Source organism: Blattabacterium sp. DPU (genome assembly GCF_011290385.1).
In the GTDB taxonomy this organism is placed as follows: domain Bacteria; phylum Bacteroidota; class Bacteroidia; order Flavobacteriales; family Blattabacteriaceae; genus Blattabacterium.
The window spans coordinates 530,689-588,359 of the sequence record NZ_CP049785.1 but is presented as its reverse complement, the minus strand read 5'-3'; the positions used below and the strand labels follow the sequence as shown (position 1 = coordinate 588,359).

General features: G+C 26.3%; 50 protein-coding genes, 3 tRNA genes, 1 other RNA gene and 1 pseudogene (1 of these 55 running past the window's edge). 36 read left to right on the top strand and 19 right to left on the bottom strand.

Annotated elements, in window-relative coordinates; all coding sequences use genetic code 11:
• Nucleotides 1-24: 24 nt before the first annotated feature.
• From G9C01_RS02900 to G9C01_RS02890, 3 genes are all read left to right on the top strand, one after another.
• A complete protein-coding gene (locus tag G9C01_RS02900; protein WP_166266218.1) occupies nt 25-741 on the top strand; it encodes a YebC/PmpR family DNA-binding transcriptional regulator in 717 nt (238 codons plus the stop codon).
• Nucleotides 735-1,028, top strand: an RNA gene (gene rnpB, locus G9C01_RS02895) — RNase P RNA component class A. Before G9C01_RS02900 ends, rnpB begins: the two co-directional genes overlap by 7 nt.
• Nucleotides 1,027-1,110: transfer RNA gene (locus G9C01_RS02890), tRNA-Ser, on the top strand. The genes rnpB and G9C01_RS02890 overlap by 2 nt, the downstream gene beginning before the upstream one ends.
• Before the next feature lie 2 nt (nt 1,111-1,112).
• Here the strand turns inward: G9C01_RS02890 and G9C01_RS02885 are convergent.
• The 3 genes from G9C01_RS02885 to rho all read right to left on the bottom strand — a co-directional run bounded on the left by G9C01_RS02885 (nt 1,113) and on the right by rho (nt 4,021).
• Nucleotides 1,113-2,288 carry a DNA recombination protein RmuC gene (locus G9C01_RS02885; RefSeq protein WP_166266215.1) on the bottom strand — a complete coding sequence of 392 codons (1,176 nt, stop codon included), beginning with the start codon at nt 2,286-2,288 and terminating at the stop codon, nt 1,113-1,115.
• Between the two features lie 19 nt (nt 2,289-2,307).
• A tRNA-Met gene (locus tag G9C01_RS02880) sits at nt 2,308-2,380 on the bottom strand.
• A 66-nt stretch (nt 2,381-2,446) separates the two neighbouring features.
• Nucleotides 2,447-4,021: a transcription termination factor Rho gene (gene rho / locus G9C01_RS02875; RefSeq protein ID WP_166266212.1), complete on the bottom strand. Its 1,575-nt coding sequence runs from the start codon at nt 4,019-4,021 to the stop codon at nt 2,447-2,449.
• A gap of 153 nt (nt 4,022-4,174) precedes the next feature.
• Between rho and G9C01_RS02870 the strand changes: the two genes are divergently transcribed.
• Together G9C01_RS02870 and prfA are read left to right on the top strand one after the other, a co-directional pair.
• On the top strand, nt 4,175-4,576 hold the full coding sequence (locus G9C01_RS02870; protein ID WP_166266208.1) for a DUF4293 family protein: 402 nt from the start codon (nt 4,175-4,177) through the stop codon (nt 4,574-4,576).
• 48 nt (nt 4,577-4,624) lie between these two features.
• Entirely contained in the window at nt 4,625-5,704 is a 1,080-nt protein-coding gene (gene prfA, locus G9C01_RS02865; RefSeq protein WP_166266204.1) for a peptide chain release factor 1, read from the top strand.
• Nucleotides 5,705-5,711: 7 nt separating this feature from the next.
• Here prfA and accC read toward each other — a convergent pair whose 3' ends face one another.
• Genes accC through rpmF form a run of 3 tightly spaced genes read right to left on the bottom strand, consistent with a single transcriptional unit; the run spans nt 5,712 to nt 7,787 of the window.
• On the bottom strand, nt 5,712-7,079 hold the full coding sequence (accC, locus tag G9C01_RS02860; RefSeq protein ID WP_166266201.1) for an acetyl-CoA carboxylase biotin carboxylase subunit: 1,368 nt from the start codon (nt 7,077-7,079) through the stop codon (nt 5,712-5,714).
• A gap of 15 nt (nt 7,080-7,094) precedes the next feature.
• Nucleotides 7,095-7,571: an acetyl-CoA carboxylase biotin carboxyl carrier protein gene (accB, locus tag G9C01_RS02855; protein ID WP_166266198.1), complete on the bottom strand. Its 477-nt coding sequence runs from the start codon at nt 7,569-7,571 to the stop codon at nt 7,095-7,097.
• 21 nt (nt 7,572-7,592) lie between these two features.
• On the bottom strand, nt 7,593-7,787 hold the full coding sequence (gene rpmF, locus G9C01_RS02850) for a 50S ribosomal protein L32 (protein WP_166266195.1): 195 nt from the start codon (nt 7,785-7,787) through the stop codon (nt 7,593-7,595).
• An 82-nt stretch (nt 7,788-7,869) separates the two neighbouring features.
• Between rpmF and proS the strand changes: the two genes are divergently transcribed.
• The gene (gene proS, locus G9C01_RS02845) at nt 7,870-9,339 is read left to right on the top strand and encodes a proline--tRNA ligase (protein WP_166266190.1); all 1,470 of its coding nucleotides are present in this window, start codon (nt 7,870-7,872) and stop codon (nt 9,337-9,339) included.
• Here proS and G9C01_RS02840 read toward each other — a convergent pair.
• Nucleotides 9,333-10,280, bottom strand: a complete 948-nt coding sequence (locus tag G9C01_RS02840) for a dihydroorotate oxidase (RefSeq protein WP_166266457.1) — start codon at nt 10,278-10,280, stop codon at nt 9,333-9,335. The two genes, proS and G9C01_RS02840, sit on opposite strands and share 7 nt — an antisense overlap.
• 57 nt (nt 10,281-10,337) lie before the next feature.
• On the opposite strand from G9C01_RS02840, the gene pyrE reads away from it, so the two are divergent.
• Together pyrE and G9C01_RS02830 are read left to right on the top strand one after the other, a co-directional pair.
• A complete protein-coding gene (pyrE, locus tag G9C01_RS02835) occupies nt 10,338-11,702 on the top strand; it encodes an orotate phosphoribosyltransferase (RefSeq protein ID WP_166266187.1) in 1,365 nt (454 codons plus the stop codon).
• Between the two features lie 139 nt (nt 11,703-11,841).
• On the top strand, nt 11,842-12,417 hold the full coding sequence (locus G9C01_RS02830) for a MarC family protein (RefSeq protein ID WP_166266184.1): 576 nt from the start codon (nt 11,842-11,844) through the stop codon (nt 12,415-12,417).
• Here G9C01_RS02830 and G9C01_RS03145 read toward each other — a convergent pair.
• Genes G9C01_RS03145 through fbp form a run of 3 tightly spaced genes read right to left on the bottom strand, consistent with a single transcriptional unit; the run spans nt 12,403 to nt 13,783 of the window.
• Nucleotides 12,403-12,573, bottom strand: coding sequence for a hypothetical protein (locus G9C01_RS03145; protein ID WP_371807687.1), 171 nt, complete (start codon nt 12,571-12,573; stop codon nt 12,403-12,405). The genes G9C01_RS02830 and G9C01_RS03145 overlap by 15 nt on opposite strands.
• Nucleotides 12,574-12,607: 34 nt before the next feature.
• Nucleotides 12,608-12,766, bottom strand: coding sequence for a hypothetical protein (locus G9C01_RS02820; RefSeq protein ID WP_166266181.1), 159 nt, complete (start codon nt 12,764-12,766; stop codon nt 12,608-12,610).
• A gap of 24 nt (nt 12,767-12,790) precedes the next feature.
• Entirely contained in the window at nt 12,791-13,783 is a 993-nt protein-coding gene (fbp, locus tag G9C01_RS02815; RefSeq protein WP_166266178.1) for a class 1 fructose-bisphosphatase, read from the bottom strand.
• Between the two features lie 129 nt (nt 13,784-13,912).
• On the opposite strand from fbp, the gene G9C01_RS02810 reads away from it, so the two are divergent.
• Together G9C01_RS02810 and G9C01_RS02805 are read left to right on the top strand one after the other, a co-directional pair.
• Nucleotides 13,913-14,665 (top strand): lysophospholipid acyltransferase family protein, encoded by a 753-nt coding sequence (locus G9C01_RS02810; protein WP_166266176.1) that lies wholly within the window; start codon nt 13,913-13,915, stop codon nt 14,663-14,665.
• Nucleotides 14,666-14,682: 17 nt separating this feature from the next.
• Nucleotides 14,683-15,156 carry a ribonuclease HI gene (locus G9C01_RS02805; protein WP_166266173.1) on the top strand — a complete coding sequence of 158 codons (474 nt, stop codon included), beginning with the start codon at nt 14,683-14,685 and terminating at the stop codon, nt 15,154-15,156.
• Nucleotides 15,157-15,162: 6 nt separating this feature from the next.
• On the opposite strand, the gene G9C01_RS02800 is transcribed toward G9C01_RS02805, so the two are convergent.
• Nucleotides 15,163-15,900: a TrmH family RNA methyltransferase gene (locus G9C01_RS02800; RefSeq protein ID WP_242673931.1), complete on the bottom strand. Its 738-nt coding sequence runs from the start codon at nt 15,898-15,900 to the stop codon at nt 15,163-15,165.
• A gap of 81 nt (nt 15,901-15,981) precedes the next feature.
• On the opposite strand from G9C01_RS02800, the pseudogene G9C01_RS02795 reads away from it, so the two are divergent.
• Nucleotides 15,982-16,418 (top strand): annotated as a pseudogene (locus G9C01_RS02795) (deoxycytidylate deaminase).
• 28 nt (nt 16,419-16,446) lie between these two features.
• Nucleotides 16,447-16,529, top strand: a tRNA-Leu gene (locus tag G9C01_RS02790).
• A gap of 11 nt (nt 16,530-16,540) precedes the next feature.
• Here G9C01_RS02790 and ureC read toward each other — a convergent pair.
• Both ureC and G9C01_RS02780 read right to left on the bottom strand, forming a co-directional pair.
• Nucleotides 16,541-18,247, bottom strand: coding sequence for an urease subunit alpha (gene ureC / locus G9C01_RS02785; RefSeq protein ID WP_166266167.1), 1,707 nt, complete (start codon nt 18,245-18,247; stop codon nt 16,541-16,543).
• Nucleotides 18,244-18,873: an urease subunit gamma gene (locus G9C01_RS02780; RefSeq protein WP_166266164.1), complete on the bottom strand. Its 630-nt coding sequence runs from the start codon at nt 18,871-18,873 to the stop codon at nt 18,244-18,246. The genes ureC and G9C01_RS02780 overlap by 4 nt, the downstream gene beginning before the upstream one ends.
• Before the next feature lie 274 nt (nt 18,874-19,147).
• On the opposite strand from G9C01_RS02780, the gene thrA reads away from it, so the two are divergent.
• The 3 genes from thrA to thrC are packed head-to-tail and all read left to right on the top strand — an operon-like array spanning nt 19,148 to nt 23,888.
• Nucleotides 19,148-21,595 carry a bifunctional aspartate kinase/homoserine dehydrogenase I gene (gene thrA, locus G9C01_RS02775; protein ID WP_166266161.1) on the top strand — a complete coding sequence of 816 codons (2,448 nt, stop codon included), beginning with the start codon at nt 19,148-19,150 and terminating at the stop codon, nt 21,593-21,595.
• A gap of 5 nt (nt 21,596-21,600) precedes the next feature.
• Nucleotides 21,601-22,548 carry a homoserine kinase gene (locus tag G9C01_RS02770; protein WP_166266158.1) on the top strand — a complete coding sequence of 316 codons (948 nt, stop codon included), beginning with the start codon at nt 21,601-21,603 and terminating at the stop codon, nt 22,546-22,548.
• 23 nt (nt 22,549-22,571) lie between these two features.
• On the top strand, nt 22,572-23,888 hold the full coding sequence (gene thrC / locus G9C01_RS02765) for a threonine synthase (RefSeq protein ID WP_166266155.1): 1,317 nt from the start codon (nt 22,572-22,574) through the stop codon (nt 23,886-23,888).
• A 3-nt stretch (nt 23,889-23,891) separates the two neighbouring features.
• Here thrC and G9C01_RS02760 read toward each other — a convergent pair whose 3' ends face one another.
• Nucleotides 23,892-24,686, bottom strand: coding sequence for a thymidylate synthase (locus tag G9C01_RS02760; protein ID WP_166266152.1), 795 nt, complete (start codon nt 24,684-24,686; stop codon nt 23,892-23,894).
• A gap of 60 nt (nt 24,687-24,746) precedes the next feature.
• Between G9C01_RS02760 and G9C01_RS02755 the strand changes: the two genes are divergently transcribed.
• The 3 genes from G9C01_RS02755 to G9C01_RS02745 are packed head-to-tail and all read left to right on the top strand — an operon-like array spanning nt 24,747 to nt 26,756.
• On the top strand, nt 24,747-25,685 hold the full coding sequence (locus tag G9C01_RS02755) for a ribose-phosphate diphosphokinase (protein ID WP_166266149.1): 939 nt from the start codon (nt 24,747-24,749) through the stop codon (nt 25,683-25,685).
• Between the two features lie 4 nt (nt 25,686-25,689).
• On the top strand, nt 25,690-26,301 hold the full coding sequence (locus G9C01_RS02750) for a 50S ribosomal protein L25 (RefSeq protein WP_166266145.1): 612 nt from the start codon (nt 25,690-25,692) through the stop codon (nt 26,299-26,301).
• Between the two features lie 20 nt (nt 26,302-26,321).
• Nucleotides 26,322-26,756, top strand: coding sequence for a nucleoside deaminase (locus tag G9C01_RS02745; protein WP_371807693.1), 435 nt, complete (start codon nt 26,322-26,324; stop codon nt 26,754-26,756).
• Here the strand turns inward: G9C01_RS02745 and G9C01_RS02740 are convergent.
• A complete protein-coding gene (locus tag G9C01_RS02740) occupies nt 26,753-27,406 on the bottom strand; it encodes a DedA family protein (RefSeq protein WP_166266139.1) in 654 nt (217 codons plus the stop codon). The genes G9C01_RS02745 and G9C01_RS02740 overlap by 4 nt on opposite strands.
• A gap of 260 nt (nt 27,407-27,666) precedes the next feature.
• On the opposite strand from G9C01_RS02740, the gene aroB reads away from it, so the two are divergent.
• Both aroB and gyrA read left to right on the top strand, forming a co-directional pair.
• Nucleotides 27,667-28,725, top strand: a complete 1,059-nt coding sequence (aroB, locus tag G9C01_RS02735; RefSeq protein WP_166266136.1) for a 3-dehydroquinate synthase — start codon at nt 27,667-27,669, stop codon at nt 28,723-28,725.
• Between the two features lie 28 nt (nt 28,726-28,753).
• Nucleotides 28,754-31,219: a DNA gyrase subunit A gene (gyrA, locus tag G9C01_RS02730; protein ID WP_166266133.1), complete on the top strand. Its 2,466-nt coding sequence runs from the start codon at nt 28,754-28,756 to the stop codon at nt 31,217-31,219.
• On the opposite strand, the gene G9C01_RS02725 is transcribed toward gyrA, so the two are convergent.
• Nucleotides 31,203-33,344 (bottom strand): carboxy terminal-processing peptidase, encoded by a 2,142-nt coding sequence (locus tag G9C01_RS02725; RefSeq protein WP_166266130.1) that lies wholly within the window; start codon nt 33,342-33,344, stop codon nt 31,203-31,205. The two genes, gyrA and G9C01_RS02725, sit on opposite strands and share 17 nt — an antisense overlap.
• A 51-nt stretch (nt 33,345-33,395) precedes the next feature.
• Between G9C01_RS02725 and surE the strand changes: the two genes are divergently transcribed.
• The 13 genes from surE (at nt 33,396) to guaA (ending at nt 50,373) form a co-directional block, all read left to right on the top strand.
• Nucleotides 33,396-34,196: a 5'/3'-nucleotidase SurE gene (gene surE, locus G9C01_RS02720; protein WP_166266127.1), complete on the top strand. Its 801-nt coding sequence runs from the start codon at nt 33,396-33,398 to the stop codon at nt 34,194-34,196.
• A 14-nt stretch (nt 34,197-34,210) separates the two neighbouring features.
• Entirely contained in the window at nt 34,211-35,176 is a 966-nt protein-coding gene (gene ruvB / locus G9C01_RS02715) for a Holliday junction branch migration DNA helicase RuvB (RefSeq protein ID WP_166266124.1), read from the top strand.
• A 72-nt stretch (nt 35,177-35,248) separates the two neighbouring features.
• The gene (locus tag G9C01_RS02710; protein ID WP_166266451.1) at nt 35,249-36,544 is read left to right on the top strand and encodes an adenylosuccinate synthase; all 1,296 of its coding nucleotides are present in this window, start codon (nt 35,249-35,251) and stop codon (nt 36,542-36,544) included.
• 12 nt (nt 36,545-36,556) lie between these two features.
• Nucleotides 36,557-37,993, top strand: a complete 1,437-nt coding sequence (gene purB / locus G9C01_RS02705; protein WP_166266121.1) for an adenylosuccinate lyase — start codon at nt 36,557-36,559, stop codon at nt 37,991-37,993.
• 7 nt (nt 37,994-38,000) lie between these two features.
• Nucleotides 38,001-41,678 carry a phosphoribosylformylglycinamidine synthase gene (locus G9C01_RS02700; protein ID WP_166266118.1) on the top strand — a complete coding sequence of 1,226 codons (3,678 nt, stop codon included), beginning with the start codon at nt 38,001-38,003 and terminating at the stop codon, nt 41,676-41,678.
• 22 nt (nt 41,679-41,700) lie between these two features.
• Nucleotides 41,701-42,195 carry a 5-(carboxyamino)imidazole ribonucleotide mutase gene (gene purE, locus G9C01_RS02695; RefSeq protein WP_166266115.1) on the top strand — a complete coding sequence of 165 codons (495 nt, stop codon included), beginning with the start codon at nt 41,701-41,703 and terminating at the stop codon, nt 42,193-42,195.
• Nucleotides 42,192-42,920: a phosphoribosylaminoimidazolesuccinocarboxamide synthase gene (gene purC, locus G9C01_RS02690; protein ID WP_166266112.1), complete on the top strand. Its 729-nt coding sequence runs from the start codon at nt 42,192-42,194 to the stop codon at nt 42,918-42,920. The genes purE and purC overlap by 4 nt, the downstream gene beginning before the upstream one ends.
• Before the next feature lie 36 nt (nt 42,921-42,956).
• Nucleotides 42,957-44,390 (top strand): amidophosphoribosyltransferase, encoded by a 1,434-nt coding sequence (gene purF, locus G9C01_RS02685; RefSeq protein WP_166266448.1) that lies wholly within the window; start codon nt 42,957-42,959, stop codon nt 44,388-44,390.
• Between the two features lie 20 nt (nt 44,391-44,410).
• The gene (purM, locus tag G9C01_RS02680; RefSeq protein WP_166266109.1) at nt 44,411-45,400 is read left to right on the top strand and encodes a phosphoribosylformylglycinamidine cyclo-ligase; all 990 of its coding nucleotides are present in this window, start codon (nt 44,411-44,413) and stop codon (nt 45,398-45,400) included.
• Between the two features lie 15 nt (nt 45,401-45,415).
• Nucleotides 45,416-45,985 carry a formyltransferase family protein gene (locus G9C01_RS02675; protein ID WP_166266106.1) on the top strand — a complete coding sequence of 190 codons (570 nt, stop codon included), beginning with the start codon at nt 45,416-45,418 and terminating at the stop codon, nt 45,983-45,985.
• 39 nt (nt 45,986-46,024) lie between these two features.
• Nucleotides 46,025-47,560, top strand: a complete 1,536-nt coding sequence (gene purH / locus G9C01_RS02670; protein ID WP_207573360.1) for a bifunctional phosphoribosylaminoimidazolecarboxamide formyltransferase/IMP cyclohydrolase — start codon at nt 46,025-46,027, stop codon at nt 47,558-47,560.
• Between the two features lie 4 nt (nt 47,561-47,564).
• Nucleotides 47,565-48,803, top strand: coding sequence for a phosphoribosylamine--glycine ligase (gene purD, locus G9C01_RS02665; protein ID WP_166266442.1), 1,239 nt, complete (start codon nt 47,565-47,567; stop codon nt 48,801-48,803).
• A gap of 16 nt (nt 48,804-48,819) precedes the next feature.
• A complete protein-coding gene (gene guaA / locus G9C01_RS02660) occupies nt 48,820-50,373 on the top strand; it encodes a glutamine-hydrolyzing GMP synthase (protein WP_166266103.1) in 1,554 nt (517 codons plus the stop codon).
• 3 nt (nt 50,374-50,376) lie between these two features.
• Here guaA and accD read toward each other — a convergent pair whose 3' ends face one another.
• Both accD and fbaA read right to left on the bottom strand, forming a co-directional pair.
• Nucleotides 50,377-51,216 (bottom strand): acetyl-CoA carboxylase, carboxyltransferase subunit beta, encoded by an 840-nt coding sequence (accD, locus tag G9C01_RS02655; protein ID WP_166266100.1) that lies wholly within the window; start codon nt 51,214-51,216, stop codon nt 50,377-50,379.
• Between the two features lie 7 nt (nt 51,217-51,223).
• Nucleotides 51,224-52,291, bottom strand: a complete 1,068-nt coding sequence (gene fbaA, locus G9C01_RS02650; protein WP_166266097.1) for a class II fructose-bisphosphate aldolase — start codon at nt 52,289-52,291, stop codon at nt 51,224-51,226.
• 80 nt (nt 52,292-52,371) lie between these two features.
• Here fbaA and G9C01_RS02645 point away from each other — a divergent pair, with 80 nt between their 5' ends.
• Nucleotides 52,372-54,981 carry a UvrD-helicase domain-containing protein gene (locus G9C01_RS02645; RefSeq protein WP_371807686.1) on the top strand — a complete coding sequence of 870 codons (2,610 nt, stop codon included), beginning with the start codon at nt 52,372-52,374 and terminating at the stop codon, nt 54,979-54,981.
• Nucleotides 54,982-54,991: 10 nt separating this feature from the next.
• On the opposite strand, the gene lipA is transcribed toward G9C01_RS02645, so the two are convergent.
• Entirely contained in the window at nt 54,992-55,846 is an 855-nt protein-coding gene (gene lipA, locus G9C01_RS02640) for a lipoyl synthase (protein WP_166266092.1), read from the bottom strand.
• A 96-nt stretch (nt 55,847-55,942) separates the two neighbouring features.
• Between lipA and G9C01_RS02635 the strand changes: the two genes are divergently transcribed.
• Nucleotides 55,943-57,046 carry a Nif3-like dinuclear metal center hexameric protein gene (locus G9C01_RS02635; RefSeq protein WP_166266089.1) on the top strand — a complete coding sequence of 368 codons (1,104 nt, stop codon included), beginning with the start codon at nt 55,943-55,945 and terminating at the stop codon, nt 57,044-57,046.
• 2 nt (nt 57,047-57,048) lie between these two features.
• Nucleotides 57,049-57,671, top strand: the 5' portion of a protein-coding gene (locus tag G9C01_RS02630) for a zinc ribbon domain-containing protein (RefSeq protein ID WP_166266085.1). Its footprint extends 169 nt past the window's final position; only the first 623 of its 792 coding nucleotides appear in the window; the start codon lies at nt 57,049-57,051; the stop codon falls past the right edge of the window.

Sequence of the window (57,671 nt, the reverse complement as noted above, 5' to 3'; positions counted from 1 at the left end):
ATAAATAAATTATAAAGACATTTCATGTCAGGACATAGTAAATGGTCAAATATACAACATAGAAAATCAAATCAGGATTTCAAAAAATCTAAAAAATTTTCAAAAATCATTAAAGAAATTTATACAGCTGTAAAAAAATCAGGAACAAATAATTCTCGATTTAAAAATGCTATTTTAAATGCAAAATCCCTCAATATTCCTAAAAATACTATAGAAAAAGCTATAAAAAAAGCTTTACAGATAAGAACGGATAATTACAAAAATATAAATTTAGAAGGATTAATTCATGGAATTAGCATTATTATAGAATGTATGACGAACAATAGTATTAGAACAACTTCCAATATTAGAGCTATTTTTAATAAAAATGGAGGAAGATTATGTCATAATGGGGAATTAACTCATTTTTTTCAAAAAATGGGTGTTTTTTGCATAAAAAAAAAAGATATTCATTTTTCAATGGAAGATTTTGAATTAATGTCAATAGATTTTGGAGCTTTAAATTTTACGATAGACCATTCTATGGTTTATTTGTATACAGATTTTGAATATTTTGGGGCTATGAAAAACAATTTAGAAAAGTTAAAAATACTATACGAATATAAAATCAAATGTATACCTAAACAAATTAAATGTATTTCAGAAGAAAAGAAAAATAAAGTTTTAAATTTAATTGAAAAAATTTATCTAAATGAAGATGTAGAAAATATTTACTCAAATTTACATGATAATAAAAAGTAAAATGTCCTATCGCATTTAAAAAAAAAAATGAGGAAAGTCCGGACACCGTAGAGCAACACAATGGGTAACGCCCATCCATCGAAAGGTGAGGAATAGTGCAACAGAAAGAATGTACAGATTAATTGCTGTAGTGAAATCATGTAAACTCTGTGTGGTGAAATGCCATGTATACCGGAAAACTAGCTCGGTTGAAACCGGGGGGTAGGCAGATTGAGATCATGGGTAACCTAGGTCCTAGATAAATGATAGGGTTAAAACAGAATCCGGCTTACAATTTTACTTTTGGGAGAGATGGCCGAGAGGATTAAGGCGCACGTCTGGAAAGCGTGTTCACAAAAAGTGTCAAGGGTTCGAATCCCTTTCTCTCCGCTTTATTTATTTTTTTGGAATTTTTCTATATCTTCTAGTTGTTTTTCTATCAAATTAGTCCTAATCCCTAATAATCGATCTATGTCTTTAGAAGCCCCTTGTAATTTATTTTGAGCTTGATGAAGTAACAATCCAAATTTTTTGAATTCCTGTTTTACCGTTTCTAAAATTTTCCATACTTCAGAACTTCTTTTTTGAATAGCTAAAGTTCTAAATCCAATTTGTAAGCTATTTAATACAGCAGCTAATGTCGACGGACCTGCTATTACTGTTTTATATTTTCTTAATAATTCTTCCAATAATCCAGAATTTCTTGTTATTTCAGCATATATTCCTTCAAAAGGTAAAAAAAGAATAGCAAAATCAGTAGTATGTGGAGGATCTATATACTTTTCTAGAATATCTTTTGACATTTTTTTAAGTACAGATTCCATATTTTTTATGGCTATTTCTATATTCTTTTTTTCTCCATTATGATAAGCTTTTTGTACTTTTTCATAAGTTTCCTTTGGAAACTTAACATCAATAGGTAACCAGATCATATTTCCATTTTCAAGTCCTGGAAGTTTAATCGCAAATTCTACGACAAAATTTGTATTAGATTTAGTAATAACATTAGAAGCATATTGTTCTGGAGATAAAATCTGTTCTAAAAGCATGGAAAGTTGCATTTCACTAAAACTTCCACATATTTTCACATGATTTAAGGTTCTTTTTAAAGAACTTACATCTTTAGCTAAAATTTTCATTTCTCCTAACCCTTCTTGTAAAAAAAATAATTGATTTCCAATTATTTCAAATGATTTTCCCAAATGGACATTTAAAGAAGTTTGAAGCTTATCATTAACATTTTCTTTGATTTCCTCTAGTTTTTTCTCAATAACTTGAATAAGTTTATCTTGTGATGCATGAACAGAATTTAATTTTTGATTTTGATAATCGAAATAAAATTGAATTTTTTGATCAATAGTATCCTGAATAATTTTTATATTTTGTATTAAACCATTTTTCATATCAATTAAAGAATCATCCATTTCATTTTTACTACATTTAGATAATTTATGAATTTCATTTTGTTGATCTTTAAATTCTTTTCTAAAAAAAAGTTCTAATTTTCTAAAAAAATATATGCATATGAAAAAAATAAAGAAACTAATAAATATAAATGAATAATACATTTAAATCATGAAGAAAAAATAGCGGGAATAGGACTCGAACCTATGACCTTCGGGTTATGAGCCCGACGAGCTACCAACTGCTCCATCCCGCGAATATTATATTCGTTAATATAATGTTTTTCATTTACAAATACAAAATCAAATATTAAAAAATTTATTCATCCATTCATAGATATTAAAAATTCCTCATTATTTTGGGTTCTAGACATCCTAGATCTTAAAAATTCCATAGCTTCTACTGGATTCATATCGGAAAGATGTTTCCGCAAAATCCACATTCTTTGTAATGTTTTAGGGTCAAGTAAAAGATCATCTTTTCTTGTACTAGAAGAGACAAGATCAATAGCTGGATAAATTCGTTTATTGGCTATTTTTCTATCTAATTGAAGTTCTTTATTTCCTGTTCCTTTAAATTCTTCAAAAATTACTTCATCCATTTTTGATCCTGTATCGATCATAGCTGTGGCAATTATAGATAAGGATCCTCCATTTTCTATATTTCTAGCCGCTCCAAAAAATCTTTTGGGTTTGTGTAATGCATTTGCATCTACTCCTCCTGATAATACCTTACCAGATGCAGGAGCAACCGTGTTATAAGCTCGTGCTAAACGTGTTATAGAATCTAACAATATAACTACGTCATGTGAACTTTCCACCATTCTTTTTGCTTTTTGTAAAACAATATTGGCAACTTTAACATGTCTATCTGCTGGCTCATCAAAAGTAGATGCAATGACCTCTCCTTTGACATTTCTCTGCATATCTGTTACTTCTTCTGGACGTTCATCTATTAATAATATAATTAGATATACTTCAGGATGATTAGCCGCAATAGCATTAGCTATTTCTTTTAATAAAGTAGTTTTTCCTGTTTTTGGAGGAGCCACAATCATTCCTCTCTGTCCTTTTCCTATGGGAGTAAAAAGATCTACAATTCTTGTAGAAAGAGTTGCATTTCTTTCAGCTAATTTAAATTTTTCATTTGGAAATAATGGAGTCAAATGTTCAAAAGAATCTCTATCCCTTACAAAAGAAGGAGATCTTCCATTGATCTCAAGAATTTTAATTAGAGGAAAATATTTTTCTCCATCTTTAGGAGGACGAACTTCTCCTCTGATTGTATCTCCTGTTTTCATTCCAAAAAGTCTGATTTGAGATTGTGAAACATAAATATCATCAGGAGATGATAAATAATTAAAATCGGAAGATCTCAAAAATCCGTAATTTTCTAGCATGATTTCTAATACTCCTTCACTTATTATTATTCCTTCAAATTCATATTCAGGAGTACGATATTTATTGGAAGATATTTTTTTTTGTGATCCGATTTCAATTCCGTGAGATGACGATGTGTTTAAAACTTCTAATCTATCATTTTTTTTCCAAAAATTTTGATGCTTTTTTTGAAATTTTGTAGATTCTTCCGAAAGTTTCGAATTAATAATTTTTAAATGTTCTTGAGAATTTTTTTTACCATTTATGCTTTTGTTTTCTGATAATTTAGATTCAGTGTTTTTTCGCATTCTAAATCCTTTTTTTAAAGGATTTTCCCTTTTTGAATGGGCAGAAGTATTCTTATTATTGAAAGAAGTATTCTTATTATTGATAATAGTAATAATTTTTTCTAGGAGTTCGTTTTTTCGTAATTGTGTACATTTTTTTAATCCTGAAGAACGAGCAATCTCCTGTAATTCAAAAAGTTTTTTACTTTTTAATTCAGTAATATCAAACATAAAATGATTGGGTTTTATATATGCTTGGTAAGTAATATACTTTATTAGTTGAAAAATAACTTAGAAACGATAAATGCAATTATACAAAAAATTAATTTGAACTTAAATAATTAAATAGGAAATTATAAAAACAATTTAATTTAATTTTTTATTATGTTATATAGAATACAAACATTATATTCCCTTATTTCTATTTTTATTTATTCTGTTTTCATATATTTTTTATTAAATCATGAAAATATAACTGATTTTTTCTATTTGAATCTGTATTTGAAAAAAATAATTTTATTTATTATAATTATATGTTTATTTATATCTATTTTAAGTTTTTTACTTTTCAATAGAAATAAATTACAAATTTTTTGTAATAAAATTAATATACTTACTAATACTAGTTATGTAATAATTCTTTTTTTTTCATATACTCAATTAAATAAATATACAACATTAATCATGTTTCTGTTTTTTATATTATGCATATGTATTTTATATCTTACAAATAAAGCCATAAAAAAAGATATAAAATTAATTGATTCTATAAATAGAATACGATGAAATGATTAAATATTCTTAATTTCAAAAGTTTTTATAAAGTTTTTAAAAATGAAAAAAACTTCATTCATTCAAAAATTGGAAGTTTCAAAAAAAGAATTTCATGAAATTTCAAAACTCATTACACAACCCAATATTATATCTAATCAGAAAAAATACAGAATATTATTAAACAAATATACAAAATTAGAAAAAATAGTTTCTTTTTATGAAGAATACAAAAAAAAATTGGCTGTACTTCAAGAAATAAATTTCATTTTAGAAAATGATTCAGATATAGAAATGAAAGAACTTGCCTCAACAGAAAAATACAATATTTTAGATAATTTATCTTCTATCGAAAAAGAATCCTATAATCTTCTACTTTCATCAAAATATGAATCTGATACAGAAGATTATAGAAATGGTGCTATATTGGAACTCCGTTCTGGAACAGGAGGAGATGAAGCATGTCTTTTTGTTGAAGATGTATTAAGAATGTACACAATGTATTTTAAAAAATCAGGGTGGAAATATAGAATTATACACGTTCAAAAAGGAGGAATAAAAGGATATAAAGAAATTATTTTAGATATAAATGGAGAAAAAGGAGTTTTTGGAAATTTAAAATTTGAATCTGGAGTTCACAGAGTACAAAGAATACCAAAAACAGAATCTCAAGGAAGAGTCCATACATCTGCTATAACCGTAGCGGTACTTCCTAAAGTAAAAGATATAGAAGTTAATCTCAATTTATCTGATATAAAGAAAGATACTTTTAGATCTAGTGGATCTGGAGGTCAGCATGTAAATAAAACAGAATCTGCTGTACGATTAACTCATATTCCAAGTAAAATCACAGTAGAATGTCAAGAAGAACGTTCTCAACATAAAAATTTTGAAAAAGCTATAAGTGTTTTACGATCTCGTATTTATCAAAAAGAAAAAGAAAAAAGATTAAAAAAAATGTCTACAAAAAGAAAATCTTTAGTCTCTACAGGAGATCGTTCTGTAAAAATTCGTACTTATAATTATCCTAAAAACAGAATCACGGATCATAGAATTCATAAATCTATTTATAATCTTACAGAATTTATGAATGGAAATATTCAAGAAATGATCAATCTATTAAAATTATTTGAAAAAAAATAATATTTTATTATTCTATATTTGTATTTGATACCAAGTTTAAATCTTGATTATCCAAAAAATTTGTATTATAGTTTCCCTTTAAAAAATCATTATTTTGCATAAGTTTTATATGAAAAGGAATAGTTGTTTGGATTCCTTCTATGACAAACTCATCTAAAGAACGACGCATTTTTTCAATAGTTTCTTTTCTAGTTTTTGCTGTAGTAATAATTTTAGCAATCATAGAATCATAATAATGTGGAACAAAATATCCTGCATAAATATGTGTGTCAATACGTACTCCTTTTCCTCCAGGTAAATGCATTTGAGTGATTTTTCCAGGAACTGGACGAAAATTATAATATGGTTCTTCTGCGTTAATTCTACATTCTATTGAATACATTTTGGGATAAAAATTTTTTTTTATAGAAAGTTTTTTTCCAAATGCTAAAAATATTTGTTCTTGAATTAAATCTAAACCAGTTATTTCTTCAGTAATAGTATGTTCTACTTGTATTCTAGGATTCATTTCCATAAAATAAAAATTTTTGTTTTTATCTACTAAAAATTCTATAGTTCCCACTCCTTCATAATGAATAGATTTAGCCGCTTTTACGGCAATTTCTCCCATTTTTTTTCTAAGAGATGGAGTTAAAAATGGAGAAGGAGCTTCTTCCACTAATTTTTGATTTCTTCTTTGAATGGAACAATCTCTTTCTGATAAATGACATATTCTTCCATATTTATCTCCTAGAATTTGAATTTCTATATGTCTTGGATTCAATATTAATTTTTCTATATACATGTCTTTCTTTCCAAAAAAAGACCAAGCCTCTTTTTTAGCTTCTTCCCAATAATTTTTTAAATGATTTTTGTCTAAAACAGATCGTATTCCTTTTCCTCCTCCCCCAGAAACAGCTTTTATAATAATTGGATATCCTATTTTATCTGCAATTTTTTCTATCTCTTTATAAGAAGATTCTACAAAACAATCAGATCCAGGTAAACAAGAAATTCCAATTTTTTTCATAGTTTTTTTGGCTGAAATTTTATTTCCCATTTGAATCATATGATTCGGTTTCGCTCCTATAAATTTTATGCCATGTTTTTGGCACATAGAAGAAAAATATGCATTTTCAGACAAAAATCCATATCCAGGATGAATTGCATCTGCATTTGTAATTTCTGCTGCAGAAATTAAATTAGGAATATTCAAATAAGATTGATATGGGTAAGGAGGACCAATGCATACAGCTTCATCCGCAAAATAAACATGTAGACTATGTTGATCTGCTGTAGAATAAACAGCTACAGTTTTAATTCCCATTTCTTTGACTGTACGTATAATTCGTAAAGCAATTTCTCCACGATTAGCTATTAATATTTTTTTAAACATTTTTAAACATAAAAATTAATAGTTAGGATCTAAAAGAAATAAAGGTTGATCATAATCAACAGGAGAAGCATCTTCCACTAAAACTTTAATCAGTTTTCCTTCTACTTCAGATTCTATGTCGTTAAATAATTTCATTGCTTCGATTACACAAACTTTTGTTCCTATTTTTATTTTATCTCCTATTTTTACAAAAGGTTCTTGATCTGGATGAGGTTTTCTATAAAATGTTCCAATCATAGGAGACTTTATGGTTAAATATTTATTTTTGTTTTTTTCTTCTGTTTTATAAAATTTATCATAAAAATCCGAAATTGAAGAAGATGATGATGAAGATATTTGAGTAGGATAAGGAGGATTCCATGAACGTTTTTCGTTTTTTATAAATGTTCTATTTTTCATGTAAATTTCAGTATTTCCCATTTTTATCTTGATCTCATCAATATTAGAATCCGAAATAAACTGAATCAATGATTTAATTTTTTTTAAATCCATAATTTTATCTTTTTATGGAGATTATATTCTTTTTTTATTTCGATCATATACAATTTTACCTCTATAATAAAGTTTATTTTCATGCCAGTATGCATGATGATATAAATGTTTTTGATTTGTTAAAATACATTTTGTTAATAAAGGTTCTTTTATTTTCAGATGACTTCTTCTCTTATTTTTTCTAGATTTTGATTGTCTTCTTTTGGGATGGGCCATAAAAATAACATATTTAATAAATTGCTAATTTAGAAATAAAAATTTTTATATCTTTTATAAATAAAATCATTTATTATGTTTTATGAGTCAATTAACTAAACGTAGTGAAAATTACTCGAAATGGTACAATGAAATTGTTGTTAAATCCGGTTTAGCAGAATTTTCCGGAATACGCGGTTTTATGATAATTAAACCATATGGATACTCTTTATGGGATAGAATGAAAACAATACTAGATAAAATGTTACAAATGACTGGACATAAAAATGTTTATTTTCCTTTACTGATCCCAAAATCTACTTTTTCAAAACAAAAAGAACATACTGAAATTTTTTCTGAGGGATGTGCAGTGGTTACACATTCTAGATTTAAAAAATATAAAGAACAAGAAAAATTAATCGTTGATCCTGAATCAAAATTGCCAGAAGAATTAGTAATTAGACCTACTTCAGAAAGTATTATATGGAAAACTTATAAACGTTGGATTCAATCTTATAGAGATTTACCTATTTTGTTTAATCAATGGGGAAATGCACTAAGATGGGAAATGCGAACACGTTTATTTCTTAGGACTACTGAATTTTTATGGCAAGAAGGACATACTGCTCATTCTACAAAAAAAGAAGCAATAGAAGAAACTATAAAAATATTAAACATTTATACCGATTTTTCAGAAAAGTTTATGGCTATTCCTGTATTACAAGGAATAAAACCATATATGGACAAATTTTCGGGTTCAGAAAAAACATATTGCATCGAAGCGCTGATGCAAGATGGAAAAGCATTACAAATTGGTACTTCACATTTTTTAGGACAAAATTTTTCGAAAGCTTTTGATGTAAAATTTACTAATCATAACGGAAAAAAAGAATATGTATGGTCTACTTCATGGGGCGTATCTACTAGATTAATAGGTGGATTAATCATGTCTCATTCTGATGATAAAGGATTAATTTTGCCTCCAAAAATAGCTCCTATACAAATTGTTATTATTCCTATTTATCCTAAAAATAAGGATAATATTGTTAATGAAATATCTATAAAAATTTTAAATATATTAAAAAATAAAGGAATAAAAGTTAAATATGATAATAGAATTACATTTACTCCTGGATGGAAATTTCATGAATATGAAATGAAAGGAATTCCTATACGAATTAGTATAGGAAAAAATGAAATCCAAAATGAAAAAGTAGAAATTTTTAGAAGAGATACATGTGAAAAAACGTATTTATCTTGGATCGATTTGAAAAATTCAATACCAAAATTACTAGATGAAATACAAAAAAATATTTATCAAAAAGCTTTTCAACGAACTCAAAAATTAATCATTAAATTAGATCATTATAATGATTTTAAAAATCAAATAAATCATTCAGGAGGATTTATTTATGCTCATTGGGATGGAACAAAAAATACAGGAAAAAAAATTCAAGAAGAAACAGAAGCAACTATCCGTTGTATTCCTATATATAATGAACAAGAAAAAGGAAAATGTATTTATTCTGGAAATCCCTCTTTGCAAAGGGTAGTTTTTTCTAAATCTTATTGAATATTTTTTAGTTTTCCTTTAAAACTATTTATCGATGAATAATTTTTCTTTTCTAAAAAAAGGGTCAATTCTTTTTTCAATCTTTCAAACACTGAAATTCCCTCTTTCATAAATTGTGTTCCAATTTGAACAGCAGATGCGCCACATAATATGTGTTCAAAAATGTCTTTCCCAGAAGAAATCCCCCCACATCCTATTATAGAAATGTCTTTACGGAGATAAGTATAAAATTTATGAATATTAGCTAAAGCAAAAGGTTTTATAATTGATCCGCCTATTCCTCCAAATCCTTTTTTAGGTCGTATAACTACTGATTCTTTATTTACATCAATAAATAGACCGTTAGGTAAACTATTGATACAAGTAATAAAAAAAATAGGAAACTGATTTAAAATCAAAGCTATATTTTTAATATGTGCATCTTGAAAATAAGGAGGCAATTTAATTCCTAAAGGTTTATTGTTAAATTTAAATATATTTTCTATAAAATTTGAAACTTTATCAAAATCATAACCTAACATATCTTCTTTTTCAAGAAGATTCGGACAAGATAAATTTAATTCTATAGCAGTAACTTTTGAAGATTCGTTTGCTTTTTGTATAAGAAAATAATTTTCTTTTGCAGATAATCCAGATATAGAAAGAAAAATAGGCTTATTTATTTTTTTTCTTTCTAAAAAATTTAAATAAAAATTAATTCCAAAATTAGGTAATCCCATAGAATTTATACTCCCTCTACTCCATTCAAAATATCTAGGCAAAACATTTCCTTTTCTTGGTTTATAAGTACAACTTTTTGTTACAACTCCTCCAGAAAAACTATGTAACAAATTGGATAATTCTTTATCTGTTGAACAAAGAACTCCTGAAGCATTCATGATACATAATGGAAGTTTAATCCCATTTATATTAGAAGAAATATCTATTTTTTTCATAATCATATCAATTGTAATAATATCCAAGTATAAAATTTTTAACTTTACTAAAACAGCTTTTTTATGGAAGAAAAAGAACAATTTTTTTTAGAAATTTATAATTTAGGAATCATAAAATTTGGAAATTTTACACTGAAAAGTGGAATGGAATCTCCTATATATATAGATTTTCGTCCAATTGCTTCTAGACCAAATTTATTAATCAAGTTATCGGATTTATTAATCCATGAAGTTCCTTCTTATAATTTTGAATTAATTTGTGGAGTTCCATACGCTGCTTTACCCATAGCTACCACTTTATCTTTGAGATCCAAAATTCCGTTAATTATTAAAAGAAAAGAAAATAAAGGATATGGAACAGAACGAATGATTGAAGGAATATATCAAAAAGGACAAAACTGCTTGATTATAGAAGATGTGATTACAAGTGGAGATAGTTTATTAAAAACTGTAATAGATCTTGAAAAAGAAGGTTTAATAATTCAAAATATTATGTCTATTCTTGATAGAGAACAAGGAGGAATTGAAAATATAAAAAAAAGAGGATATAATATACGAACTTTATTTCGTATAGGAGAAGTATTTAAAATACTAAAAAAAAAACATTTTTTGAAGGAAAAAGAAATACATATGATTCAATTTTTTTTCAAAAAAAAAAATATGAATTTCCTTCAAAAAAAGAGAATTTCTTATGAAAAAAAAAAAGAAACAATTTCTCATTCTATAGGAAAAAAACTTATAGATATTACATTGAAAAAAAAAACAAACTTAATAGTTTCTGCTGATTTAATATATACTAGAAATATTTTAGAATTAGTCAATTTAATTGGAGATAGAATTTGTGGATTAAAACTTCATGTAGATATTATAAATGATTTTTCATATTCATTCATAAATTGTCTTAAAAAGATTTCTATTGAAAAAAATTTTTTACTATTCGAAGATAGAAAATTATGTGATGTTGGGCCTACTAATTATCTTCAATTACATTATGGAATCCACAAAATTTCTTCTTGGGCTGATATCATTACAGTACACTTGCTTGCTGGAAGTATGAGTATACAAAACTTAAATATTCCTCCTAATATGGGATTAATTACAATATCTGAAATGTCTTCTTATGGAAGATTATCTGATGATGATTACATAAGAAAAGCACTAAATATTTCTTTGAAAAATCCAAAAGTGATTGGTACTGTTGCACAAAGAAAAGTAGACGATCGATTATTATTATTTACACCTGGTATACATTTTTATGAAAAAATGAATAATAAAGGGAATAGCTACATTCATCCTGTTAAAGCTTTTGAAAAAAATGGAAGTGATTTTATTATTGTAGGAAAAGCTATTTCCCAATCTGAAAATCCAAAAATAACGGTTGAAGAATATAGAGAAGCAGGATGGAAAGCTTATGAAAAAGGACTTTGAATTATTATATTCTATTTACATGATATGAGTTTTTTAAAAAAAATTAATGGTACTGATTATATTTTTATTTAATTTGTATATAATCACATTTAAAAAAATGTGTTTCAATCATAAAAAATTTTTTGAATAAATTTTTAGTATGGAATGGATAAATTCATTAATTAGTTGTTTTATGATACTTTTTAGCATTATAGACATATTAGGAAATGCTCCCATCATTATGGGATTTAAATCAAAAGGGAACATTATAGAGACTAATAAAGTTATAATTACTTCTCTTGTAATATTTTTATCTTTTCTTTTTTTAGGACAACCTATGCTTAAAATCATTGGAATTGATGTTCATTCTTTTTCTATTGCGGGATCTGTAGTGTTATTTTTAATTGGGTTAGAAATGATATTAGGAATAGATCTTCATAAAAGTACTGAAAATGCTCAAACTTCTATTGTTCCAATCGCTTTTCCACTTATAGCTGGTCCTGGATCTTTAACTACTTTAATTTCGTTAAGAGCAACTTATGACGTAAATATTATTCTTTTATCTCTTATCTTAAATATGATAGTTGTTTATTTTGTAATAGATAGATGTGATTTCATAGCCCAAAAAATAGGAAATAATGGATTGGATATTTTAAAGAAGATATTTGGAATTGTTTTATTAGCTTTTGCCGTAAAAATTTTTGGAGCAAATGCAGGTCAATTATTTCAACAATAATTTTATTTTATTGAAAATATTTATAATAGACTCATTGATATCCTTAAATTCAGGTAAGTAATAAGCTTTATAAATTAAAATTATGTAATAATTACGATTTATATTGGTAATATGTTTTTCTAAAATTGATTTATTTACAAAAAAAGAAGCTTTCAATAAACGTTTGATTCTATTTCTATGAACTGATTTTTTAAAATTTTTTTTTTACTATAGTTCCTACAAGATTTATTGGTAAATTTTTTTCAAAATTTCTTTTTTTATATAAAAAAACAGACAAAACAGGATATATTAATATATATTTTCCATTTTTTATTATTTTTTCAAAAATTTTATCTTCTTTAAATTGCATTAAATTGCATTTTTAAATCAAAATTTATTCGCAATATATCATAAATTCTTCTAACTTGGATACCAATCCTGTGGGACCACAAATAAATGGAGTTCTTTGATGTAATCGAGTGGGTTCAATATCGAGGATTCGTTTTTTTCCATCAGAAGCTTTTCCTCCAGCTTGTTCTGCTAAAAAAGACATAGGATTACATTCGTATAATAATCTTAATTTTCCTTCTGGATAAGAAGCTGTTTTGGGATAAATATATATCCCTCCTTGTATCATATTTCTATGAAAATCTCCTACTAAAGAACCTATATATCTTGCTGTATAAGGTCTATTCTCTTTTTTTTCTTGACAATATCTGATAAATTTTCTAATTCCATCAGAAAATTTAGCATAATTTCCTTCATTAATAGAATAAATTTTTTCTTTTTTAGGAAAATGAAGATTATAATGAGATAAATAAAATGTCCCAACTGAAGGATCTAAAGTAAATCCATGAACTCCATTTCCTGTACTATACACCAGTATAGTTGAAGATCCATAAATAATATATCCTGCAAGAATTTGTTGATTCCCTTTTTGCAAAAAATCTTCTATTGTTAAATTCATTTGAATAGGAGATTTTCTTATATATACAGAAAATATAGTTCCAATAGAGACATTTACATCTATATTAGAAGAACCATCAAGTGGATCTATTAAAACTATATATTGATTTTTAAAATCATTTTCTTGTTTTTTTTGTATTACTATAAAATTTTCGCTTTCTTCAGACGCTATTCCACAAACAACATTTCTACTTTTAAAAGATTCAATGAAAGCTCTATGAGCAAAATCATCCAATTTTTTTTGATTTTCTCCTTGAACGTTAGTAATACCAGAATTTCCTATAATTTTTTCTGTTAAACCTGCCTTATTGACTTCTTTATGAATCGCTTTAGAAGCTAATTTAATAGAGCTAAATAATCGCAATAATGCTTCGGTTGAATGCGAACTGTTTTCTATAACAAACTCTCCTAATGTATACATACAGAAAATACTTTCTTTACATAAAGATCAGATTTTTTTAAAAATTTCATGTTATGTTTCTAAAATATAATTAATAAACTTTCTAAAGTTATCACGAATTTTATATATTTCTGTTAATTTTATTGTTTAATGAAAATTATACAAACATTATTAATATTATTATGGCGTACATGGTTTTTTATTATTAATATATTTTTGATTCCCTTATGGGCGGGTGCTTCTATCCCATTTCTTTTTAAAGAAAAACATTATCCAATTGCATATTGGTTTCACCAAATGTGGGCTAGAAGTAATCTTTTTCTCATGGGTTTTTGGTATGTACTAGAAAAAGAAAAAGAGATATTAGATAAAAATAAACAATATGTAATTATTAGTAATCACAGTTCTATTATGGATATTATGTTAATTTATTCTTTAATGAGGAATCATCCTTTGGTTTTCGTAGGAAAAGAAGAATTAGCTAAGCTTCCTTTTTTCGGATTTGTTTACAAAAAAAGTAATATTCTTCTTGATAGAAAAAATTTATCTAGTTGTATGCAAGTATTTAAGAAAATAGAAAAAAAAGTGGATTCTGGAAAAAGTGTTTGTATTTTTCCAGAAGGAGGGGTTCCTAACCCTTATATTCTATTGGACCATTTTAAAAGTGGAGCGTTTTTTATTGCTATTATAAAAAAAATTCCTATTATTCCTTTTACCATAGCTGATATAAAAACAAAGTTTCCCAATTATTCTATTATAAAAGGAGGACCAGGAAAAATCAGGATCAAACAACATCATTCCATACAAACAAAGAATTTATCTTTAAAAGATAAAGATAATTTGAAGGAAAAATGTTTCAATTTAATAAAATATCAATTAGAAAAATTTGAACGTGAAAAATAAAATATTTTTACAAAATTGTGAATAAAAAAATTCATATTTATACTGATGGTTCTTCAAAAGGAAATCCTGGACCAGGAGGATATGGAATTTTTATAGAAACATTTTTTGGTCATTTGTATAATAGAAAAATAATTTCAGAAGGATATCGTTATACAACTAATAATAGAATGGAATTATTATCAGTGATAGTAGGATTAGAAGAAATAAAAAATAAAAAACAAAATATTGTTATTTTTACTGATTCTAAATACATAGTAAATACAATTCAAAATAAATGGATTTATAAATGGGAAAAAAACAATTTTCGTAATAAAAAAAACGTGGATTTATGGAAAAGATTTTTATATTTTTTTTATAAACATTCTATTATGTTTTATTGGATAAAAAGTCATAATTCTCATTATATCAATGATTATTGCGATCGATTATCTTCAATAGCTTCCCAAAAAAGGTTTTTAAAAATAGATCACGTATACGAACAACAGATATAATAAATATTATCTAGCATAATTTCTTTGTCTAATAATTTCATATACGATGATAGACATAGCGTTACTAACATTTAACGAATCTATATTTCCAAACATAGGAATAGTTATGATTTTATTCGCTTTTTTGAACCAAATATTGGATACTCCTTTATTTTCAGAACCAAAAACAATAGCTATATTATTATAATGTAAAAATTGAGTATGATATAAATTCATCGCTTTTTTATGTTTTTGAAATCCTGTTGTTAAAATTGATATTTTATTTTTTTGTAACCAATACACAATTGATTCTATTTTTTTTTCTATAAAAATCTTTCTTGTAAAAATACTTCCTAAACTACATCTGATGATATTAGAATTATACACATAAGTTTTCATATTACATAATATAATAATATGAATATTTGTTGCATCAGCTATTCTTAACATAGCTCCTATATTCCCAGGTTTTTCTATTCCATCTAGTATAAGTATTAAAGAAGAATTTTTATTAGAAATTTTTATATTTTTTAATTGATTTATATATTTTTTTTCCTTTAATAAAGCAACAATCCCGCCTGAACTCTCCCTATATGCTAATTTTTCAAAAGTTTTTATATGAATAAAAGAGATGATAGAATGAAAAGACTGAATCATATTATATTCATGAAATATTTCTTTACATATAAATATTCTTATTGGGGAATAATTCCCTTTTATAGCCATTTTAAATTCTTTTATTCCTTCAACAAAAAAAATATTCATGTGATTTTTTTTTTGGTAAATTTTTATCAAATCTTTAATTTTTGTATTTTGGATATTGTGTATTTTTTTCATATATGTATAATGATTTATAAAATTTATAAAAAATACGATGATACCGTATATATGAATATAGCAATTGAACAATCCAAATTTTCTTTTTGTAAAAAAAAAAAGTAGGAGCTGTTATAGTTAACAATAACCAAATCATATCATATGGATATAATCGTACTCCTAACGGATTCGATGATTCTTGTGAAGATCAAAACGGAAATACAAAATGGTATGTTATACATGCAGAAGCAAATGCAATATTAAAAATATCTCATTATTATTTATCTTGTAAAGGCGCTTCCATATATATCACTCATTTTCCATGTACAGAATGTTGTAAACTAATTTTTTTATCTAATATAAAAAGAGTTGTTTATTTATATGAAAAAAATGATGAAGAACATGAAAAATTTTCTTTTTTAAGAAAATTGAAAATTGAAATGAAAAAACTTATATATCCATTTTAGATATTTTTATGGTTTTTTTTATAAAAAAACCCAGATGGCGGAACAGGGAGACGCGCTGGACTCAAAATCCAGTGATTTTACATCATGCGGGTTCGAATCCCGCTCTGGGTATTTTTAAAAAATCAGAATAAAAAATATCTTTGAGATAGTGGTAAAACATCAGAAGGACGAGATATTATTTTTTCTCCATTTATATAAACATTATATGTTTTTGGATCTACTTCTAAATTGGGAATCTCTCCATTTAATATCATATTTTTTTTGGATAATCCCCGGCATCCTTTTACTAGTTTTATTTGTTTTTTGATTTCATTTTTTTCAAAAAAACCATTATTGATGGCATTTATTGATACAAAAATGCTACTTAGTTTAGGTTCAAAATATCCAAACATTTTTCTATACATAAATGGTTGAGGTGTAGGTATTGTAGCATTAGGATCACCCATACTAGCATAGACAATCATTCCACTTTTTATAACTAATTCAGGTTTTACTCCAAAAAAAGAAGGTTTCCATAATACCAAATCAGCCATTTTTCCAACATGAATCGATCCTACATATTCAGAAATACCATGAGTAATCGCAGGATTTATAGTATATTTTGAAATATATCTCTTAACCCTAAAATTATCATATTTGAAATGATCTCCATTGAGAGCTCCTCTTTGTTTTTTCATTTTATCAGCTGTTTGCCATGTTCGTTTTACTATCTCCCCTATTCGTCCCATAGCTTGAGAATCTGAGCTGGTCATACTAATGGCCCCTATATCATGTAAAACTCCTTCTGCACTAATAGTTTCAGATCTTATACGTGATTTAGCAAAAGCTATATCTTCTGGTAAATTAGAATCCAAATGATGACAAATCATTAACATGTCTAAATGTTCATCTATCGTGTTACAAGTATAAGGCATAGTAGGACTTGTTGATGAAGGTAAAATATTAGAAAATGATATTACTTTCAATAAATCAGGAGCATGCCCCCCCCCAGCTCCTTCCGTATGATAAGTATGAATTGTTCTATTTTTAAATATTTTTAAGGTATCTTCTACATAACCGGATTCATTTAGAGAATCTGTATGTATGTTTACTTGTATATCCAATTTTTCTGCTACATTCAGACATTGATCTATAACATGCAAAGTACTACCCCAATCTTCATGTATTTTTAATCCTCCTGCACCAGCTTTAATTTGCTCAATTAAAGCTTCTTGTCTAGAACTATTTCCATTTGCAAGAAAAATAAAATTAATTGGAATATGATCTGTACTTTTTAACATTCTTTGAATATTCCATATTCCTGAAGTACAATTTGTAGCCATAGTTCCAGTAGCGGGCCCCGATCCTCCACCAATAATAGTAGTTGTCCCACTTTCCAATGCTACCTCAAACAATTGGGGACATATATAATGAACATGACTATCTACACTTCCAGCTGTTACTATAATATTTTCTGAAGAAATAACTTCTGTTCCTGTTCCAATATACATGTTAGGAGTCACTTCATCCATAAAATATGGATTACCGGCTTTTCCTATACCAACAATAATTCCATTTTTAATTCCTATATCTGCTTTTATAATTCCCCAATAATCTATAATAATAGCATTGGTCAATACTAAATCTAAAACTCCTTCATCTCTTGTTGCAAAAGGATGTTGACCCATCCCATCTCTAATAACTTTTCCTCCTCCAAAAACACACTCATCTCCATAAATAGTATGGTCTTTTTCGATCTCAATCCATAAAGATGTATCTCCTAAACGAATTTTATCTCCTTTAGTGGGGCCGTACATATTTGCATAAGATTCTCTATCTATTTTTTTCATATAGGTGTATTTTCTTTTCCTGAAAATCCATAAATTTTTTTACTTCCTCCAATTTCTACCAATACAACTTTTTTTGTTTCTCCTGGTTCGAAACGAATAGATCTTCCAGAAGGAAGATCAAGTCTATATCCTTTAGTTCCTTCTCTTTCAAAAAGAAGAGCAGAATTTGTTTCGTAAAAATGAAAATGAGAACCTATTTGAATAGGTCTAGTTCCCTTATTGGATACAGTTCTTTCTATACGAGATCTACCAGGGAATAATACAATATCTTCTTTTAAAAGATTGTATTGTCCTGGAATTAAATTAGAATTTTTTTTCCCATTTTTTTTTATAGGATGATGTACGGTTACTAATTTTGTTCCATCAGGAAAAGTAGCTTCTACTTGAACATTATTAAGTAATTCATATACTCCATCCATTACTTGTTCATCGTTTAGAATATTTCCTGCTTCATGCATGAGATCTTTGACTGTTTTTCCATCACGAGCTCCTTCCATGACATAATGAGTGATTAAAGCTAAAGATTCAGGATAATTCAATTTTAGTCCTCTTTTTAAACGTTTCTTTGCTAATTCTCCAGCCATATGTAGAAGAATTTTTTCCTTTTCATAAAAAGTTAAATGCATATACTTTCTTTAATTTTATTCATAAACATAATATTCATTACAACAAACAATAGTTTGTATGTATTTAAAGTTATGAAATAATAATGAAAGATAAATAGAATCATTTTCCATCGTTTTTGGTTTTTATTTAGTTTCAAAATATTTTACCATAAACTTTGATAGAAAAAATTACACCTACATATAAAAAAATAAAAAAACGCACCTCCATAAATTATCATTATTTTTGTTTACATCGTTAAATGATGGGAAAATTGTTCAAAAAAATAATTAAAAAATGCAAGTTTTAAAATTTGGGGGTAGTTCCGTAGCTCATTCTGATGCTATAAAACGTATTTGTTCTTTATTAGAAAAAAAACCAAAAGGAAGATATGCTATTGTTGTATCTGCATTAGGAAATATCACGGATCAGTTAATACAATGTGGTCAATTGGCTTCTGAAAGAAAAAATATATATAAAAATATATTAGAGGAAATCGAAATTCGACATCTTAATGTTATAAGAGAATTATTTCCTATTACCTATCAGAGTCATTTAATTAGTTGGATGAAAAGAAATATAAATGATTTAGAAAGTTTATGTGATGGAATTTTTCAAGTAGAAGAACTTTCAAAACGCTCTCTAGATAAAATTATGAGTTTTGGAGAATTAAGTTCTTCTTTTCTTATTTCAGAAAAATTGAAACAATCTGGATTAGATGCTATTTGCAAAGATAGTAGAGATTTAATTATTACGGATGCTCAATTTGGATGTGCACAAGTAGATTTTATTACAAGTAATCATCATATTATTCAATTTTTTCGTGAAAAAACATCAGAATATATTGTTTTGCCAGGATTTATAGGTTCTACGTTAGAAAACGAAACTACGACTCTGGGTAGAGGGGGTTCTGATTATACTGCAGCAATTTTAGCTGCTGCTATATCTGCAAGTTTACTTGAAATATGGACGGATGTAAGTGGAATGATGACAGCTAATCCAAAAATAGTGAATCAAGCTTTTCCTATAAAAGAAATATCCTATGAAGAAGCAATGGAATTATCACATTTTGGAGCAAAAGTTATTTATCCTCCTACAATTCAACCTGCTATGAAAAAACATATTCCAATACAAATTAAAAATACTTTTTCTCCTATAGATCCAGGAACTTTGATTTATATTAATAAAAACACAAATATCAGTCAACCTGTTACTGGTATATCTGGAATTCAGAATATGGCATTACTTACCCTAGAAGGGAGTGGAATGGTAGGAATTCCTGGATATTCCAAACGTTTATTTGAAGCATTATCACGTGAAAAAATAAATGTAATATTTATCACTCAAAGTTCTTCGGAACATTCAATTACAACAGGAATTCATGAAACAGATGTCATTAAAGCAAAAGCTGTAATAGATAGCGAATTTGCTCAAGAAATCCATCAAAGACGGATTGATCCATTAAGAATAGAAAAGGATCTTTGTATTATTGCTGTAGTAGGAGATAATATGAAAAATCTTCATGGAACTAGTGGAAAAATGTTTGCTTCTTTAGGCAGAAATAGCATTAATGTTAGAGCTATAGCACAAGGTTCTACTGAAAAAAATATATCAGCCGTTATTAGAAAAATCGATTTTAAAAAAGCACTCAATACTTTACATGAAGCTTTTTTTGAAAGGCCCCCAAAACAAATTAATCTTTTCATTTGTGGAGTAGGAAAAGTAGGAAGTAAATTACTTGAACAATTAGATCAACAACAAAATTATTTATTGGAAAAATTGAAACTTCAAGTTAGAGTTATTGGATTTGCTAACAGCAAAAAAATGTATTTTAATGATCATGGAATCAATTTAAATGATTGGAAAAAATATCTAAACCAAAAAGGCATTAATATGAATATATATTCCTTTATGGAAAAAGTATGGAAATTTAATCTAAGAAATAGTTTATTTGTAGATAATACAGCTAGTGAAGAAATGGCTATGACCTATGATAAATTTTTAAAAAATGGAATAGGAGTTATTACTTGTAATAAAATAGCTTGTTCATCCGATTATAATCATTATAAAAAACTAAAAACACTTTCCAGACATTTCAAAGCTCCATTTTTATTTGAAACTAATGTAGGAGCTAGTCTTCCCGTTATTAGTACATTGAATGATCTAATTAATAGTGGAGATAAAATTAATAAAATAGAAGCTGTGTTATCAGGAAGTCTAAATTTTATATTTAATCATTTTATAGGAGAAAAATCTTTTTTAGAAGTCGTAAAAGAAGCCCAATTAAAAGGATATACAGAACCTGATCCTAGAATTGATTTAAGTGGATTAGATGTTATGCGGAAAATACTAATTTTAGCTAGAGAATGCGGTTCTCCATTAGAATTGAGTGATATTCATCAAAAATCATTTTTACCGGAAACTTGTTTTCATTCAACTTCTATAAATGATTTTTATAATGAATTACACAAATACAAAAATTATTTTTTTGGAATTAGAAATAAAGCGGAAAAAGATCAAAAACGTTTACGTTTTATTGCACGTTATGAAAATGGAGTAGCTTCTGTTGGACTAGAATCAGTAAAACAAATTCATCCATTTTTTCAATTAGAAGGAAAAGATAATATGGTTTTATATAATACATATCGTTATGCTGAACAACCCCTTATTATAAAAGGAGCAGGAGCAGGGGCAGAAGTTACTGCATCTGGAGTTTTTTCAGATATTATTAAAGCTACTAAATAAAAATCATGAAGGGAATAAAAATATTTTCACCAGCTACTGTTGCTAATTTAGCTTGTGGTTTTGATATTATTGGATTAGCTTTAGATTTTCCTAAAGATGAAATTTTTTTATATAAATCTCATACTCCAGGGATACATATCAATCGAATATGTGGATCATCGTTACCTAATGATCCAAAAAAAAACGTAGCTTTTGTTGCTCTACAGTTTTTGTTGAAAAAATATCAACAAAAAAAAGAGGATAAAGAAAAAATAGGATTTGAAATTGAATTAACTAAAAATATTCATCCTGGAAGTGGAATAGGATCTAGTGCAGCTAGTGCTGCAGGAATTGTTTATGGAGCTAATATTCTATTGGAAAACCCTTTCAACACTATGCAATTAGTCCGTTTTGCTATGGAAGGAGAACGTATAGCAAGTGGAACTGCTCATGCAGATAATGTAGCTCCCGCTATTATGGGAGGAGTTACATTAGTTAGAAGTTATCAACCATTAGATATAACTAAATTACATAATCCCAAAGAATTATGGGTTAGCGTTATACATCCTCAAATTGAAGTCAAAACATCAGATGCTAGAGAAATTTTAAAACAAAAAATATTGATGACAGACGCTATTAAACAATGGGGGAATGTAGGAGCATTAGTTGCGGGTTTATATCGAGAAGATTATGAATTAATAAGTAGGGCTTTGGAAGATGTTATTGTAGAACCCATACGAGCTATGCTCATTCCAGCTTTTTATGAATTAAAAATAAAATGTAAAGAAATAGGAGCTTTAGGTGGAGGGATTTCTGGTTCAGGTCCTTCTGTTTTCATGCTTAGTAAAGGACCACAAATGGCGGAAAAAGTAACCGAAGTCATGAATAAAGTATATTCTCCGTTAAAAATCGATTATAAAACCTATACTTCTCCTATTAACCAACAAGGAATTAAATGGGCTAAAATATTGTAAGTTTATATAAATAAATTAATTATATGTTGTATTATAGTTTGAAAAATCATAAGAATTTAGTTTCTTTTGAAGATGCTGTTTTAACAGGTTTATCGCCTGATGGAGGATTATATATGCCTAAATGTATTCCTAAATTAAAACCTAAATTTATTAAAAAACTTCCAACTTATGATATTCATACAATTGCCATGTCTATTATCAAACCCTATATTGGAAAAAACATTCCCGAAAAATTTATTGATAATATTATTCATGATACTTTGAATTTTTCTTTCCCTTTAAAAAAAGTACATAATAATATTCATGTATTAGAACTTTTTCATGGTCCGACTTTGGCTTTTAAAGATGTGGGAGCTAAGTTTATGGCAGGATGCTTAAGTTTTTTTTCTGAAAAATTAGAAAAAAATGTTACAGTTTTAGTCGCTACTTCAGGAGACACCGGAGGTGCTGTTGCTAAAGGATTTCATAAAAAACCTGGAATAGAAGTCATTATTTTATATCCATATAATGGAGTCAGTTCTTTACAAGAAGAACAAATTACTTCATTAGGAGCTAATATATTAGCTGTAGAAATACATGGTAATTTTGATGATTGTCAGAAAATGGTTAAAAAAGCTTTTTTAGATAAAGAAATAAATAAAAAATATACATTAACTTCTGCTAATTCTATCAATGTAGGAAGATGGCTCCCTCAAATGTTTTATTATTTTGTAGCTTATAAACAAATAATAGTAAAAGATCCAATAGAATTAATTTTTTCAGTTCCAAGTGGAAATTTTGGGAATATTTGCGCAGGGATGATGGCTGAAAAAATGGGATTACCCATAAAATTTTTTATTGCATCTACAAATATTAATGATACGATCCCTAGATTTTTAAGAAATGAAAAATACCATCCCCTTCCGGTAAAAAAAACTATATCAAATGCTATGGATATTTCTGATCCAAGTAATTTTTCTAGAATTTGGCATTTATATAAAAAAAATATATTTCAATTAAGAAAAAAACTATTTTCCTATAAATTCACAGATGAAGAAACTTTATCCATTATAAAAAAGATATGGAAAAAATATAAATATATATTAGATCCACATGGAGCTATTGGTTATTTAGGTCTTAGACAATATTTACAAGAAATGAATAATACTTTAGAACCAGGTATTTTTTTAGAAACAGCTCATCCTATTAAATTTCTAGATAACATGCCACCTATTTTACAAAAAAAAATTGTTCCTACTAAGGAATTGGAAATTTTTTTAAAAAAGAAAAAGACTATACAAAAAATATCTTTATCTAAAGATTTCAATGTATTTAAGAGTTGGTTTTTAGAAAAAAAATGAATTTTAAAAGGCAACGTCCCCCTTAATATGAGGAAAGGGATTATAATCCTTTAATTCAAAATCTTCAAAACAAAATTGAAAAATATTCTTTACAGAAGAGTTAATAATTATTTTAGGAAGTGGTCTTGGAGTTCTTTCCATCTGTAATTTCACTTGTTTTATATGATTCATATAAATATGAGCATCTCCTATTGTATGAATAAATTCTTTTTCTTTTAAATTAAGAGTTTTAGCTAACATAGATAGTAATAAAGCATAAGAAGCTATATTAAATGGTAATCCAATAAAAATATCAGCACTTCTTTGATATAAAAGTAACGATAATTTTTTTTCACATACATAAAATTGAAACAATAAATGACAAGGAGGTAATGCCATATTTTGTATCATTCCTACATTCCAGGAAGAAACAATTAAACGTCTAGAATCAGGATTTGACTTAATTTCTTGTATAAGATTAACTATTTGATCAATAAAATGGCCATCGTAAGTAGGCCATTTTCTCCATTGAAATCCATATATTGGACCTAATTCTCCATTATCATCTGCCCACTTATTCCAAATATTAACTTTTTTCTTTATTAAGAATCGAACATTTGTATCTCCTTTTAAGAACCATAATAGTTCATAAATAATAGATCGTATATTTAATTTTTTAGTGGTCAAAAGAGGAAACCCTTTTTCTAAATCAAATCTCATTTGGTGTCCAAATAGACTTATTGTTCCTACGCCAGTACGATCTTTTCTTTTGATTCCATTTTTTAATACGTTTTTTAATAAATTTAAATATTGTTTCATAACTACAATATGTATTCATTTTTTTTAATATAAAAAGTATTTTTGTATAAAAATATAACTATGGATCAAAAGGTTCTCTTTTTTTCTACAAGACGGGGATTGAAATTATCAGAAAATATAGCTTATTATTATGGAAATTTTCTTGGAAAAGTAAAATTTTTAGAATTTAGTGATGGAGAATATACTCCTTGTTTTGAACAATCTGTTCGTGGAACGAAAGTATTTTTGATAGGGTCAACTTCTCCTCCAGTAGATAATTTAATGGAATTATTATTAATGTGCGATGCAGCTCGTAGAGCTTCTGCTTATAACATTACACTTGTGATTCCATATTTTGGATGGGCGAGGCAAGATCATAAAGATCAACCTAGAACTCCCATTGCCGCAAAACTTATAGCAAATTTAATAGTAGCTTCAGGAGCTACTAGAGTCATGACTATGGATTTACATGCGGATCAAATTCAAGGATTTTTTGATATACCAGTAGATCATTTATATGCATCTAGAATATTTATTGATTATGTAAAAAAATTAAATATAGATCAACTTACCTTTGCTTCTCCAGATATGGGAGGAGCTAAAAGAGCTAGAAGTTATGCAGGTTATTTAGGTACAGATGTTGTTATTTGTTATAAAGAAAGAAAAAAAGCAAATGAAATAGAATTCATGAATCTTATAGGAAATGTAAAAGGAAAGAATATCATACTTATAGATGATATGGTAGATACGGCTGGTACTTTAACAGAAGCGGCAAATTTAATCAAAAAACAAGGCGCCAAAAGTGTACGAGCTATAGCTACTCATCCTGTTTTATCAGGAAATTCATATGAAAAAATAGATCAATCTGCAATTGAAGAGTTGGTTGTTACAGATACGATTCCTATAAATAAAATGAAGCCCAATCAAAAAATTAAAATTTTATCTTGTGCTCCGCTTTTTGCAGAAGTTATGAAATCAGTACATAAAGACGAATCTATTAGTAATAAATTTGTAATTTAATAATATGAGATACGTAAATATATACGGTTATAAAAGAGATATTGGACGAAAAGCAGTTCGTTCTATTCGAATAAATGGAAAAATACCATGTATTTTGTATGGAAAAAATATAAATGTTCCATTTTCTGCTTCATTAGATAGTTTAAAAAAAATAATATACACTACAGAATCATATGGTATTATTCTTAATATAGAAGGATATGATCAGAAGATCAATGCCATTCGAAAAGAAATTCAATTTGATCCTGTTGATGAAAAAATATTACATGTAGATTTTTATAAAATTGATGAATTAAAACCTATTATATTAGAAATTCCTGTAAAATCTTTTGGTAGACCTATCGGAGTAGCAAAAGGAGGAGTATATCATTTTGCTATTAGAAAATTGAAAGTAAAAGCATATATAGATAATATGCCAGAATACATTAAATTAGATATTAATTCTTTAAATATAGGAGATAAAATAATAGTAGAAAACTTATCCAACGATCGATATACTATATTACATCCATCTCATACATTAATAGCAAGTGTAAAAAATTCCCGTATCATTAAAGGTTCTCAAGAAGAAGAAAATCAGGAAAAAAAAGAGGATAAAAAACAAAAAAAGGAATAATGTCTTTAGATTTTTATTTTATGAAAATCGCTTTGAAAGAGGCTTTTATTGCTTTTCATAAAAATGAAATTCCAATAGGTGCTGCAATAACATATCAAAATATGGTTATAGCAAAAGCTCATAATTTAACTGAAACTTTATGTGATATTACAGCACATGCAGAAATGTTAGTGATTCACTTAGCATCTAATTATTTTAAAAAAAAATATATCCAAAAATGTACTTTATATGTCACTCTAGAACCATGTGTTATGTGTGCAGGAGCTTTATTTTGGTCTCAAATAGGAAGAGTTGTTTGTGGAGCTTCTAATCCTTCCGAAAGAGGATTTTTATGTTCTGGCATTAAATTGCATCCTAAAACAGAATTTGTATCTGGAATAATGGAAAATCAATGTAAATCTCTTATACAAAAATTTTTCTGTAAAAAAAGAATTTATAAATCTAAAAAAATTTAGATAAATATTTTTTTTTTCTTTTTTTTTCTCATTTTAAAAATAATTGGAAAAGTAGTAATCAATACAATTAATAAAATAATCCATTCGAGATGATTTTTTAGTTCCGGAAAACTTTTATTTAAATAATGTCCCGATAACATAATAGAAAAAGTCCAAGCAAGTGCTCCAATAACATTATATATCATAAATTTTTTAAAATCTATGCGAATGGCTCCTGCTACAATAGGAGCAAAAGAACGAAACATGGGCAAAAAACGACTTATGATTAGAGCCGTTGTTTTATACTTATTATAAAATAATTTTGCTAAAATCAAATGTTTTTTTTTAAAAAAAAAGGAATCTTTTTTTTTATATAACAGGTTCCCAGATTTATATCCTAACCAGTATCCTTGCATGTTTCCAAGAATAGCTACACCTGCTACAATTAAAATAATTACAAAAAAAGGAACGTTATAAAAATTTTTACATAGATCTTTCCCAAAGATTCCAGCTGTAAATAATAGAGAATCTCCAGGTAAAAAAAAGCCAATAAAAAATCCTGTTTCCGCAAAAACAATAGCTAATAAAATAAAAAAAGCTGTATTTCCAAAATATAAAAATATCCATCTAGGATTAAAAAAATGCTGAAAAAAATCCCAAATATCTGACATTTTACAAACATGATGATGAAATTCAAAGTTAAATATTTCCATTAACTAAAAATATTTATATTCCTATTCATTCGAAAAAAACTAATATATTATTAATTATGGAATGTTTATTAAAATTCATTAGTATTATGGGATGGATTCCTAATATATTTTTTTTTGTAGTAGGTTTTATTTTTATCATTTTTTGGTTATATAAAATATTTTATTTTATTGATTAATAAAAAATTGGTTAATTTTGTTGTTAAACGAATGATAAACTCATGTACAAAAAAAGGGGAGATTATGTCCACTTTAATGAAAAAGCTTATAATGTATTGGAAAATTACTTACTACATCAAGTAGACTCCATAAAAAATATATTTATTTTAATAGATGATATTACCTACACACATTGTCTTCCCATTCTTTTTCAGAAAATAGATTTTTTAAAAAAATCTAATCTTATTCAGATTAAATCTGGAGAAAAAGAAAAAAATATTGACACATGTATTCAAATATGTAAAAGTCTAGAAAAATTTAAAGCAACTAGAAAAAGTTTAATTCTCAATTTAGGAGGAGGAGTTATAACTGATATTGGAGGTTTTGTCGCTTCCATCTTTAAACGAGGAATTCGTTTTATTAATATTCCTACTACTTTATTAGGCATGGTTGATGCTGCTATAGGATATAAAACAGGAGTGAATTTAGACTCTATAAAAAATGAAATAGGATCTTTTTATATTCCAGAATTTTTAATCATTGATACTCATTTTCTAAAAACTCTTCCCAATGAAGAAATTTTTTCTGGAATGGCAGAAATGTTAAAACATGGATTGATAGCTGATAAAAATTTTTGGAAACAAATGAATCAAATACAAAAAAATATCATTCAAGATGAAAATCAATGGACTCATTTAATTCAAAAATCTATTTTAATTAAACAAAAAATTGTAGATCAAGATCCTAAAGAAAAAGGATTAAGAAAAATCCTTAATTTTGGCCACACTATTGGACATGCTTTAGAAAGTTATTTCATGAATATTAACAAAATATTACATGGAGTTGCTGTAACTATGGGAATGATTTATGAATCATGGATTTCTTATAAAATTAATGGTTTATCTATATCTGATTACAAAGAAATTAAATATGCACTTTCTACATTATGTCCCATAAATAAGATTTCTGATTTAGAATTTCAAAAATTATTGTTAATTATGGAACATGACAAAAAAAATGAAAAAAATAAAATTCAATTTTCCTTATTAAAAGAAATAGGAAAATGTTCATATAATTGTTCAGTTCCGTATCCCTTAATTAAGGAAAGTTTTTTAAACTAAATGTTTTTTAATTAATATTTTCAAAAAAATGAATGAAAGTGAAGGAGAAAAATTAATTTCTATTAATATTGAAGATGAAATGAAATCATCTTATATAGATTATTCTATGTCTGTAATTGTATCTAGAGCTCTTCCTGATGTTAGAGATGGATTAAAACCTGTACACAGAAGAGTTCTTTATGGAATGTATCAACTAGGAATTATTTCTAATAGTTCTTATAAAAAATCTGCTCGCATTGTTGGAGAAGTGTTAGGAAAATATCATCCCCATGGAGATGTTTCTGTCTATGATACTATGGTTCGTATGGCTCAAAAATGGACATTACGTTATCCATTAATAGATGGACAGGGAAATTTTGGATCACTGGATGCAGATCCTCCTGCTGCTATGCGTTATACGGAAGTAAGAATGAAAAAAATATCTGAAGAAATGCTATTGGATATCAAAAAAGAAACAATAGATATGCAATTAAATTTTGATGATTCTTTAGAAGAACCTACAGTTTTACCCACACGAATTCCTAATCTTTTGATTAATGGATCTTCTGGTATTGCAGTTGGAATGGCAACTAATATCCCTCCTCATAATTTAAAAGAAACTATAAATGCTATTTGCGCATATATAGATCATAATGATTTATCTATAGAACAAATTATGAAATATATTAAAGCCCCTGATTTTCCTACAGGTGGTATTATTTACGGATACGATGGAGTTCAAAATGCTTTTCGTACCGGTAAAGGACGCATTGTTTTACGTGCGAAAGTACAATTTGAAGAAATTCATGGTAGACAATGTATTGTTGTAAATGAAATTCCTTATCAAGTCAATAAAGCGGATATGATTGCTAAAACAGTGGAATTGATAAAAGAAGGAAAAATGGAGGGAATTTATCAAATTCGTGACGAATCGGATAGAAATGGATTACGCATTGTATATATTTTGAAACAAAATACAAATCCTAATATATTATTAAATAAACTGTTTCAATATACTTCTTTACAAACTTATTTTAATGTAAACAATATAGCATTAGTTAATGGGAAACCTGTTCAGTTAAATATAAAAAATATGATTCAACATTTTGTTGATCATAGACATAATGTTATTATTCGTAGAACTAAATACGAACTTAAAAAGTATCATAATCGCGTTCATATTTTGTTAGGCTTTCTAAAAGTATTAGATTATTTAGATATTATGATTCAATTAATTCAAAAATCTAGAAATCATTATGACGCTTGTGATAGATTAATTCAAAAATTTAAAATATCAAAAAATCAATCTAAATCCATTTTAGACATGAGATTGCAAAATCTCACGTCTTTAGAAATCAAGAAACTTAAAAAAGAATATGATGAACTTGTGAAAAAAATAGAATTTTTGAAAAATGTTTTAGAGAAGCATTCCACAAGAACTAAAATTATTAAAGAAGAACTTTTAGAAATTCAAAAAAAGTATCAAGATATACGTAGAACACAAATTGATTATTCTGGAGATAAGGTCAACGTAGAAGATTTGATTGAAAACGAACAGGTTGTTCTCACAATTTCCCATGCTGGCTATATTAAAAGAACATCTCTATCAGAATATAAACGTCAAGGGAGAGGAGGAATCGGAAATAGAGGAGCTACTGCTAGAGAATCTGATTTTTTCAAACATTTACTTATTGCAACCAATCATCAATATCTACTTTTTTTTACAGAAAAAGGAAAATGTTTTTGGTTGAGAGTATATGAAATTCCAGAAGGATCTAAAATTTCTAAAGGTAGAGCTATACAAAATATTATTCGTATTCAACAAGATGATAAAGTCAATGCTTTCATATTAACAGGAGATCTAACTAATAAGAAATATGTTAAAGATTATTATGTGATGATGATTACGCAAAAAGGTATTATTAAAAAAACATCTTTAGAAAATTATTCTCGTCCTAGAAAAGATGGGATCAATGCTATTGTGATTCGGAAAGGAGATTCTTTATTGGAAGCTATTCTGACTATAGGAAATAGTCATGTTTTTATTGCAATAAAAAGTGGAAGAATTATTCGTTTTTTAGAAAATCAAGTTCGTTTAACTGGAAGAACTTCTTCGGGAGTTATAGGAATTAATATTAATGATAAAGATTTAGTTATTGGAATGATATGCGTAAATGTAGAAGAAAAAGAAAAAGGACATTTATTAGTAGTTTCTGAAAAAGGATTTGGAAAAAGATCCCATATAAAAGATTATCGCATTACCAATCGTGGTGGAAAAGGAATTAAAACAATAAATATAACTCAAAAAACAGGAAATTTGATTTCTATCAAATATGTAACGGATCAAGATGATTTAATGATTATTAAAAAATCAGGTATTATTATACGTATTCCTATATCGGATATAAGAGTAATGGGAAGAACAACTCAAGGAGTTAGATTAATTAATTTAAAAGATAACGATGCTATAGCTGATGTGGCAAAAGTTTATAAACCTATTATGGAATTTCATTAAAATCTCGTAATATATTCATACATTCTGCTATAGAAAAATCTTTCCTAATATTTTTTTCCCATTCTTTTTGTTCCTCTGATTCTTTTGCATTTGAAATGATTTTGTAAGAAGAATAAAATGATCGGAATCCATATGTATTCAAATAGTTCATTAATTTTTTAAAATATTTATTTCTTTTTTTTATTTCTAAATTTTCATAATAAAATTTTTCCCAGTTTAAAGGAACCTGTTTTTTGTTAGAAACTTTTTTTTCTAATGATTGGATTGTTTTATAAATCATAATGAAATTCCTATTTTTTTTCAACCGTTCTATGCTTTTGTGTTTTACTTTTTCTAAAAAAAAATTATTATAATAATAAGAAGAATGAAGAAAAGGAATAGGATCCGTATTATCCCATTTCATAGGATTAGTTTGATTTTTTTCCACAAATTTTAAATTTGTCATATTGTTTGTAATAACTATATCAGAATTTACTCCCTTTAATTGAGTTGAACTTCCATTAACACGATAAAATTTATTTATGGTAAATTTTAAGGATCCTAGTTTTTCATTATAAAATAAAAATCTATTTAATGGATAAATAGTTTGTATTGTTCCCTTTCCATATGTTTGAGTACTTCCAACTATAATTCCTCTTTTATAATCTTTTATAGCTGCAGCTAAAATTTCAGAAGCAGAAGCTGATAATTCATTCACAAGAACTACAAGAGGACCCGTCCATAGAATTTTATTTTTATGGCTTTCAAGTCTCTTTTTTTGTTTATTAGGTTTTCCTATCTGTAGGATAGGTTTTTTTCCTAAAAAAAAACCAGCAATTTCTATTACAGAATTTAAAGATCCTCCTCCATTATTTCTGATATCTATTAGAATTCCTTTTATATTTTCCTTTTTCAATTTTTGTATGATTTTTTTCATATCTTCAGCTGCATTTTTTCCATTTTTATTTTCAGGATTGAAATAAAATTCTGGTAAGTAGATCAATCCATATTTATCCTGATTTTTATCCAAAATTATAACACTTTTTGCAAAAATTTCTTTTTTTTCAATTATCTCTCTGGTGAGAATTACATCTTCTATAGATCCATTTTTTTTTTGAATAGTTAGTTTAACTTTACTTCCTTTTTTTCCTCTTATTAAACGAATCGAATTTTCTAATAACATTCCTACAATATTTTTAGATTCTGAATTAACGTTTTTTGCTACTCGTATGATTTTATCTCCTATTTCTATTTTTTTATTTTTCCATGCAGGTCCACCAATAATAAGTTTAATAACTGTTGGATATCCTTTATCATCTTCTAATTTGACACCAATTCCTTCTATTTGTCCAGATATATTTGAATCAAATATTTCTTTTTCTTTAGGAGAAAAATAATTAGTATGAGGGTCATATTGAGTAGTAATAGTATTAACATATGTAGAAAACCAATCGGATTTTTTTTTCATTTTTAATTTTCTAAAATATTCCCGAATATATTCTTCTACTTTTTTTCTTGATGTTTTCTCGTTATTAAAAAATGCATTTTTCCAAATTTTTTTTTGATTTTTGGAAGTGATTTTTTTTTGATTTTTGGAAGTGATTTTTTTTTGATTTTTGGAAGTGATTATTTCTAATAATGTCAAATATTTTAAATGTTTTCTCCATTTTTCGATCCATTCTTTTCTATTTTTTGAAAAAAATAATTTTTGTTCTTCCAACATATATATTTCTTTTTTATTAAAATCGAAAGGGGTTTTCAATATTTGAAGACACATAGATTCCGCTTCTTTTATTCTTTGAAAAAAACGTTCCATAACAATATTAAAAAAAGTAGTATCTCCATGAATCCAAAAATCGTCTATTTTTTCTTTATATAAAGAAAGTTCTTCCACATCCTTTTGAATAAAAAATCGTTTTTGATTATCTAGTTTTTCAAAATATTTTTGATATACTTTATTTGAAAAATCATTATCTATAGAAATAGGATTTGGATACAAAAAGTAAAGTGTTTTATATATTATTTTAAGTATTATACGATGTTTTTCCTGTTCTCCTAATGGGGTACAAAGGCTGAATGAAAAAATGAATAAAAAACCAATTATTATATATTTTATATTATTCAGCTTTTTTATTTTAAAATTCACAATAATGCATTGATTGAAAAATATTAGTAAAATTATATAAGTTTTTATAAAATGAATAAAAAACCAATTATTTTAGTTACAAATGATGATGGAATCATAGCTCCAGGTATTAGAGCACTTGTTCATTATATGAATTTATTAGGAGATGTGTATGTAGTGGCTCCAAATAAACCTCAATCTGGAGTGGGCCATGCAATAACAATGAATACAGTATTATTTTGTGATTCTGTAAAAATAGATAATGGACATCAAAAAGAATGGGAGTGTTCTGGTACTCCAGTAGATTGTGTTAAATTAGCAATTAGTGAGATACTTCCCCGTAAACCTGATATTTGTGTATCAGGAATTAATCATGGGTCAAACTCTTCTATTAATATTATGTATTCTGGAACTATTTCTGCAGTTATTGAAGCTAGTATAGAGGGAATTTCATCTGTAGGATTTTCTCTATCGGATTTTGATTGGAATGCAGATTTTGAACCATCCAAAAAATATGTATGTCAGATTGTTAAAAAAATTCTTTATAATCCTATTCCGGAAAAAATAATCACATTGAATGTTAATATTCCTAAATTAGGAAAAAAACAAATTAAAGGAATTAAAATATGTAGACAAGCAGAGTCTAAATGGATAGAAAGTTTTGATAAACGTTATAATCCTAGTGGAAAAACTTATTATTGGTTAGTCGGAGATTTTTTGAATTTGGATAAAAAGGAAGATACAGATGAATGGGCTTTAAAAAATGGATATGTATCTATTGTCCCTATTCAATTAGATATGACAAATTATACTATTTTAAATTTTTTAAAGTCTTGGAATTTTGTTGTATTATTTGTTTTATGTTTATTCTGAATTTGATAAAATATATGTCATCTTTTTTAGAAGGATCTTTAAATCCTAAAACAATTCAAGATTTTGTTGGACAATATGAAATATTGAATAATCTGAAGATTTTTATTCAGGCTGCTAAAAAAAGAAAAGAAGCTTTAGATCATATTTTATTTCATGGACCTCCAGGATTAGGAAAAACAACACTTGCTCATATTGTGGCTAATGAATTATGTGTGAATATTACTGTAACTTCTGGATCTGTTCTAGATAAACCTGGAGATTTAGCTGGACTATTAATTCATTTAAAAATGAATGATGTAATTTTTATTGATGAAATTCATCGTCTTTCTCCAGTTGTAGAGGAATATTTGTATTCAGCTATGGATAATTATAAAATAGACATTATCATAGATTCTGGATCTAATGCTAGATCTGTTAAAATAGATTTATCTCCTTTTACTTTAATAGGAGCAACTACAAGATCAGGTTTATTAACAGCTCCTATGCGTTCTAGATTTGGTATTAATTTTCGTCTTAATTATTATGAAAAAAAATTATTAAACAATATTGTCAATCGTAGTGCAAAATTGCTAAATATTCCAATAACAGAAAAAGCATCTTATGAAATAGCAAATAGAAGTCGTGGAACTCCACGTATTGCCAATGCTTTATTACGTAGAATCCGTGATTTTGCACAAATCAAAGGAAATGGAATCATTGATATCAATATATGTAATCTAGGGTTACAAGCTCTTAATGTAGATAAATATGGATTAGATGAAATGGATAATAGAATTCTTTCATATATTATAGATCATTTTAAAGGAGGCCCTGTGGGAATTAATACTATAGCAATAGCTGTTAGTGAAAATTCTGATACAATAGAAGAAGTTTATGAACCTTTTCTTATTCAAGAAGGATATTTAATTAGAACACCAAGAGGAAGAAAAGTAACGAAATTAGCTTATCATCATATTAAAAAAAATTTAAAAAAAAAATAGACTAAAATATCTTTTATTATATGTTCATAAGAATTAACTTTGTTAAAAGAATCAATATCAAAATGTACAATCATGCCTTCAAATGTTATTGTTGGTCTCCAATGGGGTGACGAGGGAAAAGGAAAAATTACAGACTTACTTGCTAAAAATTCGGATTATGTAATCCGTTATCAAGGAGGAAATAACTCAGGTCATTCTATTCATATTAAAAATCGTTATTTTATTCTTCATTTAGTTCCTTCTGGAGTTATTTATTCTGGAGTGAAATGTATTATCGGTCCTGGAGTGGTGGTTGATCCTAAATCTTTTATAAAAGAAATACAAAATCTAGAATCAATGGGAATGAATACATCTAATGTATTATTAGCAAAAAGAGCACACATCACTATGCCTTACCATCGTTTATTAGATCAGTATAAAGAAGAATCTTTAGGAAAAAAATCAATAGGAACAACACACAAAGGAATTGGTCCTACTTATGAAGATAAAATTGCTCGTATAGGGATTCGTGTTTTAGATTTATTGGATTTAGACATTTTTTATAAAAAATTAAAATACAATATTGATTTAAAAAATCAAATTTTTACAAAAATTTTTCAAAAAAAAACTCTTTCTTTTAAATCTATTTATGAAGAATATATAGAATATGCAAAAACTATTTCTGATCGAATAATAGACGGAGTTTATGAAATTCATAAAGCTTTTCATAATAAAAAAAAGATTCTATTTGAAGGAGCTCAAGCTATGTTATTAGATATAAATTATGGAACATATCCATATGTAACCACTTCTTCTACTTCTACAGGAGGAGTATGTACAGGATCTGGAATCCCTCCTCACTTTTTAAAAAATTTTATAGGAATATCAAAGGCATATTGTACTCGTGTAGGATTTGGTCCTTTTCCTACAGAAATAGAAAATGAAATTGGGGATGTAATTCGTCAAAAAGGAAATGAGTATGGAGCAACAACAAAACGCCCAAGACGATGCGGATGGTTAGATTTGATTGCTCTTAAATATTCTTGTATGATTAACGGAATTAATTATTTAGTTATTACAAAATTAGATGTTTTAAGTGAATTGAAAATTATTAAAGTGTGTGTAAAGTATAAATATAATAATGACATTATTCAATATTTTCCAGCAGATATAATAAAAAATGTAAAAGGAGTTTACATAGATTTTCCTGGATGGAAAAAAGATATATCTTCTATTCATAAATACGAAGATTTGCCAATAAATTGTCAAAAATACATAGGATTTATTGAAAATTTTCTGAATTTAGAAATTATATTAATTTCTGTGGGTTCTGAAAGAAATCAAAATATTATTAAAAATAAATCACTATTTTTAAAAATTTTTAATTAAAAAAATTTTCTTGTGAAAAAGTATAAAAATCCTTTAGTAGAACGATATAGTAGCAAAGAAATGTTATATAATTTTTCTCCAAAAAAAAAATTTATTTTGTGGAGAAAATTATGGTTATACTTAGCGGAAATTCAAAAAGAATTAGGATTAAATATTAGTAAAGAACAGATTCTTGATTTAAAAAATCATTTGTATGATATTGATTGGGATAGAGTTTCTTTTTATGAAAAAAAATTTAGACATGATGTCATGGCTCATTTATATGCTTTCGGGGAAAAAGCACCCATTGCTAGACCTATTATTCATTTGGGAGCTACGAGTGCATTTTTAGGAGACAATACAGATATTATTTTAATTCGTGATGGATTGGAAATTTTATTGAAAAAATTGATTAATGTAATTTTCCGTCTTAGAAATTTTACCCTAGAATATCATGATATTCCTACTTTAGCTTTTACTCATTATCAACCTGCTCAATTAATCACTGTAGGAAAACGTTCTGCTTTATGGTTACAAAGTTTACTTCTAGATTTAGAAGAGTTAGAATTTAGATTGAAAAATATTCATTTTAGAGGAGTAAAAGGAACTGTAGGTTCAGCAGATAGTTTTAAAAAATTATTTAATGGAGATTTACAAAAAGTAAAAAATTTAGAAAAAAAATTATCTAGTAAGTTTGGATTTCAAAATATTTTTCCTATAACAGGACAAACTTATGATAGAAAGGTAGATGCTCAAATATTAAATGTCTTATCCAATATATCTCAATCATCTCATAAATTTAGTAATGATTTACGATTGTTACAAAATTTAAAAGAAATGGAAGAACCTTTTGAAAAAGAACAAATTGGGTCTAGTGCAATGGCTTATAAACGGAATCCAATACAAAGTGAACGTATGGCTTCTTTAGCAAAATATGTTATTTCTTTATCTAATAGTTCAGCATTAGTTGCTGCAACTCAATGGTTGGAACGGACTTTAGATGATTCTGCAAATAGGAGGTTGGTCATTGGACAATCATTCTTAGCTGTAGATTCAATTTTAATGATTTGGAATAATATATTAGAAAATATTATAGTATATCCTAAAATTATCGATAAACATATAAAAGAAGAACTTCCTTTTTTAATTACTGAATATATTATTGTAGAATGTGTAAAAAATGGAGCAGATAGGCAAAAAATCCATGAAAGAATACGAGTCCATTCTATGGAAACAAATAATAAAATTAAATTAGAAGGAATGGAAAATGATTTTATTAAACGTATTTTACATGATAAAAAAATACCAATTCATGAAGAAAAAATGAATCAAATTCTAAATCCTAAAAATTTGACAGGATTTTCTTCAGATCAAACTTTAGAATTTATTGATACAATAGTTAATCCTATATTAAATCGTTTTCATCATCTAATTGATTCTGATATATCCAATATGGATAAAAAAATTTAAATAAATAATGAATTTCAGAATTTATATACAAAAAAAAAGTCCTTTTGATATTAATTCTAGAAAATTATACAATGAATTAAAAAATATGAATATTTCATTGTCTAATATAGTTATTTATTATATATATGATATATTTAATATAAATGAAAAACTTTTTTTGGAAAGTTTATCAAAAGTTTTTGTAGATCCTATTACAGATATTTTACATAGAAAAATACATTTGACCACTTCATGTATAGAATATTTTCCAGAAAGATATGAATCTAGAGCTTATGCAGCTGTACAATGCATAAAAGTTATAGATCCTAAATCGTTGGTATCCATAAAAGCTGGACAATTAATAAAATTAATTGGAATGAAAAAACAAGATGATTTTTATAAAATTAAAAAATTTTATACAAAATCATGTTTATATACAACTGGAAAAAATAAAAAAAATGACACCAAAATCATAGATAACTTTATAAATTTATCTGTTAATGAAATCATAAAAATCCATCGTAAGTGGAATTTTTCTATGGAAATTAATGATTTATTTTTTATTCAAAAATATTTTTATAAAGAAAAACGAAACCCGACACGAGCAGAATTACGGATATTTGATGTTTATTGGTCTGATCATTGTCGTCATACAACATTTTTTACTACATTGAAAGATATATCTTTTGATGGTTCATTAAAAAAAACATATCAAAATATTTTTAACAGATATTTAAAGGATAGAGATTCAGTAGGGAGATCAAAATCTCCTATTAATCTTATGGATTTATCCAATATTCCTTCTAAAATTCTTTATCAAAAGGGAAAATTAAGAAATTATGTTTCGTCATATGAACATAATGCATGTATGATGACCATAAATGTAGATTTCACTGAAAATAAAAAAAAAGAAAAATGGTATTTATTATTTAAAAATGAAACTCATAATCATCCTACTGAAATGAATCCTTTTATAGGAGCTTCTACTTGTATAGGAGGAGCTATTCGTGATCCTCTATCTGGTAGAGCATTTGTTTATCAGGGGATAAGATTAAGTGGAGCAGCTGATCCTATTCAATCAAAAATTATTAATGGTAAATTACCTCAACATCATATTTGTTTTGAATCAGCTCGTGGTTATAGTTCTTATGGAAATCAAGTAGGACTAGCAACAACTCATGTACAAGAAATTTATCATGAGGGATATAAAGCAAAAAGAATGGAGGTGGGAATGGTTGTTGGAGCTGTTCCTATTGATTTCATAAAGCAAGATAAACCAAAAAAAGGAGACATCATTTTATTAATTGGAGGATTAACAGGAAAAGAAGGAATAGGAGGAGCTACTGATTCCTCTAAAGAACAGAATTTAGATTTCAAAAATAATAATGTTCAAGCAAAAGGAGATCCTATCATAGAAAGAAAAATTCAAAGATTTTTTAGAAAAAAAGAGGTTATTTCTTTGATAAAAAAATGTAATGATTTTGGAGCAGGAGGAGCTTCCGTAGCTGTAGGTGAATTACACGATAGTTTAGTTCTTTATTTAGATAAAATACCAATTAAAAAAAATGCAAAAAACATAAAGGCTATAGAAATTGCTCTTTCTGAATCTCAAGAACGTATGGCTGTAATATTAGATCCTAAAAATGTTAAAAAATTTATTCATTTTTCTCGTGAAGAAAATATTATAGCTGTTCCTATTGGTGAAATCACGGATAATAAACGTATCATTTTTGATTATAAAGGAAAAAAAATTTTTAATGTAAAAAGTTCTTTTTTAAATACACGGGGATATCATAAAGAAAAATCTGTTCTCGTGAATTCCCCAATTTCAATTTCTCCTTTTAATAAATCAAAAAAAATCATTTTTAGTAAAGAAACATTTTTAAATACTCTTTCTAAATTAAATATAGCTTCTCAAAAAAGTTTAGTAGAGATGTTTGATAGTACTGTAGGAGGAACTACAGTTTTAATGCCTTTTGGAGGAAAATATCAAATGACTCCATCTGAAGGAAGTGCACAAAAAATTCCTGTTTTGATAGGAAATACAAATACAGTTAGTTTAGTTTCTTGGGGCTTTCATCCTGAAGTATCTACTTGGAGTCCTTTTCATGGAGGAGCTTATGCTATTGTAGAATGTATTTCTAAAATTGTTTCTATGGGAGGAAATTACAGGAATACTTATTTCAGCTTTCAAGAATATTATCAAAAATTGGGAAATAATCCAGAACATTGGGGAATCCCTTTTTCTGCTTTACTAGGAGCTTATCATGCTCAGATGTCGTTAGAATTAGCTTCTATAGGGGGAAAAGATTCTATGTCTGGAACGTATAAAAATTTGCATGTTCCACCTACATTGATTGTTTTTGGTGTATCTACAGGTTTTTGTTTTAATATTACATCTCCTGAATTTAAAAAAGTAGGAAATAAAATTTATTTGTATTATCACAATTCATTAGAAAATGAAATGCCAGATTTTGATTCTATCAAAAAAGCCTATGATCATATTTTTAAAGGAATTTGTTCTGGAAAAATTGTTTCGGTAAAAACAGTAAAAGATGGAGGAATTTCTGTTGCTATTGCGAAAATGTCTTTTGGAAATCGTTTAGGAGCAGTTATTGATTATAAAAATCATTTGCTTGAAACAAACATAGGTTCCTTAATTATAGAATCTACATCTGCCATTTCATATGATAATTTCATTCCAATAGGAGAAATCATTCCTTATGAATATTTAAATTTTAATGGAATCTGTATTGATATAGAAGAATCTATAAAAAATTGGTTAAAAACTTTTCCTTCTATTTTTTCCTTTCATGAATATGAAAAAAAAGAAAAAAGTAATGTAAAAAAAAATGTAAAAAAAGAAGAAAAATATAATTCTATCTCATGGAAATGTAAATTTAAAAAAAAAGGAAAACCTCGTGTATTTATTCCTATATTTCCTGGTACAAATAGTGAATTTGAATCAATTCGTGCATTTGAGAAAGAAGGATCTATAGTGAATACTTTAGTATTTAAAAATCTAGATAATAAAAATATTATAGAATCCATGTTTTTTTTTAAAAAAAATATAGAGTCTGCACAAATTTTTATGCTTTGTGGAGGTTTTAGTGCTGGAGATGAACCGGATGGATCTGCTAAGTTTATTGTATCTATATTACATAATCCATATATTCAAGATGCTATTAAATATTTTCTTGATCAAGATGGATTAATTTTAGGAATTTGTAATGGATTTCAAGGATTAATAAAATCTGGATTATTACCTGATGGTAAAATATGTTTAAGAAATCATAATTCTCCTACATTGACATTCAATAATACAAAAAAACATATATCCCAATGTGTTCATATCAAAGTAATTTCTGATCATTCTCCATGGTTAAATGGCATGAAAAATAAAATATATACTCTTCCTATATCTCACAGTGAAGGAAGATTTTATGCGAGTAAAAAAACAATAAATATTTTATTAGATAAAAATCAAATTGCTGCACAATATGTAGATTTGGAAGGAATTCCTAGTTTAGATAGATTATATAATCCTAATGGATCCATTGGAGCCGTTGAAGGGGTATTAAGTGAAGATGGCAAAATTTATGGAAGAATGACTCATCCAGAACGTTATGAACATGGATTATTAAAAAATATACCTAATGTTCATGAACATTCAATTTTCAAAAATGCTATACAATATTTTTTATAAAACTGTAAATAACTTATGAAATATGAAAGTGGCTATATTTTTTGGTAGTATTTCTGACAAATCAATTATGAAAATAACAGCGGAAGTACTCAAACAATTTAACATAAATTATAAGTCTTATGTAATTTCCGCACATAGATTACCAGATATTTTATCAAACATTATAAAAGAAATAGAATCTGAAGGTATAGATGTAATTATTGCAGGAGCTGGATTATCTGCTCATTTACCTGGATTTATTTCTTCTAAAACAATTATTCCTGTTATAGGAGTACCTATTCATTGCAATAATAATTATGGATCTTTAGGAGGAATAGATGCTCTTTTATCTATGATACAAATGCCGAAAGATGTTCCCGTTGCTACAGTTGGTATAAATAATTCCTATAATGCTGCTTTGTTAGCTATTCATATTTTATCCATAAAATATAAAGATATCAGAAAATTATTGCTAAAATTCAGAATGAAAAAAAAAGATAAATTAATAACTGAAATTAAGCAACGTTTATTACTATGAGCTGCATAATTAAAAAAAATCTTTTATTGGAAGGAAAGACTAAAAAAATATATACGACTAATAATCCTATAGAGGTATTAATTCATCATAAGGATGATATAACTGCTTTAAATGGATTGAAAAAAAAGTTATTGCAAGATAAAGGAATTTTAAATAATGAAATATCTACATTAATTTTTAAATTTTTAAATTCCTGTGGAATTAAAACCCATTTTATACGAAAAAAAAATAATAGAGAACAATTATGTCATAAAGTAGATATAATTCCTTTGGAATTTGTTGTTCGTAATATTGTTTCCGGAAGTATGTCTAAACGTTTAGGAGTTAGAGAAGGAATTGATTTATATAATCCTATTTTTGAAATATTTTATAAAAATGATCAATTAAAAGACCCCTTAATTAATGACCATCATGCAGTATTTCTGAAAATTATTTCTTATGAAGAATTAAATACCATTTATGGCATAATATCAAAAATTAACCATATTCTAAAAAAATACTTTTTAGATAAAAACATTATATTAGTAGATTTTAAAACAGAATTTGGAAGAAATCATAAAAACGAGATACTACTTTCTGACGAAATCAGTCCAGATACTTGTCGTTTTTGGGATAAAATAACAATGAAAAAACTGGATAAAGATTTATTTAGAATGGAAAAAAAAGAAAAAGAAGAAGTATTTGATATTTATATGGAGATATTAAAAAGGTTAAATGTAAGTTAATCCATAATGGGACAAAGATATTCTTTTTCCAAAAAGATGATATCTCAATTATTCCCTTTTATTCTGGAAAATAATTATTTTGATAAATTTCATGATGAATGTGGTGTTTTTGGGATTTATTCTCCTTATAAAGTAGACACCTTTTCTTTAATTCAATTTGGCTTATTTGCATTACAACATAGAGGACAAGAAGCTTGTGGTTTTTCTGTTTTACGAGATGGATTTATTATCTCACATAAAAGCGAAGGTCTTGTTTTAGATTTTTTTCGAAAAATTTCGAATTCTAAATGTTATCATGGAAATGCTGTAATTGGACATACTCGTTATTCTACAGAAGGAGGACAAAGTAAAAAAAATATTCAACCTTTTTTTGGAGAAGATTCTTTTGGAAAGAGTACAATATCTATTGTTCATAATGGAAATTTAGTGAATGCTCAAAAGATTCGTAAAAAATTAGAATCCAAAGGAATCAATTTTATATCCGAATATTCAGATTCCGAAGTTATATTACGTTTAATACAAAAATATTTACCAGAATCTGGTAATAATCTAGAAAAAGCTATTCAAAAAACAACAATTGATATTAAAGGAGCATATTCTGTGATTGTACTTATGGATAATAAAATGGCTGCATTTAGAGATCCAAATGGAATACGTCCTTTATGTTATGGAATGTTAAATGAAGAAACTTATATATTTAGCTCTGAAACTTGTGGTATTGATTCTGTTGGGGGATTTTACGTTAGAGATTTATTTCCAGGAGAAATTATAATTGTGGAGAAAAAATCAGTTCAATTCTCTCTACTTACAGAAAAGATAAATACAAAAAAAAGAATATGTTCTTTTGAATATATTTATTTTTCTCGTCCTGATTCCTCAATTGAAAATATAAATGTTTATAAAATTCGTGAAAAAAGTGGAGAAAAACTTTATGAACAACATCCAGTAAAAGCGGATGTAGTTATTGGAGTCCCAGATTCTGGAGTTCCAGCTTCTATTGGGTATTCTAAAGCTTCTGGAATTCCTTTTAAACCAATTTTAGTAAAAAATAAATATATTGGGAGATCTTTTATTCTACCCAAACAGGAAATGCGAGAGAAAATGGTAAACTTGAAATTAAATCCTATATTAGATGAAATAAAAGGAAAACGGATTGTTATCATTGATGATTCTATAGTCCGTGGAACTACCAGTCGTAGATTAGTTTACATATTAAGAAAAGCAGGAGCTAAAGAAATTCATTTTAGAAGTGCATCTCCTCCTATTATAGGCCCATGTTATTTAGGAGTCGATACTCCAACTAAAAAGGATCTCATATCATACAATTATGTTGATAAAAAAAGTATAGCAAAAATTCTAAATGTAGATAGTTTAGAATTCTTAAGTATGGATAATTTTATAGACATACTTGGAAGTATTCATTATTGTTTTGGTTGTTTTACAGGAATTTATCCAGTTCAAAAAAATTGATTAATATATAAATAAATAATATGAAAGGGAAAAAAAACAACATGATTATATGCAAGATGAGTAAAATTTTAGAAAATACTTATAATAATAGAGTCATGAGTACATTAGATCATTTTTCTAGTTTTTATAGAATATATGAATGTGGATATCAAGACCCTATTTTAGTATCTGGAGTAGATGGGGTAGGAACTAAATTACGTTTAGCTATAGATTATAAAAAATATAATGTTATTGGAGAAGATTGTTTTGCAATGTGTGCAAATGATGTTTTATGTCATGGGGCTATTCCTTTATTTTTTTTAGATTATTTAGCTTGTGGAAAATTGGACTCTATTATTGTGGAAAAAATTATACAAGGAATAGCTATTTCTTGCAAAAAAACTAATACTTGTCTAATTGGAGGAGAAACAGCAGAAATGCCTGGAATTTACAAAGAAAATGATTATGATATCGCTGGATTTTGTGTAGGTATTGTAGAAAAAAACCATCTTGTAGATGGTAAAAAATTAATTGAAGAAGGAGATATTTTAATAGGACTACCTTCATCAGGTGTACATAGTAATGGTTTTTCTGTAATTAGGAATATTTTTTCTACAGAAGATTTTGTTAAATCTTTTCAAGGAGAACCGTTTTATAAAACGCTTTTAATTCCAACTAGAATTTATCATTTTCCTATTCATATTTTATTAAAAGAATTTGTGATTCACGGATTAGCTCACATTACCGGAGGAGGAATTTTAGATAATCTATATAGAATTATTCCAGAAGGTTTATCAGCTGTAGTGAAAAAAGAAAAAATTCCTATTCAACCTGTTTTCAATTATATTCAAAAAACAGGAAATCTATCTGAAGATGAAATGTGGAAAACTTTTAATATGGGAGTAGGAATGATTATAGCAATCTCTTTTGAAAAAAAAAATTCTATTTTAAAAAGGCTTCATATTTTAGGAGAAAAACCTTTTATTTTAGGTAATATTGTGAAAGGAAATAAAAGAGTATTTTTGAAATAAATATAAAATATTTCCATGAAAAAAATAACTATTTTAGTTTCTGGAAAAGGGACCAATATGCAGCATATTTTTCAAGCAATTGAAAGTGGAATACTTTATAATTCTGTAGTAAATTTAGTAATTTCTGATAGATGGTGTAAAGCAATTCAACATGCATTGAAAAAAAATATCACAGTATTTTCTTTAATAAGAACTAATAAAAAATTTTTTTCTAAAGAAATAAACCATATACTGATAAGATATATTCCGGATATTATAGTTCTTTCAGGATTTCTTTCTATACTTGATGCTGAATTTTGCGAAAAATGGTTTGATAAAGTTATAAATATTCATCCTTCTTTATTACCTAAATATGGGGGAAAAGGAATGTATGGAACAAAAATACATAAAAAAGTTTTGAAAAATAAGGAAAGAATATCAGGAGCTACAGTTCATTATGTCACAAAAGATGTGGATTCAGGAGATATAATTTTACAAGAAACATGTGAAATTAATTCCAAGGAGACTTTAACATCTTTATCAGAAAAAGTTTCTATAATAGAAAAAAAAATATTAATTCAATCTATTAATCAACTTTTAAAATGATAAGAAATTAATGATCCTATATATTCAAAAAAAGTAATTATGAAAAGAGCTTTGATTAGTGTTTATAATAAAAATGAAAAATTATTTAATTTTGTAAATTTTTTAGATAAAAAAGGATATCAAATAGTTTCTACTGGTGGTACCTATCAATATTTTATTAAAAAAGGGATATCAAATATTATAGATATTTCTGATCTTACTTCTTTTCCTGAAATCTTAGATGGAAGAGTCAAAACCATTCATCCTAATATATATGGAGGTATTTTAGCCAATCGTTACATTGAAAAACATATGAAATCTATTCATTCTCATAATATTCATCTTATTGATGTTGTATTGGTTAATTTTTATCCATTTTTTGAAAAAATACATCAAAAATCTATTGATATTAATTCCTTAATAGAATTCATTGACATTGGTGGCCCATCCGTACTTAGAGCTGCTGCTAAAAATTTTTTACATGTAACTGCTATTATAGACAATAATGATTATGAACTCGTTCAATATGAAATAGAACATTATGGATTCCCTTCATTAAAATTGAGGAAAAAATTAGCAGGAAAAGCCTTTAATTTTACTTCTGCTTACGATTCTGCTATTTCTCAATATCTTTTAGATGATATAGATGATAAATTTCCTATTTATTTACATTCTTCTTATGAAAGAAAAATGAATCTCCGTTATGGAGAAAATCCTCATCAAAAAGCAGCTTATTACGTTCATACAATTCATAAAGGATCCATGCGGAATTTTCATCAATTACATGGAAAAGAACTATCATTTAATAATTTAAAAGATATGGATATAGCGTGGAAAGTCGTTACTCAATTTTCTGAACCTGCTTGTTGTACTGTAAAACATTCTACACCTTGTGGTGTGGCGTTAGGAAAAAATATTATTGAAGCATTTCAAAAAACTTATTACGCTGACACAGTTTCATCTTTTGGAGGAATAATGGCTGTTAATGTTCCAATAACAAAAGAACTATCAAAAGAAATAAATCACATTTTTTTAGAAGTGGTTATTTCACCTAGTTACGAAACAGATGTTTTAAATATTTTAAAAATTAAAAAAAATCTTAGAATTATTAAAATCAATGACCCTATATCAGATAGATTAGAATATGTACAAGTAGATGGAGGAATTTTAGTACAAGAATCAGATGATTCTTCTCCTTATGAGGAAAATTATAAAATAGTTACTAAAAAAAAATTTAGTGATCAAGAGTTGAAATCATTATTTTTTGCTCAAAAAGTAGTAAAATATGTAAAATCTAATGCTATAGTTGTAGCTAAAGGAACACAAACTTTAGGGATTTCTGGAGGTCAAACTAATAGAATTTGGGCAGCTCGTCAAGCTATAGAAAGAGCTTTAGAAAAAAGTAAAGATGGATTAGTTCTTGTTTCCGATGCTTTCTTCCCCTTTCGAGATGTTGTAGATGAAGCAGCTCGTTATGGTGGTATCCGTGCTATTCTTCAACCAGGTGGGTCTATACGTGATGAAGAATCTGTGAAAGCTTGTGATGACTATGGAATCGCAATGGCTTTTACTGGAAAAAGACACTTTAAACACTAAAATTATGAAAATATTGATTCTTGGAAGCGGAGGACGTGAACATGCTATGGGGAAAAAATTATTGGAAGATAATCATTCAATACAACTTTATTTTTATCCCGGTAATGGAGGAACAAGTATCATAGGAAAAAATCTTGAAAACCATAATACGGCATTGGATTTAGGTTTTTTTGCTAAAAAAAATGCAATAGATATAACTATTGTAGGATCCGAAATCTTTTTATTAGAAGGAGTTGTTGATATTTTTCAAAATTTTGGACTAAAAATAGTGGGGCCACATTATTCAGCTGCTCAACTTGAAGGAGACCGAATTTTTGCTAAATCTTTTATGAAAAAATATGGAATTCGTACTCCTAAATATGAAATTTTTTATTGCTATGAAAAGGCTCTTAATTTTTTTTTAAAAAAGGATATGAATTCTGTAGCTATTAAAACAAATGGAATAGCTGCAGGAAAAGGTGTTATTTTAGTCCATGATAAAAATGAAGCTATAAAAGCTTTAAAAAATATTATGATAAAAAAAAAATTTGGAAAATCTGGAAATCAAATTATCATAGAAGAATTTTTGCAAGGAAAAGAAGTTTCTATTATATCTATTTTTAATGGAAAAAACATTATTCCTTTTTTATCGGCCAAAGATTATAAAAAAATTATAGAAAATGAAAAAGGATTAAATACTGGAGGAATGGGATCTATTGTTCCCAATCCATATATGACAGATTCTATTTGGATAGATTTTAAAAAAAACATTTTAGAACCTACTTTGGAAGGATTGCTTATGGAAAAATTAACTTTTTTTGGATTCTTATATTTTGGATTAATGATAAGTCATAACAAAGTTTACCTATTAGAATACAATACTCGCATAGGTGATCCTGAAGCTCAAACTTTATTTCCATTAATGAAAAGTAATTTTTTAAAAATTATTCAATCTTCCTTTATACATAAAAAGATATCTATTGATTGGAAAAAATTATGTTCTTGCTGTGTAGTTTTATCATCTAAAGGATATCCTGAAAAATATGAAATCGGAAAAATTATAACAGGTTTAAATTTTTTAAAGGAACCTTTTTATATTGCTGGAGCAAAAAAGGAACAAAAAAAATGGATTACATCAAGTGGACGAGTACTCAATATAGTAGGAATAGGGAATTCTTTTCAAGAAGCTAGAAAAAATGCTTATGATCAGGTTCAAAAAATTAAATTTGAAAACATGTATTTTAGAAAAGATATTGGTTTATAATTTAAAAAATCCAAAAATGAAAAAAGATTTTATACTCATATTAGATTTTGGATCTCAATATAGTCATATGATAGCTAGAAGAATTCGAGATATAGGAGTATATACTTTATTATATCATTATAATGATATTCGTATATTACATATAATTTCAAAAAACAAACCTAAAGGATTGATTTTATCAGGAGGACCTTTTTCTGTTTATGAAACAGGTTCTCCATTAATATCTAAAGATATTTTTCAACTTAATATTCCTATATTTGGAATTTGTTATGGAATGCAACTTATTTCTTTTCTTTTTGGAGGAAAAGTAAAAAAATCAAAATATAAAGAATATGGAAAATCCTGTTTAATCATAGATCATCCTAATAACAATATATTTTATGGAATTCCCGAAAAATCTATTGTTTGGATGAGTCATTTCGACGAAATTAAAAATCTCCCAAAAGAATTTCAAGTTATCGGACATACATCATCTTGTCATATTGCAGCTTTTAGTCATATCAGTAAAGATATTTATGCAGTACAATTTCATCCAGAAGTAAAAAATACAGAATATGGAATATCTATGTTGAAAAATTTTGTTTTTCACATTTGCAAATGTGATTCTAATTGGAAATTGAACAATTTTGTACAAAATACGATATATGATATTAAAAAACGTGTTGGGAAAAAAAAAGTTATTTTAGGTTTTTCTGGAGGAGTAGATTCTTTTGTTACTGCTTATATTATTTATCAAGCTATTGGAAATTCTTTAAATTGTATTTTCGTAGATACAGGACTTTTATTAAAAAATGAAGAAGAAAAAATATATTCTTTATGTCAAAAAATGCATTTTCCTATAAAAATAATAGATGCTAAAAATCATTTTTTATCTAAATTAACTGGAATTATCGATCCTGAAATAAAAAGGAAAATTATAGGTGAAGAATTTATTTATATTTTTCAAAAAGAATCAGAAAAAATTAAAGATGTTGAATTTTTAGCACAAGGAACCATATATTCAGATGTTATTGAATCTTCTGTTTATTCAAATAATTCAATAAGTTGTTCTATAAAATCTCATCATAATGTAGGAGGACTTCCAAAAAAATTAATGAAATTAAAACTCGTTGAACCTTTAAAAGAATTATTTAAAGATGAAGTCAGAAAAATAGGACAAAAATTGGGATTTCCAAAAGAAATTTTATATCGTCATCCATTTCCTGGACCGGGGTTAGGTATTCGTGTTATTGGAGAAATAAATGAAAAAAAAATTTTCCTTATAAGAAAAGCAGAGGATATTTTGTTACAAGAATTAATAAATTCAGAAATTTATAATTCTGTAAGTCAAGCTTTTATTGTTTTATTGCCTATAAAATCTGTAGGAATAAAAGGAGATAAAAGAACATATGAATATGCAGCTATATTACGTGTAATTAATACTGAAGATTTTATGACCGCAACTTTCGCTCATTTATCATACAATTTTTTAGAAAAAGTTTCAAGCAGAATTACTAATGAAGTAGAAGAAATTAATAGAATAGCATATGACATCACTTCTAAACCTCCATCAACTATTGAATGGGAATGATTTTTATATCATCATAGAAACTAAATTATATATATTTTTTTTTAATTCTGTTCTAGGAGAAATTAAATCTATAAATCCATGGTCCATTAAGAATTCTGCAGTTTGAAATCCTTCTGGAAGATCTTTGCCTATTATTTCTCTAATAACTCTAGGGCCTGCAAATCCAATAAGAGCTCCTGGTTCAGCTATATTAATATCTCCAAGTAAAGAGTAAGAAGCAGTAACGCCTCCCGTAGTTGGATCCGTTAAAACAGAAATATACGGAATTTTAGCATCACGTAATTGGGTTAATCTAGCTATAGTTTTAGCCATTTGCATTAATGAAAAAGAGGATTCCATTATTCTTGCCCCTCCAGATTTAGAAATTAAAATATATGGATATTTTTTATCGATACAATATTTTATGGCTCTAGATATTTTTTCTCCTACTACGGATCCCATAGATCCTCCTATAAATGAAAAATCCATGCAAGATATCACAACTTTTATAGTTTTAATTTTTCCAATTCCTGTTCGAATTGCATCATATAAATTTGTTTTTTTTCGTGCTTCTTGAATTCGATCTGTATACTTTTTATAATCTTCCCATTTTATAGGATCTTTACTCATCATCTTTACGTTCATTTCTAAAAATTCACCATGATCAAAAAGAATTTCAAAATATTCTTTACTATGAATTCTTACATGATATCCATCTTCTGGACTTACATATGCATTTTTTTTTAATTCTTCAGAATCTATAATTTTTCCACTAGGAGTCCTATACCAAATCCCTTTTGGTAAATCCTTTCTTTCATTTGTAGATGTTAAAATATTCTTTTTTTTTCTTAAAAACCAAGCCATGGTTATTTTATAAAGTATTAATATTATTCATGAGTTCAAAATATTTTTTTAAAATCTTTTTGAAATATTTTTCTCCTTCTCTTAACCATATTCTAGGATCATAATATTTTTTATTAGGAATATGTTTTCCTTTTGGATTTCCTATCTGTTTTTTTAAATATTCCTTATTTATATTCATATAATCTCGAACTCCACAAGCAAAAGCATATTGCAAGTCAGTATCTACATTCATTTTCACAACTCCATAACTAATAGCTTTTTGTATTTCCTTTTCGGTAGACCCTGATCCTCCATGAAAAACTAAAGAAACTGGTTTAGGATTAGTATGAAATTTTCTTTGTATATATTCTTGTGTATTCTTCAAAATATCAGGACAAAGTACAACATTTCCAGGTCTATATACTCCATGTACATTTCCAAAAGATGCTGCTATAATAAAATTGTTGCTGATTTTAGTTAATTTTTCATAAGCATAACCAACTTCTTCTGGTTGAGTATAAAGTTTCTTGTTTTCTACATTAGAATTATCTATTCCATCTTCTTCTCCTCCCGTAACACCAAGTTCTATTTCAAGAGTCATTTTACTTTTATTCATTCTGTAAAAATATTGTTCACAAATATTAATATTATCTATTAAAGATTCTTGAGAAAGATCTAACATATGTGAACTAAACAACGTTTTTCCAAAACGTTTATAATATTTTTCATTAGTTTCTATCAATCCATCTATCCATGGAAGAAGAGGTTTATAACAATGATCTGTATGAAGAATAACCGTTGTTTTATAGTATGAGGCCAATTCATGAATATGCATAGCACAAGCTATAGAACCTTGAATTGCTGCTTTTTGTTTATCATTGCTTAATCCTTTTCCCGCATTAAAAATAGCCCCTCCATTAGATAATTGAATAATAACAGGAGAATTTATTTCTGCAGCAGTTTCCATAACAGCATTCATAGTATTAGATCCAATTACATTTACAGCAGGTATGGAAAATACATTTTCCTTAGCATATTCAAATATTTCTTTCACAAGATTACCAGTAGCCACTCCAAAAGGAAATTTTCTAGACATGTGTGTAAAATTTATTTTTTAATTAAAAGGATTAACAAATGTAAAAAAAAGTATTTTTAATATATAAAAAAATTTTTGATTTGAATCAAATTCAATATACCAATATACCTATGCTCGTTATGCCTTCTACATTAGAAATATACAATGCTTCAGCAGGTTCGGGAAAAACTACTTTTTTAGTTATCAATTATCTTTATGTTTTATTAAAAAGTCCTTATCCTGATGAATTTAAAAAAGTTTTAGCTTTAACTTTTACTAAAAAAGCTTCAGAAGAAATGAAAAACCGTATTTTACAATGTATAAAAGAATTTTCAAATAAAAAAGTTAAAAAAGAATATCGTTTCTTATTTGATTCTATCACGAAAAATTTTCGTTTAACAAAATACCAATTATATCAACGTTCTGAAAAAATATTGTTCTCTATATTGCAGAATTTTTATTCTTTTTCTAAAAATATAAGTACAATAGATAAATTTACTTATAATATTATAAGATCTTTTTTATATGATAGAGAAGTAAATTTAGAAATGGATGCAGATCGATTTTTATTGAAAATTGTAGATAATATATTATGTAGATTAAAAAATTCTGAGAAATGGTCGAATGTTTTGATTCAATCTTCCCTAGAAAATATAAAAGAAGGAAGAAATTGGGATTTAAGAAAAGAATTATTCAAAATAGTTCACATAATACTTGAAGAAAATAATTTTTTTTATATAAAAAAAATAGAAAATTACTCTTTGGAAGATTTTGTTCAGTTAAAAAATCTTTTAATCAAAAGAACTAAAATATTTGAAAAAAAATGTAAAAAAAAAGGAGAAGAATTTTTTCAACTTTTGGAAAAAACATCTATTCAAAAACATTCATTTGTTTATTTAGATTTACCAAGATTGTTCCAAAAATTTCAAAACGGAAATATATTTTTTAATCCGTTTAATAAACGTATTGAAAAAAATATTCAAAAAGGAATATTTTATTCTCAATTTTTTTTTGATGATAATCAAAAAACATTAATAGAAAAAAATAAAAATAAAATACTTTTTTTATACAAAAAAGCAAAATCTATATATAAAAAAAATATATCAAATTATTTTTTAGATAAACTTTTCTTAAAAAAGATAAATTTATTATCAATAATACATGAAATTGAAAAAGAATTTCGTTCTATAAAAAATGAAAAAAAAGTAATTTTAAATGCAGAATTAAATAAGATCCTTTATGAAAAAATTGTTAAAGGAACACTTCCAAAAGTATATGAAAAAATAGGGATACAATATAAATATTATTTTATAGACGAATTTCAAGATATTTCATTTTTACAATGGCAAAATATTAGAATCTTAGTTGAAAATGCATTATCAGAAAATGGATCAGCTATGATAGTAGGAGATCCTAAACAATCTATATATAGATGGAGAGGGGGTGATGCTAAACAATTTATAAAATTAATTAATTCTAAATCATATTGTTATAAAAAAACAATAAAAACTATAGAAAAAAATTTTCGTAGTGATGAAGAAATTGTAAAATTTAATAACTTACTATATCAATCTATATCTAAAACATTTAATTATACTATTTATCAAGATATATACAAAAATTACAAACAAAAAATAAATCCCAAAAAATCTGGGGGATATGTAGAAATAAATTTTATTAATGATCATCATCAAAATTATAAAGAACATATTTATTCAAACATAAAAAATAAAATCAATCAATTATTGAAACAAAAATATGCATTATCAGATATTGCTATTTTAGTGAGAAACAATAAAGAAGGTCATTTTTTATCTGAAAAACTAATGGAAGATGGGGTACTAGTAAATACTTCTGTTTCTTTATTAATAAAAAATCATTTAGAAATCCAAATCATCGTAAATTTTTTGTACGTTTTTGCTTATCCTCATTGTTATCAAAAAAGAGTTGTTTTAATTTTTTTATTATTAAAAAATAAATTTATTCGCACTAAAAAAAATAATCATGATTTTATCATGAAAATACTTTTTTTACCTTTGAATCTCTTCTTAAAAAAGATTATGTTGAAAAATTCATTAACATTAAACAAATTATATAATAAATCTATATACAACATATCAGAAGATATTATTGAATCTTTTAGATTATTAAATAAACAAAATTCTACATATATCTATTCTTTTTTAGATTTTGTTTATAGATCTATGAGAAAAGTAGGAAATTCTATTCTAGATTTTCTAGATCATTGGGAATTTAAAAAAGAAAAAGAAAGTATTATAATTTCAGATCACATTAATGCTATTCGTATTATGACTATTCATAAATCTAAGGGATTACAATTTCCTGTGGTACTTATTCCTTTCACCGATTGGGATATTTTTTCTAAAAAAAATAAAGAAAAAATATGGATAGATATCGATCCTAATTTATATAATGGATTCAATTCTATTTATTTAGAAATAGAATCCTATTTTAAACATATAAAATATGATAATAATATCCGTAATTTTTATGATGATTATTTATCAAATATTAAATTTGATAATATCAATTTATTATATGTAGCGACGACCCGTTCTATTGAAAAACTTATTTTATTTTCAAAATTTGGAAATGATAGATCTATTTCTTATTATATTAGAAATTTTCTATGTGAAAAAAAAATGTGGAATGAAAAAAAGTATAAGTATACCTTTGGAAAAGAAAAATAAAATTCTTAATTCATTTCACATGTTTTTCTGCATGATAAGAAGATCTAACTAACGGTCCACTTTCTACATATTTAAATCCCATTTTTAATCCAATCTTTTTCAGTTCTTTGAACTGTTCTGGAAAAACAAAAAAACGAACAGGATAATGCTTGGTAGAAGGTTGTAAATATTGTCCCATTGTAAGAATATCCACTTTAGATTTTTTTATATCTTCCATAGTTTCTATTATTTCTTCTTTCGTTTCTCCTAATCCTAACATAATTCCTGTTTTTGTACGTATTTTTTGATTTTTCTTTTTTATATATTGTAAAACTTCAAGACTACGATTATATTTAGCTTGAATACGGACTTTTTTTGTTAATCTAGCAACCGTTTCTACATTATGAGAAATTACTTCTGGTTTTATGTCAATTATTTTATTAATTATTTTTTTTTCTCCTTTAAAATCTGGAATTAAAGCTTCTATCGTAATATTTGGATTCAAAAATCGTACTTTTTGTATAGTTTTAACCCATATATCAGAACCCATATCCAGCAAATCATCTCTATTTACAGAAGTTAATACTGCATGTTTTATTTTCAATATTTTTATAGATTTTGCCACTTTTTCTGGTTCATTCCAATCGATTTTATCGGGACGTCCTGTTTTCACTCCACAAAATCTACAAGACCTTGTACAAATGTTTCCCAATATCATAAAAGTAGCCACTCCTTTATCCCAACATTCTCCTATATTTGGACAACTTCCACTTTGACAAATAGTATTTAGTTTATGTAAAGAAACTAATTTTTGCAATTCATGATAATTTTTACTCATTGGTAATTTTACCTTAATCCATTTTGGTTTTTTTCGAATAACATTCATATTTTTTATTTTATTTATAAAAATATAAAAATCAATTTTTTTTTGATAAATTTGTTGAAACGGACGTTTTTTATTTTAACAGAATAGATTATATGTATGGAAGTGTTTGTAAAAGATATTGCTAAAGTATTAGAAAACATAGCTCCTACAGAATATGCTGAATCTTATGACAACGTTGGATTAATAGTAGGTTCTTTTTGTAAAAAAGTAAGAAATGTACTAGTAACTCTAGATATAAGTGAAGAGGTCCTTTATGAATCTATCAAAAAAAAATGTGATTTGATAATTTCTTTTCATCCTATTATTTTTAAATCTATTAAAAGTATAACTGGAAAAACATTTTCAGAAAAAGTCATAATTCATGCGTTAAAAAATAACATATCTATTTATGTAATTCACACAAATTTAGATGTAGTATGGGAAGGAACTTCTTCTTATATATCCAAATTATTACGAATTAACAGAGAAAAAGTTCTTTTTCCAAAAAGAGAAACTATAAAAAAATTAATAACTTATGTTCCAGTTAATTATGCTGATATAGTCAGGAACGCTTTGTTTGAGGCAGGAGCTGGAAATATTTCTAATTATAGTCATTGCAGTTATAATTTTGATGGATTTGGAAGTTACATGGGAAATAAAAAAACTAAACCTTTCATTGGAAAAAAAGAAATTATTCATATGGAAAAAGAAACTTGTATTAGTGTTATTTTTCCTGATTATAAATTAAATATAATAAAAAATGCATTATTAAAAAATCATCCTTATGAAGAAGTAGCTTACGAAATTTATAATCTTGAAAATGTTAATCCTAATGTAGGAATAGGTTTTATAGGAAGTCTTATGACAAAAATGAATGAATATGATTTTCTTTTTTTTATAAAAAAAAGAATGAATCTTTCTTGTATTAGACATTCTAATTTTATAAAAAAAGAAATTAAAAAAATAGCAATGATCACAGGATCAGGTCGTTTTGGAATAGAAACTGCTCTTGCAGAAAAGGCTGATGTTTTTATATCCTCTGATTTGAAATATCATGATTTTTTCAAACATGAAAAAAAAATATTAATTGTAGATATAGAACATTATGAATCTGAAAAATTTACTAAAAATTTATTAAAATCTTTATTAGAAAAAAATTTTTTTTCAATTTCCATTTATGAATCAGAAGTTCATACTAATCCAATTAAATATTTTTATTAATTATGGACCATAAAATACAAGAAGCGGTTACTGTAATAGATAAATTGAGAGTATTATACAATCTTCAATTGATAGATTCTCGTGTAGATGAAATACGAAAATTTCGTGTTAATATTCCTATGGAAGTAAAAAGTATAGAAGAAGAACTATGTCAAATGAAAAAAAAATTAGAGAATCTTCATGAAGAAATTCTTTCTATAAAAGAAAATATAAGTAAACAAAATCAAAATATTAAATCTTCAGATATTTTGATCAATAAATATGAAAAACAAAAAAATCATATCAAAAATCATAAAGAATTATACTCTTTAGATAAAGAAATTGATTATCAAAAATTAGAAATTCAGTTATCTAGAAAAAAAATTAAGGAATTAAATGTTCAAATTTGTAAAAATGAAGAAATTCTAAAAGAAAAAGAAAAGATTTTAAAAAACAAAGAGGAGCATCTTTTTTACAAAAAAAAAGAATTAAACAATATTCTTTTAGAATATAACCAAGAAGAAAAAATTTTATTGGAACAGTCTTTATATTTTTCTAAAAAAATAGATAATAGTTTATTAAATACTTATCAAAGAATTAGAAATGGAGTTAAAAATGGAGTTGCTATCGCTCCAGTACAAAGAGG

What these genes read in the sequence shown, in the direction of transcription:
- G9C01_RS02900 (WP_166266218.1), top strand. Translation starts at nt 25, where the DNA reads ATGTCAGGACATAGTAAATGGTCAAATATACAACATAGAAAATCAAAT.
- G9C01_RS02885 (WP_166266215.1), bottom strand. Translation starts at nt 2,288, where the DNA reads ATGTATTATTCATTTATATTTATTAGTTTCTTTATTTTTTTCATATGC.
- rho (WP_166266212.1), bottom strand. Translation starts at nt 4,021, where the DNA reads ATGTTTGATATTACTGAATTAAAAAGTAAAAAACTTTTTGAATTACAG.
- G9C01_RS02870 (WP_166266208.1), top strand. Translation starts at nt 4,175, where the DNA reads ATGTTATATAGAATACAAACATTATATTCCCTTATTTCTATTTTTATT.
- prfA (WP_166266204.1), top strand. Translation starts at nt 4,625, where the DNA reads ATGAAAAAAACTTCATTCATTCAAAAATTGGAAGTTTCAAAAAAAGAA.
- accC (WP_166266201.1), bottom strand. Translation starts at nt 7,079, where the DNA reads ATGTTTAAAAAAATATTAATAGCTAATCGTGGAGAAATTGCTTTACGA.
- accB (WP_166266198.1), bottom strand. Translation starts at nt 7,571, where the DNA reads ATGGATTTAAAAAAAATTAAATCATTGATTCAGTTTATTTCGGATTCT.
- rpmF (WP_166266195.1), bottom strand. Translation starts at nt 7,787, where the DNA reads ATGGCCCATCCCAAAAGAAGACAATCAAAATCTAGAAAAAATAAGAGA.
- proS (WP_166266190.1), top strand. Translation starts at nt 7,870, where the DNA reads ATGAGTCAATTAACTAAACGTAGTGAAAATTACTCGAAATGGTACAAT.
- G9C01_RS02840 (WP_166266457.1), bottom strand. Translation starts at nt 10,280, where the DNA reads ATGATTATGAAAAAAATAGATATTTCTTCTAATATAAATGGGATTAAA.
- pyrE (WP_166266187.1), top strand. Translation starts at nt 10,338, where the DNA reads ATGGAAGAAAAAGAACAATTTTTTTTAGAAATTTATAATTTAGGAATC.
- G9C01_RS02830 (WP_166266184.1), top strand. Translation starts at nt 11,842, where the DNA reads ATGGAATGGATAAATTCATTAATTAGTTGTTTTATGATACTTTTTAGC.
- G9C01_RS02820 (WP_166266181.1), bottom strand. Translation starts at nt 12,766, where the DNA reads ATGCAATTTAAAGAAGATAAAATTTTTGAAAAAATAATAAAAAATGGA.
- fbp (WP_166266178.1), bottom strand. Translation starts at nt 13,783, where the DNA reads ATGTATACATTAGGAGAGTTTGTTATAGAAAACAGTTCGCATTCAACC.
- G9C01_RS02810 (WP_166266176.1), top strand. Translation starts at nt 13,913, where the DNA reads ATGAAAATTATACAAACATTATTAATATTATTATGGCGTACATGGTTT.
- G9C01_RS02800 (WP_242673931.1), bottom strand. Translation starts at nt 15,900, where the DNA reads ATGAATATTTTTTTTGTTGAAGGAATAAAAGAATTTAAAATGGCTATA.
- ureC (WP_166266167.1), bottom strand. Translation starts at nt 18,247, where the DNA reads ATGAAAAAAATAGATAGAGAATCTTATGCAAATATGTACGGCCCCACT.
- G9C01_RS02780 (WP_166266164.1), bottom strand. Translation starts at nt 18,873, where the DNA reads ATGCATTTAACTTTTTATGAAAAGGAAAAAATTCTTCTACATATGGCT.
- thrA (WP_166266161.1), top strand. Translation starts at nt 19,148, where the DNA reads ATGCAAGTTTTAAAATTTGGGGGTAGTTCCGTAGCTCATTCTGATGCT.
- G9C01_RS02770 (WP_166266158.1), top strand. Translation starts at nt 21,601, where the DNA reads ATGAAGGGAATAAAAATATTTTCACCAGCTACTGTTGCTAATTTAGCT.
- thrC (WP_166266155.1), top strand. Translation starts at nt 22,572, where the DNA reads ATGTTGTATTATAGTTTGAAAAATCATAAGAATTTAGTTTCTTTTGAA.
- G9C01_RS02760 (WP_166266152.1), bottom strand. Translation starts at nt 24,686, where the DNA reads ATGAAACAATATTTAAATTTATTAAAAAACGTATTAAAAAATGGAATC.
- G9C01_RS02755 (WP_166266149.1), top strand. Translation starts at nt 24,747, where the DNA reads ATGGATCAAAAGGTTCTCTTTTTTTCTACAAGACGGGGATTGAAATTA.
- G9C01_RS02750 (WP_166266145.1), top strand. Translation starts at nt 25,690, where the DNA reads ATGAGATACGTAAATATATACGGTTATAAAAGAGATATTGGACGAAAA.
- G9C01_RS02745 (WP_371807693.1), top strand. Translation starts at nt 26,322, where the DNA reads ATGAAAATCGCTTTGAAAGAGGCTTTTATTGCTTTTCATAAAAATGAA.
- G9C01_RS02740 (WP_166266139.1), bottom strand. Translation starts at nt 27,406, where the DNA reads ATGTCAGATATTTGGGATTTTTTTCAGCATTTTTTTAATCCTAGATGG.
- aroB (WP_166266136.1), top strand. Translation starts at nt 27,667, where the DNA reads ATGTACAAAAAAAGGGGAGATTATGTCCACTTTAATGAAAAAGCTTAT.
- gyrA (WP_166266133.1), top strand. Translation starts at nt 28,754, where the DNA reads ATGAATGAAAGTGAAGGAGAAAAATTAATTTCTATTAATATTGAAGAT.
- surE (WP_166266127.1), top strand. Translation starts at nt 33,396, where the DNA reads ATGAATAAAAAACCAATTATTTTAGTTACAAATGATGATGGAATCATA.
- ruvB (WP_166266124.1), top strand. Translation starts at nt 34,211, where the DNA reads ATGTCATCTTTTTTAGAAGGATCTTTAAATCCTAAAACAATTCAAGAT.
- G9C01_RS02710 (WP_166266451.1), top strand. Translation starts at nt 35,249, where the DNA reads ATGCCTTCAAATGTTATTGTTGGTCTCCAATGGGGTGACGAGGGAAAA.
- G9C01_RS02700 (WP_166266118.1), top strand. Translation starts at nt 38,001, where the DNA reads ATGAATTTCAGAATTTATATACAAAAAAAAAGTCCTTTTGATATTAAT.
- purE (WP_166266115.1), top strand. Translation starts at nt 41,701, where the DNA reads ATGAAAGTGGCTATATTTTTTGGTAGTATTTCTGACAAATCAATTATG.
- purC (WP_166266112.1), top strand. Translation starts at nt 42,192, where the DNA reads ATGAGCTGCATAATTAAAAAAAATCTTTTATTGGAAGGAAAGACTAAA.
- purF (WP_166266448.1), top strand. Translation starts at nt 42,957, where the DNA reads ATGATATCTCAATTATTCCCTTTTATTCTGGAAAATAATTATTTTGAT.
- purM (WP_166266109.1), top strand. Translation starts at nt 44,411, where the DNA reads ATGAAAGGGAAAAAAAACAACATGATTATATGCAAGATGAGTAAAATT.
- G9C01_RS02675 (WP_166266106.1), top strand. Translation starts at nt 45,416, where the DNA reads ATGAAAAAAATAACTATTTTAGTTTCTGGAAAAGGGACCAATATGCAG.
- purH (WP_207573360.1), top strand. Translation starts at nt 46,025, where the DNA reads ATGAAAAGAGCTTTGATTAGTGTTTATAATAAAAATGAAAAATTATTT.
- purD (WP_166266442.1), top strand. Translation starts at nt 47,565, where the DNA reads ATGAAAATATTGATTCTTGGAAGCGGAGGACGTGAACATGCTATGGGG.
- guaA (WP_166266103.1), top strand. Translation starts at nt 48,820, where the DNA reads ATGAAAAAAGATTTTATACTCATATTAGATTTTGGATCTCAATATAGT.
- accD (WP_166266100.1), bottom strand. Translation starts at nt 51,216, where the DNA reads ATGGCTTGGTTTTTAAGAAAAAAAAAGAATATTTTAACATCTACAAAT.
- fbaA (WP_166266097.1), bottom strand. Translation starts at nt 52,291, where the DNA reads ATGTCTAGAAAATTTCCTTTTGGAGTGGCTACTGGTAATCTTGTGAAA.
- lipA (WP_166266092.1), bottom strand. Translation starts at nt 55,846, where the DNA reads ATGAATGTTATTCGAAAAAAACCAAAATGGATTAAGGTAAAATTACCA.
- G9C01_RS02635 (WP_166266089.1), top strand. Translation starts at nt 55,943, where the DNA reads ATGGAAGTGTTTGTAAAAGATATTGCTAAAGTATTAGAAAACATAGCT.